60 protein-coding genes (2 of these 60 cut by a window edge) are annotated in these 57,671 nt (G+C 32.6%); 16 read left to right on the top strand and 44 right to left on the bottom strand.

Going from position 1 to position 57,671, the window contains the following annotated elements; translation table 11 throughout:
* Window positions 1-485, bottom strand: partial view of a PorV/PorQ family protein gene (locus P8K68_RS04250; protein WP_300248424.1) — the 5' portion only. Its footprint begins 502 nt before the window's first position; only the first 485 of its 987 coding nucleotides appear in the window; its start codon is at window positions 483-485; its stop codon lies beyond the left edge, outside the window.
* Window positions 486-685: 200 nt separating this feature from the next.
* Between P8K68_RS04250 and P8K68_RS04245 the strand changes: the two genes are divergently transcribed.
* Both P8K68_RS04245 and P8K68_RS04240 read left to right on the top strand, forming a co-directional pair.
* Window positions 686-1,432 (top strand): CDP-alcohol phosphatidyltransferase family protein, encoded by a 747-nt coding sequence (locus tag P8K68_RS04245; protein WP_300248406.1) that lies wholly within the window; start codon window positions 686-688, stop codon window positions 1,430-1,432.
* A 19-nt stretch (window positions 1,433-1,451) separates the two neighbouring features.
* Window positions 1,452-2,336, top strand: a complete 885-nt coding sequence (locus tag P8K68_RS04240; RefSeq protein WP_300248405.1) for a DUF808 domain-containing protein — start codon at window positions 1,452-1,454, stop codon at window positions 2,334-2,336.
* Window positions 2,337-2,424: 88 nt separating this feature from the next.
* Here P8K68_RS04240 and lptB read toward each other — a convergent pair whose 3' ends face one another.
* The 3 genes from lptB to P8K68_RS04225 form a co-directional block, all read right to left on the bottom strand.
* Entirely contained in the window at window positions 2,425-3,165 is a 741-nt protein-coding gene (gene lptB / locus P8K68_RS04235) for an LPS export ABC transporter ATP-binding protein (protein ID WP_300248404.1), read from the bottom strand.
* A gap of 70 nt (window positions 3,166-3,235) precedes the next feature.
* Window positions 3,236-4,066 carry a twin-arginine translocase subunit TatC gene (tatC, locus tag P8K68_RS04230; RefSeq protein ID WP_300248403.1) on the bottom strand — a complete coding sequence of 277 codons (831 nt, stop codon included), beginning with the start codon at window positions 4,064-4,066 and terminating at the stop codon, window positions 3,236-3,238.
* A complete protein-coding gene (locus P8K68_RS04225; protein WP_300248402.1) occupies window positions 4,066-5,031 on the bottom strand; it encodes a KpsF/GutQ family sugar-phosphate isomerase in 966 nt (321 codons plus the stop codon). The genes tatC and P8K68_RS04225 overlap by 1 nt, the downstream gene beginning before the upstream one ends.
* A 196-nt stretch (window positions 5,032-5,227) precedes the next feature.
* Here P8K68_RS04225 and P8K68_RS04220 point away from each other — a divergent pair, with 196 nt between their 5' ends.
* Window positions 5,228-7,432, top strand: a complete 2,205-nt coding sequence (locus tag P8K68_RS04220; RefSeq protein WP_300248401.1) for an ATP-dependent DNA helicase RecQ — start codon at window positions 5,228-5,230, stop codon at window positions 7,430-7,432.
* Window positions 7,433-7,832: 400 nt separating this feature from the next.
* On the opposite strand, the gene P8K68_RS04215 is transcribed toward P8K68_RS04220, so the two are convergent.
* The 3 genes from P8K68_RS04215 to P8K68_RS04205 all read right to left on the bottom strand — a co-directional run bounded on the left by P8K68_RS04215 (window position 7,833) and on the right by P8K68_RS04205 (window position 9,923).
* Window positions 7,833-8,564: a TM2 domain-containing protein gene (locus tag P8K68_RS04215; RefSeq protein WP_300248400.1), complete on the bottom strand. Its 732-nt coding sequence runs from the start codon at window positions 8,562-8,564 to the stop codon at window positions 7,833-7,835.
* Between the two features lie 6 nt (window positions 8,565-8,570).
* Window positions 8,571-9,296, bottom strand: coding sequence for an ion transporter (locus tag P8K68_RS04210; protein ID WP_300248399.1), 726 nt, complete (start codon window positions 9,294-9,296; stop codon window positions 8,571-8,573).
* A 189-nt stretch (window positions 9,297-9,485) separates the two neighbouring features.
* Entirely contained in the window at window positions 9,486-9,923 is a 438-nt protein-coding gene (locus tag P8K68_RS04205; protein WP_300248398.1) for a hypothetical protein, read from the bottom strand.
* Window positions 9,924-10,200: 277 nt separating this feature from the next.
* On the opposite strand from P8K68_RS04205, the gene P8K68_RS04200 reads away from it, so the two are divergent.
* The 4 genes from P8K68_RS04200 (at window position 10,201) to P8K68_RS04185 (ending at window position 12,849) form a co-directional block, all read left to right on the top strand.
* Window positions 10,201-11,133 (top strand): peptidylprolyl isomerase, encoded by a 933-nt coding sequence (locus P8K68_RS04200; RefSeq protein ID WP_300248397.1) that lies wholly within the window; start codon window positions 10,201-10,203, stop codon window positions 11,131-11,133.
* 211 nt (window positions 11,134-11,344) lie between these two features.
* Window positions 11,345-11,770 carry a hypothetical protein gene (locus P8K68_RS04195; protein ID WP_300248396.1) on the top strand — a complete coding sequence of 142 codons (426 nt, stop codon included), beginning with the start codon at window positions 11,345-11,347 and terminating at the stop codon, window positions 11,768-11,770.
* A gap of 46 nt (window positions 11,771-11,816) precedes the next feature.
* A complete protein-coding gene (locus P8K68_RS04190; protein ID WP_300248395.1) occupies window positions 11,817-12,362 on the top strand; it encodes a YfiT family bacillithiol transferase in 546 nt (181 codons plus the stop codon).
* A gap of 1 nt (window position 12,363) precedes the next feature.
* Window positions 12,364-12,849, top strand: coding sequence for a GNAT family N-acetyltransferase (locus P8K68_RS04185; protein ID WP_300248394.1), 486 nt, complete (start codon window positions 12,364-12,366; stop codon window positions 12,847-12,849).
* On the opposite strand, the gene P8K68_RS04180 is transcribed toward P8K68_RS04185, so the two are convergent.
* A complete protein-coding gene (locus P8K68_RS04180; RefSeq protein WP_300248392.1) occupies window positions 12,846-13,403 on the bottom strand; it encodes a thioredoxin family protein in 558 nt (185 codons plus the stop codon). The genes P8K68_RS04185 and P8K68_RS04180 overlap by 4 nt on opposite strands.
* A 47-nt stretch (window positions 13,404-13,450) precedes the next feature.
* Between P8K68_RS04180 and P8K68_RS04175 the strand changes: the two genes are divergently transcribed.
* Window positions 13,451-13,786, top strand: coding sequence for a tRNA-binding protein (locus tag P8K68_RS04175; protein WP_300248391.1), 336 nt, complete (start codon window positions 13,451-13,453; stop codon window positions 13,784-13,786).
* 61 nt (window positions 13,787-13,847) lie between these two features.
* Here the strand turns inward: P8K68_RS04175 and P8K68_RS04170 are convergent, their stop codons facing one another.
* Both P8K68_RS04170 and P8K68_RS04165 read right to left on the bottom strand, forming a co-directional pair.
* Window positions 13,848-14,225 carry a PUR family DNA/RNA-binding protein gene (locus P8K68_RS04170; RefSeq protein ID WP_300248390.1) on the bottom strand — a complete coding sequence of 126 codons (378 nt, stop codon included), beginning with the start codon at window positions 14,223-14,225 and terminating at the stop codon, window positions 13,848-13,850.
* A gap of 135 nt (window positions 14,226-14,360) precedes the next feature.
* Entirely contained in the window at window positions 14,361-16,124 is a 1,764-nt protein-coding gene (locus P8K68_RS04165) for an ABC transporter ATP-binding protein (RefSeq protein ID WP_300248389.1), read from the bottom strand.
* Window positions 16,125-16,330: 206 nt separating this feature from the next.
* Here P8K68_RS04165 and nusB point away from each other — a divergent pair, with 206 nt between their 5' ends.
* The 3 genes from nusB to yajC all read left to right on the top strand — a co-directional run bounded on the left by nusB (window position 16,331) and on the right by yajC (window position 18,165).
* Complete coding sequence (gene nusB, locus P8K68_RS04160; protein WP_300248388.1) at window positions 16,331-17,278, top strand: transcription antitermination factor NusB; 948 nt, start codon at window positions 16,331-16,333, stop codon at window positions 17,276-17,278.
* Window positions 17,279-17,380: 102 nt separating this feature from the next.
* Window positions 17,381-17,860 carry a DUF1573 domain-containing protein gene (locus P8K68_RS04155; protein ID WP_300248387.1) on the top strand — a complete coding sequence of 160 codons (480 nt, stop codon included), beginning with the start codon at window positions 17,381-17,383 and terminating at the stop codon, window positions 17,858-17,860.
* 11 nt (window positions 17,861-17,871) lie between these two features.
* Window positions 17,872-18,165: a preprotein translocase subunit YajC gene (gene yajC / locus P8K68_RS04150; RefSeq protein WP_300248386.1), complete on the top strand. Its 294-nt coding sequence runs from the start codon at window positions 17,872-17,874 to the stop codon at window positions 18,163-18,165.
* Window positions 18,166-18,317: 152 nt separating this feature from the next.
* Here the strand turns inward: yajC and P8K68_RS04145 are convergent, their stop codons facing one another.
* From P8K68_RS04145 to P8K68_RS04050, 20 genes are all read right to left on the bottom strand, one after another.
* Window positions 18,318-19,622: a deoxyribodipyrimidine photo-lyase gene (locus P8K68_RS04145; RefSeq protein ID WP_300248385.1), complete on the bottom strand. Its 1,305-nt coding sequence runs from the start codon at window positions 19,620-19,622 to the stop codon at window positions 18,318-18,320.
* A 46-nt stretch (window positions 19,623-19,668) separates the two neighbouring features.
* Entirely contained in the window at window positions 19,669-20,133 is a 465-nt protein-coding gene (locus tag P8K68_RS04140) for an SRPBCC family protein (RefSeq protein ID WP_300248384.1), read from the bottom strand.
* A 46-nt stretch (window positions 20,134-20,179) separates the two neighbouring features.
* Window positions 20,180-20,641 carry a TspO/MBR family protein gene (locus P8K68_RS04135; protein ID WP_300248383.1) on the bottom strand — a complete coding sequence of 154 codons (462 nt, stop codon included), beginning with the start codon at window positions 20,639-20,641 and terminating at the stop codon, window positions 20,180-20,182.
* Between the two features lie 217 nt (window positions 20,642-20,858).
* Window positions 20,859-21,035: a Lacal_2735 family protein gene (locus P8K68_RS04130; RefSeq protein ID WP_300248382.1), complete on the bottom strand. Its 177-nt coding sequence runs from the start codon at window positions 21,033-21,035 to the stop codon at window positions 20,859-20,861.
* A 6-nt stretch (window positions 21,036-21,041) separates the two neighbouring features.
* Window positions 21,042-21,521, bottom strand: coding sequence for a glutathione peroxidase (locus P8K68_RS04125; protein ID WP_300248423.1), 480 nt, complete (start codon window positions 21,519-21,521; stop codon window positions 21,042-21,044).
* A 63-nt stretch (window positions 21,522-21,584) separates the two neighbouring features.
* Window positions 21,585-22,268 (bottom strand): SDR family oxidoreductase, encoded by a 684-nt coding sequence (locus tag P8K68_RS04120; protein ID WP_300248381.1) that lies wholly within the window; start codon window positions 22,266-22,268, stop codon window positions 21,585-21,587.
* A gap of 22 nt (window positions 22,269-22,290) precedes the next feature.
* Window positions 22,291-22,506, bottom strand: coding sequence for a hypothetical protein (locus P8K68_RS04115; protein ID WP_300248380.1), 216 nt, complete (start codon window positions 22,504-22,506; stop codon window positions 22,291-22,293).
* Window positions 22,507-22,658: 152 nt separating this feature from the next.
* Window positions 22,659-22,877: a hypothetical protein gene (locus P8K68_RS04110; protein ID WP_300248379.1), complete on the bottom strand. Its 219-nt coding sequence runs from the start codon at window positions 22,875-22,877 to the stop codon at window positions 22,659-22,661.
* A gap of 4 nt (window positions 22,878-22,881) precedes the next feature.
* A complete protein-coding gene (gene folE, locus P8K68_RS04105; protein WP_300248378.1) occupies window positions 22,882-23,577 on the bottom strand; it encodes a GTP cyclohydrolase I FolE in 696 nt (231 codons plus the stop codon).
* A 51-nt stretch (window positions 23,578-23,628) separates the two neighbouring features.
* Window positions 23,629-23,901, bottom strand: a complete 273-nt coding sequence (locus tag P8K68_RS04100) for a TIGR03643 family protein (RefSeq protein ID WP_300248377.1) — start codon at window positions 23,899-23,901, stop codon at window positions 23,629-23,631.
* Entirely contained in the window at window positions 23,898-24,326 is a 429-nt protein-coding gene (locus P8K68_RS04095; protein WP_300248376.1) for a hypothetical protein, read from the bottom strand. Before P8K68_RS04095 ends, P8K68_RS04100 begins: the two co-directional genes overlap by 4 nt.
* A 124-nt stretch (window positions 24,327-24,450) precedes the next feature.
* A complete protein-coding gene (locus P8K68_RS04090; RefSeq protein ID WP_300248375.1) occupies window positions 24,451-25,932 on the bottom strand; it encodes a deoxyribodipyrimidine photo-lyase in 1,482 nt (493 codons plus the stop codon).
* The gene (locus P8K68_RS04085; protein WP_300248374.1) at window positions 25,922-27,454 is read right to left on the bottom strand and encodes a cryptochrome/photolyase family protein; all 1,533 of its coding nucleotides are present in this window, start codon (window positions 27,452-27,454) and stop codon (window positions 25,922-25,924) included. Before P8K68_RS04085 ends, P8K68_RS04090 begins: the two co-directional genes overlap by 11 nt.
* Window positions 27,455-27,481: 27 nt before the next feature.
* Complete coding sequence (locus tag P8K68_RS04080; protein WP_300248373.1) at window positions 27,482-28,792, bottom strand: DASH family cryptochrome; 1,311 nt, start codon at window positions 28,790-28,792, stop codon at window positions 27,482-27,484.
* Window positions 28,762-28,911: a DUF2256 domain-containing protein gene (locus P8K68_RS04075; protein ID WP_300248372.1), complete on the bottom strand. Its 150-nt coding sequence runs from the start codon at window positions 28,909-28,911 to the stop codon at window positions 28,762-28,764. Before P8K68_RS04075 ends, P8K68_RS04080 begins: the two co-directional genes overlap by 31 nt.
* Window positions 28,898-30,328: an SDR family oxidoreductase gene (locus P8K68_RS04070; protein ID WP_300248371.1), complete on the bottom strand. Its 1,431-nt coding sequence runs from the start codon at window positions 30,326-30,328 to the stop codon at window positions 28,898-28,900. The genes P8K68_RS04075 and P8K68_RS04070 overlap by 14 nt, the downstream gene beginning before the upstream one ends.
* A gap of 50 nt (window positions 30,329-30,378) precedes the next feature.
* Entirely contained in the window at window positions 30,379-31,011 is a 633-nt protein-coding gene (locus P8K68_RS04065) for a flavin reductase (protein ID WP_300248370.1), read from the bottom strand.
* A complete protein-coding gene (locus P8K68_RS04060; RefSeq protein WP_300248369.1) occupies window positions 31,011-32,321 on the bottom strand; it encodes an AarF/UbiB family protein in 1,311 nt (436 codons plus the stop codon). The genes P8K68_RS04065 and P8K68_RS04060 overlap by 1 nt, the downstream gene beginning before the upstream one ends.
* Before the next feature lie 6 nt (window positions 32,322-32,327).
* Window positions 32,328-32,984, bottom strand: a complete 657-nt coding sequence (locus P8K68_RS04055) for a TetR family transcriptional regulator C-terminal domain-containing protein (protein WP_300248368.1) — start codon at window positions 32,982-32,984, stop codon at window positions 32,328-32,330.
* Window positions 32,985-33,080: 96 nt separating this feature from the next.
* Window positions 33,081-33,737, bottom strand: a complete 657-nt coding sequence (locus P8K68_RS04050; RefSeq protein ID WP_300248367.1) for an aquaporin — start codon at window positions 33,735-33,737, stop codon at window positions 33,081-33,083.
* Window positions 33,738-34,022: 285 nt separating this feature from the next.
* Here P8K68_RS04050 and P8K68_RS04045 point away from each other — a divergent pair, with 285 nt between their 5' ends.
* The gene (locus tag P8K68_RS04045; protein WP_300248366.1) at window positions 34,023-34,871 is read left to right on the top strand and encodes a DUF2911 domain-containing protein; all 849 of its coding nucleotides are present in this window, start codon (window positions 34,023-34,025) and stop codon (window positions 34,869-34,871) included.
* A gap of 185 nt (window positions 34,872-35,056) precedes the next feature.
* Here P8K68_RS04045 and P8K68_RS04040 read toward each other — a convergent pair whose 3' ends face one another.
* The 12 genes from P8K68_RS04040 to P8K68_RS03985 all read right to left on the bottom strand — a co-directional run bounded on the left by P8K68_RS04040 (window position 35,057) and on the right by P8K68_RS03985 (window position 50,852).
* Window positions 35,057-36,028 carry a Gfo/Idh/MocA family oxidoreductase gene (locus P8K68_RS04040; RefSeq protein WP_300248365.1) on the bottom strand — a complete coding sequence of 324 codons (972 nt, stop codon included), beginning with the start codon at window positions 36,026-36,028 and terminating at the stop codon, window positions 35,057-35,059.
* Window positions 36,021-37,733 carry a sodium:solute symporter gene (locus P8K68_RS04035; RefSeq protein ID WP_300248364.1) on the bottom strand — a complete coding sequence of 571 codons (1,713 nt, stop codon included), beginning with the start codon at window positions 37,731-37,733 and terminating at the stop codon, window positions 36,021-36,023. The genes P8K68_RS04040 and P8K68_RS04035 overlap by 8 nt, the downstream gene beginning before the upstream one ends.
* 117 nt (window positions 37,734-37,850) lie before the next feature.
* Window positions 37,851-40,376 carry a PIG-L family deacetylase gene (locus P8K68_RS04030; protein WP_300248363.1) on the bottom strand — a complete coding sequence of 842 codons (2,526 nt, stop codon included), beginning with the start codon at window positions 40,374-40,376 and terminating at the stop codon, window positions 37,851-37,853.
* Between the two features lie 171 nt (window positions 40,377-40,547).
* The gene (locus tag P8K68_RS04025) at window positions 40,548-41,030 is read right to left on the bottom strand and encodes a hypothetical protein (protein WP_300248362.1); all 483 of its coding nucleotides are present in this window, start codon (window positions 41,028-41,030) and stop codon (window positions 40,548-40,550) included.
* Window positions 41,031-41,182: 152 nt separating this feature from the next.
* Window positions 41,183-44,611: a TaqI-like C-terminal specificity domain-containing protein gene (locus tag P8K68_RS04020; RefSeq protein ID WP_300248361.1), complete on the bottom strand. Its 3,429-nt coding sequence runs from the start codon at window positions 44,609-44,611 to the stop codon at window positions 41,183-41,185.
* 407 nt (window positions 44,612-45,018) lie between these two features.
* The gene (corA, locus tag P8K68_RS04015; RefSeq protein WP_300248360.1) at window positions 45,019-46,086 is read right to left on the bottom strand and encodes a magnesium/cobalt transporter CorA; all 1,068 of its coding nucleotides are present in this window, start codon (window positions 46,084-46,086) and stop codon (window positions 45,019-45,021) included.
* A gap of 200 nt (window positions 46,087-46,286) precedes the next feature.
* The gene (locus P8K68_RS04010) at window positions 46,287-46,838 is read right to left on the bottom strand and encodes a mechanosensitive ion channel domain-containing protein (protein ID WP_300248359.1); all 552 of its coding nucleotides are present in this window, start codon (window positions 46,836-46,838) and stop codon (window positions 46,287-46,289) included.
* 51 nt (window positions 46,839-46,889) lie between these two features.
* Window positions 46,890-47,852: a septum formation inhibitor Maf gene (locus tag P8K68_RS04005; RefSeq protein WP_300248358.1), complete on the bottom strand. Its 963-nt coding sequence runs from the start codon at window positions 47,850-47,852 to the stop codon at window positions 46,890-46,892.
* Window positions 47,853-47,872: 20 nt separating this feature from the next.
* A complete protein-coding gene (locus tag P8K68_RS04000; RefSeq protein WP_300248357.1) occupies window positions 47,873-48,466 on the bottom strand; it encodes a Maf-like protein in 594 nt (197 codons plus the stop codon).
* A 111-nt stretch (window positions 48,467-48,577) separates the two neighbouring features.
* Window positions 48,578-49,495: a geranylgeranylglycerol-phosphate geranylgeranyltransferase gene (locus P8K68_RS03995; protein ID WP_366143728.1), complete on the bottom strand. Its 918-nt coding sequence runs from the start codon at window positions 49,493-49,495 to the stop codon at window positions 48,578-48,580.
* A 78-nt stretch (window positions 49,496-49,573) separates the two neighbouring features.
* A complete protein-coding gene (locus P8K68_RS03990; protein WP_300248356.1) occupies window positions 49,574-50,104 on the bottom strand; it encodes an HAD family hydrolase in 531 nt (176 codons plus the stop codon).
* Window positions 50,085-50,852, bottom strand: a complete 768-nt coding sequence (locus P8K68_RS03985; protein ID WP_300248355.1) for a Rossmann-like and DUF2520 domain-containing protein — start codon at window positions 50,850-50,852, stop codon at window positions 50,085-50,087. The genes P8K68_RS03990 and P8K68_RS03985 overlap by 20 nt, the downstream gene beginning before the upstream one ends.
* A 384-nt stretch (window positions 50,853-51,236) precedes the next feature.
* Between P8K68_RS03985 and P8K68_RS03980 the strand changes: the two genes are divergently transcribed.
* The 3 genes from P8K68_RS03980 to P8K68_RS03970 all read left to right on the top strand — a co-directional run bounded on the left by P8K68_RS03980 (window position 51,237) and on the right by P8K68_RS03970 (window position 55,483).
* Entirely contained in the window at window positions 51,237-51,635 is a 399-nt protein-coding gene (locus tag P8K68_RS03980; RefSeq protein WP_300248354.1) for a group III truncated hemoglobin, read from the top strand.
* A 245-nt stretch (window positions 51,636-51,880) separates the two neighbouring features.
* Complete coding sequence (ccsA, locus tag P8K68_RS03975; RefSeq protein WP_300248353.1) at window positions 51,881-55,066, top strand: cytochrome c biogenesis protein CcsA; 3,186 nt, start codon at window positions 51,881-51,883, stop codon at window positions 55,064-55,066.
* A gap of 3 nt (window positions 55,067-55,069) precedes the next feature.
* Window positions 55,070-55,483 (top strand): hypothetical protein, encoded by a 414-nt coding sequence (locus tag P8K68_RS03970; protein ID WP_300248352.1) that lies wholly within the window; start codon window positions 55,070-55,072, stop codon window positions 55,481-55,483.
* Window positions 55,484-55,948: 465 nt separating this feature from the next.
* On the opposite strand, the gene P8K68_RS03965 is transcribed toward P8K68_RS03970, so the two are convergent.
* Both P8K68_RS03965 and P8K68_RS03960 read right to left on the bottom strand, forming a co-directional pair.
* On the bottom strand, window positions 55,949-56,671 hold the full coding sequence (locus P8K68_RS03965) for a DUF3307 domain-containing protein (protein WP_300248351.1): 723 nt from the start codon (window positions 56,669-56,671) through the stop codon (window positions 55,949-55,951).
* A complete protein-coding gene (locus P8K68_RS03960) occupies window positions 56,665-57,267 on the bottom strand; it encodes a transcriptional regulator (protein ID WP_300248350.1) in 603 nt (200 codons plus the stop codon). Before P8K68_RS03960 ends, P8K68_RS03965 begins: the two co-directional genes overlap by 7 nt.
* A 230-nt stretch (window positions 57,268-57,497) precedes the next feature.
* Here P8K68_RS03960 and mscL point away from each other — a divergent pair, with 230 nt between their 5' ends.
* A protein-coding gene (gene mscL, locus P8K68_RS03955; protein ID WP_300248349.1) for a large conductance mechanosensitive channel protein MscL crosses the window boundary here: on the top strand, window positions 57,498-57,671 show its 5' portion. Its footprint extends 270 nt past the window's final position; 174 of the gene's 444 nt are visible here — the first part of the coding sequence; it begins with the start codon at window positions 57,498-57,500; the stop codon falls past the right edge of the window.

Raw genomic sequence — 57,671 nt, 5'->3', positions numbered from 1 at the left:
CCAAACCTCCAATCGTTATCGGTTTCAAACTGAAGACCGACATCTAAACCAAAACCCCAAGAGGACGCGAAATCGCCAATAACTCTTCTAATCACTTTGGCGTTTACACCGTAATTCAATCCTTGGACAGGTAATTGTCTGGCATAAGAAAACGTTAAGCCATAATCAGCAGTAGAAAACAAACTAATTCTATCATAGTTTATATTGCCTTCTGCATCAATAAGTTGTGTGGTGTTTAAAATATCATCAACGGCAAAACGAATTAGTGAAATACCAATTGCACTTCTATCATCTAAAGGCATCCCATAAGCTGCATAATCATAATTTGCTATGTTTGCAAAGTAACTGGAATGCATTAAAGATAATTGACTGTCTTCAAGTTTTAATAATCCAGCAGGATTCCAATACCCCGAATTCACATCAGATGTGTGAGATGTAACGGCACTACTCATGCCCAATGCAGCAGCATCCACACCAATATTCATAAACTCATTAGAATATTTTCTAACGGTTTGACTAAATAAAGAAGCAGATAAGACACAAAATAATGTGGTGATGTAAAGTCTCAATCGCAATTTTTTTACAAAGATGCACATAATTTATATTCTTTAAAACTTCAAATAGTAATAGATATTGCTTTAGACTCAAATTGTTTGTTATTTTTACAAAATCAAAATATATTAATATGAAAAAACAAATACCTAACGCACTGACACTTTTAAACTTATTGTGTGGTAGTATTGCTGTGATTCTTGCTGTTAATAGTAATTTTGTTGCAGCTGCATTATTTGTGTTTTTAGGTGTATTTTTTGACTTCTTTGATGGTTTTGCTGCCAGAAAACTTAAGGTGCAAAGTGAATTAGGATTACAATTAGATTCTCTAGCAGATATGGTTACTAGCGGATTAGTGCCTGGAATAATTATGTATAAGCTATTAGCATTAACCGTTGATTCAGAAATTATATCAGAAAATAATTGGGCGTCTAATTCATTAGGACTAGAATTTAATCTTCCTATACTTCCGCTTTTAGGTTTGTTAATTACCTTGGCTTCTGCATACAGACTGGCAAAATTTAATTTAGATGAAGACCAACAATCTTTTTTTAAAGGCCTACCAACCCCAGCTAATACATTACTAATTATATCATTGCCTTTAATTATTGAATTTCAGAATAGTGATGCTATAAACACCATCATCCTTAATAAATGGTTTTTAATAGGGCTGACAGTTTTAAGTTGTTATTTACTAAATTCAGGTATTAAATTATTCGCCTTAAAGTTTAAAAATTATGAATTTAAAGATAATGTTACACGTTACATCTTCATTATTTTGTGTATTGTGCTATTAATTGTTTTACAATTTGCAGCAATTCCAATTATTATATTACTTTATATACTCATGTCTGTTTTAGACAATTTAACTTCAAAATAAGTTTTAAAAAAAGATACAAATGGCTTCAGGTTTTTTTGCGTTATTCGATGATATTGCTGCACTTATGGATGATGTAGTGGTGATGAGTAAGATTTCTACCAAAAAAACAGCTGGTATTTTAGGTGATGATTTAGCTGTAAATGCAGAAAAGGCGACAGGATTTTTAGCTTCAAGAGAATTACCCGTATTGTGGGCAATAACAAAAGGCTCTGCACTTAATAAATTAATTATACTACCCATTGCATTCTTATTAAGTGCTTTTGCACCTTGGGGCGTTACATTGGCTTTAATTTTAGGAGGTGTTTATTTAGCCTTTGAAGGATTTGAAAAAGTATTTCATTTTTTCTTTCCATATAAACATGATGACGAAAGTGTTATTGAGGTTGAAGAAGTCGTATTATCTGAAGAAGAAAGTGCTTTAGCTGAAAAAATGAAAATTAAATCTGCCATTTTTACTGATTTTATTCTTTCTGTAGAAATAGTAATTATTGCGCTAGGAACCGTTATTGGAAAACCTCTATTATTTCAAATTATTGTGGTCTCAATAGTGGCAATAATAGCTACTGTGGGAGTTTATGGGATTGTTGCACTTATTGTTAGGATGGATGATTTTGGCTTAAAGCTGGTGAGGCTTAACGACAATAAAAAAAGTGTATCCTATATATTTGGTAATCTTTTAATAAACACTTTGCCTTGGGTTATAAGAAGTTTATCGGTAATAGGAACTATTGCTTTATTGATGGTAGCCGGTGGGATTTTTGTCCATAACATAGATTTTTTACATCATTTTCTAGAAATATTACCAGGTTTTATAAGAGATTTTATTGTTGGCTTAATTGTTGGATTTCTGGCATTTTTATTAGTGAAGCTCTTATTTTTTATAAAGAAGAGGGTGTTTAAATAAAGCTTAAGTTTTGTATTTTTTCTTTCTGCGCAGGAATCAAAAAAAAATGGAACAACAGAAAAACTAACTAATAAAAAGCACTTTGCGTCTATTCCCGAATCTTCTTCTTGCGTAATTCAAAATTCTGTCCTAAATAAACCTTTCGTACCATTTCATCATTAGCAAGATCTTCAGGAATACCATGTTTTAAAATACCCCCTTCAAACATTAAATAGGTTCTATCAGTAATAGCTAGAGTTTCTTGAACGTTATGGTCGGTAATCAGTATTCCAATGTTCTTTTTAGTAAGTTGTGCCACAATACGCTGAATATCTTCAACTGCAACAGGATCAACACCTGCAAAAGGCTCATCTAAAAGAATAAAACTAGGATCGGTAGCTAGTGCACGAGCAATTTCAGTACGACGACGCTCACCACCAGATAATAAATCGCCACGGCTTTTTCGAATATGACCTAAACCAAACTCTTCAATTAAAGATTCCATTTTATCGTGCTGCTCTTTTTTACTCAATTTAGTAAGTTGAAGCACACTTAAAATATTATCTTCAATACTCAGTTTTCTAAAAACCGAAGCTTCTTGAGCCAAATAACCAATGCCGTTTTGTGCACGTTTATACATCGGGTATTTTGTAATTTCGGTATTATCTAAATAAATATGCCCGCCATTAGGCTTTATTAAGCCAACAATCATATAGAAAGATGTTGTTTTTCCAGCACCATTTGGTCCTAAAAGGCCAACAATTTCACCTTGATTTACTTCCAACGATACATCCTTTACTACCTTTCGTCCGCTGTAGGACTTCATTAAATTTTCGGCTCTTAAAATCATATTTTTATATACTTAACGCTAAAAATAGTAAAATCATATATACTACTATAACGTCATGATTAATTCTTTACTAGCGTTTAGCTTGTTGTTTTTCTTTTTTTAATTGGTTTTTTATTACAACTTTAGAGATATAGATACTCACTTGGTATAAAATTAAAATTGGAATAGCTACTATAACTTGACTAGCAATATCTGGAGGTGTTATAATTGCAGAAAGAACGAGTACAACAACTAATGCATATTTCCTGTATTTTCTTAGTATTTCTGGTGTAACTAATCCTACTTTGGTTAAAAAATAAATAATAATGGGGAGCTCAAAAATTAAACCTGACGCTAAAGCAGAAGATCTTACCAAGGCTATATAAGAGCTTATATCTATTTGGTTATCAACAATTTCTGAGATACTATAATTTGCTAAGAAATTAAGTGATAATGGTGTCACTATATAATATCCAAAGAGCACACCTATAAAAAATAAAAGCGATGAAATAATAATAAATCCACGAGAATGTTTACGTTCATTACTATGCAAACCTGGACTAACAAATTTCCATAGTTGATAGATTGTATATGGAAAGGAAATAATAAAACCAGTTAAAATAGCTGTCCAAATATCTGCTGAAAACTGTCCGGCCATCGTTCTGTTTTGTATAATCATTGGCATTTCTTCAGCACAAAAAGTGGTATCTAATCCAATAAAAGTAGCTGTTCTACATAGAAAATCATAAGTTGGAAAACTCATTTCTAGCGGTGCGAAAATTATAGAATTGAAAATAAATCGACTAAAAATAAAAGCAAACGTGGCTACGATAACAACAGCAGTTATTATTCTAATTAGGTGCCAGCGTAAATCTTCAAGATGATCTAAAAAAGACATCTCATTAACTTCTTTTTTTGCCATTATATAATACCTTCTTTAATTAAATCATGTAAATGTACAATCCCAGCATACGTGCCGTTTTCTTCAACTAGTAATTGCGAAATATCATTTGCCTCCATAACTTCTAGAGCATCAACAGCCATAGCTTCAGCATCAATGCGTTTAGGATTAGCACCCATAATATCTTTTGCGGTTAATCCAGAAAAATCATCAACCTTACTTAACATTCTACGTAAATCTCCATCGGTAATTATACCTATAATCTTATCATTTTCAACAACTGCAGTAACGCCCAACATTTTTTCAGTGATCTCAACAATAACATTTTTAATGTTTGTAGTTGGACTAACCTTTGGTTTTTCATTTACTGAAGAAATATCTTGAACACGTAGGTATAATTTTTTTCCTAAAGCGCCACCAGGATGGTATTTTGCAAAATCGTTGCTTGAAAAACCACGTAAATCTAGCAAGCAAACAGCAAGTGCATCACCAATAACAAGTTGAGCGGTTGTGCTAGTCGTTGGCGCAAGATTATTAGGACAAGCTTCTTTTTCAACATAAGCGTTTAAGATAAAATCAGCATGTTGCCCTAAAAAAGATTCTGTATTACCAGTAATGGCAATCATTTTATTTTTTGCGCTTTTTATAAGCGGAATAAGAACTTTAATTTCGGGTGTATTCCCACTTTTAGAAATGCATATTACGACATCGTCTTTAAGAATTAACCCCAAATCACCATGAATAGCATCTGCAGCATGCATAAAAATAGAAGGTGTTCCAGTAGAATTTAGCGTTGCTACTATCTTGTTTGCAATAATGGCACTTTTACCAATACCTGTTATGATAACACGTCCTTTTGACTTGTAAATGAGTTGAGTAGCCTTAGCAAAATCATCTGTTATTAAACTAGACAAGTTTAAAATAGCTTTACTTTCCATTTCAATTGTTTGCCTCGCTATGTTAATAATAGAATTTTTGTCTTTCAAAATTTATTTTTTTTGAGTTGATATTTAAAGAATTTGTTATCTTTAGTGTAAATCAAATTGAATTTTATTGTAATTTTAAAATTCGTTACAAAACTAACGAAAAAAATATGAGGGTTCTCTAAATGCTTTATGAAATTAATCAACCAAAATTTCTGTATATATAGAGATATAACAAAACAAAAATTTTAAACAATTCATGTCAATATCAAAAAGTGACTTGCATGCTGCTCTAAAAAAACATTTTGGATTTAGTAAATTTAAAGGACTTCAAGAACGTGTTATAGAAAGTTTATTAGCTAGGAAACATACATTCGTTATTATGCCAACTGGTGGTGGTAAATCATTATGTTACCAATTACCAGCTTTAATGGAAGAAGGAACAGCTATTGTAGTATCGCCATTAATAGCTTTAATGAAAAACCAAGTAGATGCTATTAGAGGTATTTCTAAAGAGCATGGAGTGGCTCACGTATTAAACTCTTCATTAAATAAAACAGAAGTCAAACAGGTAAAAGAAGATATAGTAAATGGCATTACAAAATTACTATATGTAGCACCAGAGTCTCTTACTAAAGAAGAAAACGTTGAGTTTTTAAGATCTGTTAAAATATCGTTCATGGCCATTGATGAGGCGCATTGCATTAGTGAATGGGGACATGATTTTAGACCAGAGTACAGAAACCTGCGCCATATTATAAAGCGTATAGGAGATAATATTCCAATTATAGGCTTAACCGCTACAGCAACACCTAAAGTTCAAGAAGATATTATTAAGAACCTTGGTATAGGAGATGCAAAAACTTTTAAAGCCTCTTTTAACCGTCCTAACTTATATTACGAAGTACGACCAAAAACTAAAAATGTAGATGTCGATATTATTCGTTTCATAAAACAAAATGATAAAAAATCAGGCATCGTATATTGTCTAAGCAGAAAACGTGTTGAAGAGTTGGCACAAGTACTCCAAGTAAACGGGATAAACGCAGTGCCATATCATGCAGGATTAGATGCCAAAACACGCTCTAGCCATCAAGATAAATTCTTAATGGAAGATGTAGATGTGGTGGTAGCTACCATTGCATTTGGTATGGGAATCGATAAACCCGATGTGCGATTTGTTATCCATCATGATATACCTAAAAGCATCGAGAGTTATTATCAAGAAACTGGGAGAGCAGGTCGTGATGGTGGTGAGGGCCATTGTTTAGCTTACTACGCTTATAAAGATATAGAAAAACTGGAAAAATTCATGTCTGGTAAGCCTGTTGCCGAACAAGAAATTGGGCAAGCCTTATTGCAAGAAGTGGTCGCTTTCGCGGAAACATCTATTTCCAGAAGGAAATTTATCCTTCATTATTTTGGTGAAGAGTTTGATACTAAAACTGGTGAAGGTGGCGATATGGATGATAATGTAAGACATCCAAAAAAGAAAGTTGAAGCCAAAGATGAAGTTAAAATACTTTTAGAAATTATAGATAGCACTAACGAAAAGTACAAGTCTAAAGATTTAGTAAATGTTTTAATAGGTAAAGAAAACGCATTAATTAACTCACACAGAACCAACGAACAACCTTTTTTTGGTAAAGGAAAACATAAAGATAACAAATATTGGATGGCCCTGTTAAGGCAAGTATTAGTTGTAGGTTTTCTTAGAAAAGATATAGAAACTTACGGCGTTATTAAATTACAAGATACTGGTAGAGACTTTATAAAAAAGCCAGTATCCTTTATGATGACCGAAGATCATATCTTTGAAGGCGCACAAGAAGATGGTAGTATTATCACCGCAACAAAAGGCAGTGGGGCAGTGGCAGACCCTGTTTTAATGAGCATGTTAAAAGACCTGCGTAAAAGGAGTGCAAAAAAACTTGGCGTGCCACCATTTGTTATTTTCCAAGATCCATCTTTAGAAGATATGGCGCTAAAATATCCAATAAATCTAACCGAGTTAAGTAATGTTCATGGTGTAGGCGAGGGTAAAGCCAAAAAATATGGAAAAGATTTTGTAACCTTTATCGAAAAATATGTTGAGGAAAACGATATTACCCGTCCGGACGATTTGGTTGTAAAATCCACCGGTAGTAACTCCGCAAATAAGCTTTATATCATTCAAAATGTCGATAGAAAATTACCACTAGATGATATTTCTTCATCAAAAGGCATGTCTATGGTAGATTTTATAAAAGAAATGGAAGTTATCGTATATTCAGGCACCAAGTTAAATATCGATTATTGGCTTAACGATATTCTAGACGAAGACCAGCAAGAAGAAATCCACGAATATTTTATGGAATCAGAAACTGATGATATCGATGCCGCTATCGATGAGTTTGATGGCGATTACGATGATGAAGAGCTTCGTTTATACCGAATTAAGTTTATTAGTGAAGTAGCAAATTAATTGTGAAATAATTTGGGCGTTACCATAAGGGTCGGGCTTTTATTCATGCTTTTCTATTTAATATTTTTTGATTCATGATCATAAATGTTTCGCTATATCTTTTTTATATGTCATAGCGAGGACGAAGGCCGTTGCTATCTGTTAAATTAAAGTTCTAAATAAAGTCTATGTTTACTATTTTAAAAAAGGATGCCGCTGCAATCCCTTACGCATTTGCTTGCTAGCTTATGTTTTAATTCTAAGATTGCTGTTTTTTGGAGAGATTCGTTTAAAGTGTTTGTGTAAGAAAAGTTGTATGTTTTAAGTACTAAAGTTAGCAAATAAATCACAAATAGAAAGTCCGCGTTGACTTTCGTAAATTGGCTTTTACCAGCAATTTTTTTTTTACACGGTGTTTTGCTTAGTTTGTTATTCTAAATTGATTGTAATAACTATATTCTGGATTAAATTTAGTGTCAAATTTTTCTGTTGACATTGATAAATATGAAATAAATTCAAATAGTGAAATTATTGCAGGAATAAGTAAAAATGAAAACATAAAATACAAAATACCTTGTCCAATTTGTCCTAAATAAAACTTATGAATTCCTAAACTTCCTAAAATCGGAAATGCCAATATTGTTGTTGTCTTTTTTGATTTTCTTTTTTGTTTAGCTAACTCAAGATTTCCATTGATAAATACTTTTGTTTCGTTATTAAATTTATCCATCAAAGCAACAAATTCATTACGCTTATCTTCTAAATAGTCAATACTCTTGTCTTTAAAGTCATCATCAATTAAAGAACTTCCGTGGTCAAATTTATTGTTGTATTGATTCACTAATTCGTTAAGGTCAGTTAATTGATTTAAAGTTTCATTACCAGTAAAAGATATGTTTGATAACATTAAATCAGTTATGTCTATTAATCTTGACGCATTTGCTTTATTGGTTGAAACAAATTTGACTTTTTGAATTTCTTTAATAGCCTTTATGATTTGACTGTCAGAAGGTTTTATTCTCCCCGAATAATTACTTATTTCTCGAACTGTGTAAGAATTAGCTCCTTTTAAAATTGTATTTGCTCCTGCACGACCAAATTCTCTTCCAAATTGTCTTGATGCTCCACTAACGATGTCGTTTAGTATATTCATATTTTTTTAGTTAGGTTTTTTTATGTTTTCTTCTTCTATTTCTCTAGCTTTTGATAAAGCACTTGCAACTAAACCTGCTGGAATTGTAACAATTCCAACACCAATTAGCAATATGAAAAAAGTAAATATTTTCCCTCCAACTGTTATCGGATAAACATCTCCATAACCAACTGTAGTTAAAGTTACAACTGCCCACCAACCACTATGTAAAACAGAAGTGAATATTTCAGGTTGAGCTTCGTTTTCAAAAAAGTAAATTCCTGCAGATGCTAGAAAAATGAAAATAGATGTTACAATTAAAAATAGAACTATCTCCTCCTTTACAATTTTAGCCGCTATATGAAATCGGTTTAAGGCTTTGTTATATCTAATTAGTTTTAAAGCTCTAAATATTCTGAAAATCCTAAAAACTCTTAATGCTCGTAAGTCATACGCTCCTTTGAGATAGAAAGGGAAAATGGCAAGGAAGTCAATTATTCCATAAAAGCTAAAAATATACCTAAATGGTTTTTTTGAAACGTAAATTCTCAATAGATATTCAACAGAAAATATTAAGACACATAATAACTCAAAAGTTTTTAGAGTTTCAATTGTGTTTTTAGAGTTGTCGGGAAAGGTTTCAATTGTAAATGCAATAAGCGATAATAGAATTAAAATTTGAATAAAATAGTCAAATATTTTTCCTTTTTTGGATTTATTATCTTCTATAATATTTCTTAATTTTTCTTTCATTTATCGTTTTTCTAAATTAAGCACAATGCAAAGATAAGTTTCCGTTTCAATAAAATTTATCGATTGTTAAACGAAGTTATCGTTTTTTTCTGACAAAGTCAAGTAATTTCAAAACCGCTATCATCAAATTTTTAGTAGATTAAAAAAATAAATAACTTAGTATAAGTCATAGTAGAGCAACTTATTAACTTAAAGTGTGTTAAATAAAATCTCCTGTTTTTTGGCTGATAATTTTAAAATTTTGATACTTTTTTTATCAAATTTTGGAACATCTTCTTTTTCAATCTGGAAATCTATTCTGGTCATATATCGATTGGATACATTAGAATGGTCGGATTCAAATTCATCCATATCCGAATTTAACACTAAATCAAAATCATTTCCTTCTAAAGAAAGTGTTGCACCTTTATTAGTTTTAATTTTAAAACTGCCTACTATTATAGTGATGACATAAAAGTAGCCACCTAATTCAGAAGTTTTAGCAAATAGGATATTTTGTTCTGAAACAGCAAAGGCTTCCTCATCAATTGCGTTAATAAGATCCTTAATTTGATTATCATCAAGAGTTGCCTCTTTGTTTCGAGTATTTCCTAAAGCACCAAAGATTTTATTTAAACTAAATTTCATCGAAAATCATTTTTGTAAAACTAAAATTATAATTGTTAAGTGCAAAACTATAATTGTAAATCATTTTATGTGTCCATTATTTTTGTTTTCTATTGGTCACATGCAGCTTCCATTTAGTATTATCTGTTATATCAAAATCAGTTATGGAGGTTTCATGTCATTCTATATTATTTTTGTAAAAGGATGCCTGCGACATACATTTTATGATTTTACTTAAGTATTAAGTTTTAGTTATGTATGTTTTATATATTTGCAGCTTCTAATAAAAAATACTATCATGCAAGACGGATTATACGCAAAATTCAATACAACAAAAGGAGAAATTCTTGTTACTTTAGAATACAAAAAAACACCAGGAACAGTGGGGCATTTTGTGGCTTTAGCTGAAGGGAACCTAGAAAACAAAGTAAAACCTCAAGGTACACCATATTACGATGGTTTAAAATTCCATAGAGTTATTCCAGATTTTATGATTCAAGGCGGATGCCCACAAGGTTCAGGTTCTGGAAATCCAGGATACCAGTTTGATGATGAGTTTCATCCAGATTTAAAACACGACGGACCAGGAATTTTATCTATGGCCAATGCAGGACCAGGAACAAATGGAAGTCAGTTTTTTATAACCCATACAGAAACAGCTTGGTTAGATGGGAAACATACCGTTTTTGGTAAAGTACAAAGCGGACAAGATATTGTTGATGCTATAGCACAAGGTGATAAAATTGAAACTTTAGAAATAGTTAGAGTTGGAGCAGATGCTGAAGCTTTTAATCCTATTGAAGCCTTTAGAACGTTTGAAGGTTCAAGAGCAAAAAGAGAGGCAGAAGTTAAAGCAGCAGCAGCAGCAGAGTTAGATAAATTGGCTTCAGGTTTTGATAAAACTGAAAGCGGATTGCGTTACCAAATTATCCAAAAAGGTGATGGTGTAAAAGCAGAAAAAGGGCAAACAGTTTCTGTGCATTATAAAGGTCAGTTATCAGACGGAACTGTTTTTGATTCGTCATACAAACGTAATGCACCTATCGATTTTCCTTTAGGAGTTGGTCAAGTTATTCCGGGATGGGATGAAGGGATTAGTTTACTAAAAGTAGGCGACAAGGCACGTTTGGTAATTCCAAGTCATTTAGGCTACGGAAGTGCAGGTGCTGGAGGTGTTATTCCACCAGATGCTACTCTAGTTTTTGATGTAGAGTTAATGGCTGTAAAGTAAGCAGAGAACAACTTTTTTTTTTAAAGTTAGTGAATCGCTTATACTGAATGTAGTGAAGTATCTCTATCAAAAGAGACTCAAAATAAAATAATTATTAAAAAGCACTCTAGTTTCTAGAGTGTTTTTTTGTTCCTAAAAGTAGCATAGCGTTTAATTTAAGGGTTTGTCGAATATATTTTATCAATTAAAGGTCTAAATATACTTTTGCATTATGATAAGTGTAAAGGAAACCAATTTAAATTCAGAAGTATTAAAAGAACTTAATTATGCTTTTGGCGATGTGTTTATTTTTAATGGCTTTGTAATTTCTGAGTTTAAAAGTGGTATTAATTTTAATTGGAAAGATCATGCTAGCCAAATTGTTGAAGATGTTACTTGTTTTCTGGGTACAGATGGGCAAGATCTTATTTATATTTCCAATCGGATTAACTCTTATGCTGTTGTAGCACTTGACTGGTTGAGTTTTTATAAAAGTAATTATTTTTTAAAAGGATATTATGTGGTTTCTGAAAGACCAAGTAATAAACTCAATCTTATGGTAGAAAGTTTATTCTTTAAGCATAAAATAAAAAATTTCAATTCGCTTTTTACAGCCGTTAATTGGGCAAAAAAAAACGACACCTTAGAAGTTGCCTAATCATAATTTATACTTATTTTAGATTCTATTTTCAAAATTGAAATTTGTGAATACTTCAGAATTAGAACAATTAAAATACCCTATCGGACAGTTTGATTGCCCTAATAATATTTCCAATCAACATATTGAAAGTTGGATTTCTATTCTAGAGCATTTTCCAAATCGTTTAGAAAATCTGGTTAAAGATTTATCAAATCAGCAGTTAGATACCCAATACAGACCAGAAGGGTGGACTATTCGTCAAGTTATTCACCATATTTCAGATAGTCATCATCATAGTTACACCCGTTTTAAATGGGCATTAACAGAAGATAAACCTGTTATAAAAGCATATCATGAAGATCGTTGGGCAGAACTTATAGATTCTAAAGCGGCACCAATAGATATGTCTTTAAATCATATAAGAGCCATTCATTTTAAGTTGGTGTATTTGTTAAAAAAATTGTCTGATGATGATTTGGGAAAATATTTTATTCATCCTGAAACCAATAGAGAAGTGAAATTACATTTTAATATTGGTAATTATGCGTGGCATAGTAACCATCATTTCGCACATATCGAAAATTTAATTAAACGTAAAGGTTGGCTTTAATATGATTAGATCAGTACATATAAGCGATATTGATAAGTTATTAGATATATATAATTATTATGTATTGCATACCACCGTTACTTTTGATATTGAAGCGCTTTCCCTTGAAGCGTTTTCAGAAAAAGTAAATCACATAAATGCTGAATATCCTTTTATTGTTTACGAAGAAAATAATAATATTCTAGGATTTGCTTACGGTAGTAGATTTAGACCGAAACCAGCGTATAACTATGTGGTAGAATCTACCGTATATGTGCAGCACAACGCACATGGAAAACAGATTGGCACCAAACTATATGCTGAATTATTGAAGCAATTAAAAGCCACTAATTTGCATACTGTTCTAGGTGTTTTAACAATCCCTAATGCCGCAAGTATAAAACTACATGAGAAATTTGGATTCGAGCAAGTGGCAAATTTAAAAGAAGTAGGTTTGAAATTTGGCAAATGGCAAGATGTTGGTATTTGGCAATTAAAATTAGATTAATTTCTCCATTTAATATTACAACCAATACTTGGCTTTTGGATGGCGTTATTTTCTTTGCCTTCAATCAAACAATGTAATGCATGTCGTAAATCTTTCCCAGTAATAGGAATTCCATTTCCAGGTCTAGAATCATCTAATTGACCTCTGTAAGATAATTTTAAATCGCCATCAAAAACATAAAAATCTGGAGTACAAGCAGCATCATAAGCTTTTGCTATATCTTGAGATTCATCATATAAATACGGAAAGGGGTAGTTGTTATTTTTTGCATGCGCCTTCATTTTTTCTGGTGAATCTTGAGGGTAATTAACAACGTCGTTACTAGAAATAGCAATACAAGCAATACCTTTTTCTGCGAAAGCGTTAGCTATAGAAACGATTTCAGGATTAACATGAATAACGAAAGGGCAGTGGTTACAGATAAACATAATAACAGTGCCTTTTTCTCCTTTTAGTTCTTTAAGGTTTAATGGATTTTCTGAAACCGTATCGAAAAGTGAAAATTCAGGTGCTTTAGTTCCTAATGGAAGCATGTTTGAAGGAGTTCTTGACATAGCTTTATAATTTATTCAAAGTTCGGGATAATTTGTATTTTTAAAAAATGGATAGCACAATTACTTTTAACGACTTTACTAGAGTAGATTTACGGGTAGGAACTATAATTGAAGTTAATGATTTCCCAGAAGCACGACACCCAGCTTATCAACTTACTATAGATTTTGGAGATTTAGGGGTTAAAAAATCTTCAGCTCAAATAACGACACGTTATGAAAAAGCAGATTTACTAAATAGACAAATCGTTGCGGTGGTTAACTTTCCTAAAAAGAAAATAGCTAAATTTAGTAGCGATTGCTTGGTATTAGGAGCTGTAAATGGTAAAGATGTTATACTTTTAAAGCCAGAGGTGAAAGTGAAAAATGGTAGTAGTGTGAGCTAAGATAATAGCATAAAAAAACCGCTGCTTTTGGCAACGGTATTTATAGTTTTATTTTAAGATTTTAAATGTCATCAAAATCTATGTCTGTAAAACTTTCAGGTTTTTCAGTTTTTATAGAGGCTTCAGTAACTTTAGAGGCATCATCTTCATATTCTTTTTTAAAGTCTTTTTGATGGCGTTCACTGATCACTTCATCACCTTTTTCTCTAATGATATAATCTGTCATTTCAGCTAGAATCTCTTTAAATTCAGTAAAGTCTTCTTTGTAAATATATATTTTGTGCTTTTTGTAATGAAACGAACCGTCATCATTAGTAAACTTTTTACTTTCAGTAATTGTCAAATAATAATCTTCAGCTTTAGTTGCTCTTACATCAAAAAAATAGGTTCTTCTACCTGCTCTTAATACTTTTGAAAAAATCTCTTCATTTTCCATCATGCCTTGTACGTATTTATTTATCTAGTTATAATATCAAAAATCTTAAAAAAAACGTTAATAACCAATAGATTTTAATTTTTCTTTTTAAAATATTGGATTTCATTGCATTTAATTGAATAAAAATACGCTTTCTTATTATAATTTGTTGGAAGTTGTTTCGCTTAATTGTTTTAAGTATAAATGCTTATAATAGCCATCTACATTAATTAGTGTTTCATGAGTGCCTTGTTGAACAATTTTCCCTTCGTCTAAAACAATTATTTTATTTGCATTTTTAGCTGAAGATACTCTATGGCTAACTATAATAGATGTTTTACCCTTGGAGATTTTGCTGAGGTTTTTTAAAATTTTCTCTTCAGTTTCAGTATCAACAGCAGATAGGCAATCATCAAATAATAAAATTTTTGGCGACTTTATAATCGCTCTTGCTATTGATACCCGTTGTTTTTGTCCACCTGATAATGTAATACCTCGTTCTCCTAATACCGTATCGTAACCTTTATTAAATTTAATTATGTTTTTGTGTACCTGAGCATTTTTTGCCGCTTCAATAACATCAGCATCTGTAGCATCTTGTTTACCGAATTTAATATTGGTTTTTATAGAATCAGAAAACAAAAAGGCATCTTGAGGTACATAACCAATACTATCTCGTAAATCATTTAAATTTAGTTCGTCAATGTCAGTACTGCTTATTTTAATGGATCCTTTATCAATATCATAAAGCCTTCCAATTAAATCTAAAATTGTAGATTTTCCAGAGCCCGTTTTTCCTAAAATAGCTAAAGTTTCACCTTCATTAATTTTAAAACTTACATTTTTTAGCGCTTGAATATTTGTATCGTCGTAGGTGAATGATACATCTTTAAAAACAATATGTCCATTAATTTCAGTAGGATTATCAACTTTATTTTTAATTTCAGGTTCAATTTTTAAGAATTCATTAATTCTTTTTTGTGATGCTTCAGCTTGTTGAATTATGGATGTTACCCAACCGACAGTTGCAACTGGCCATGTAAGCATATTTACATATATAATAAACTCAGCAATAGTACCAATACTCTCAATTTCTCCATTAATATATTGCATACCTCCAACATAAATAACTAGTAAATTACTTGTCCCAATGAGTAATATCATCATAGGAAAAAACCATGCTTGTACTTTAGCTAAGCTGATTTGTTTGTCTTTGCTTTCCGCGGAAAGCGATTTAAAATTAATGGAAGTTTGTGGCTCAATGCCATAAGCTTTTATTACAGAAATACCACTGAAAGATTCTTGTGTAAATGTGGAAAGCTTAGATAAATATTCTTGAACAATAGTACTTCGCTTATGGATTTCTTTACTTAATTTATAAATAATAACTGATAGGATAGGAAGCGGTACAACAGTATATAGCGTTAGTTTTGGTGATGCATTAACCATGTAAATAATAACTATAACAAAAAGTGCAAGTGTATTTATACTATACATTAATGCTGGACCTCCATACATACGAACTCGAGATACATCTTCTGTAATACGGTTCATTAAATCGCCAGTTCTATTCTTTTTATAGAAGTTTAACGAAAGCCTTTGGTATTGCGCATAAATTTCATTTTTTAAATCATATTCAATATAACGCGACACATTTATAATAGTCTGCCTCATAAAAAAAGTAAGAATAGCAGCAATAAGAGCAGCTCCAATAATATACAGAATAGCTTCTAATAAATCTGCTCTAAAAACGTCTTCACTGATAGATTTATCAAAATATTTTTCGATAGCTACAAATATTTTTTTTACATAACGTGGTGTATATAAAAGAAATAACCTTGCAATAATGGTGATGATGGAACCTACAATGAGATGCCATCTATATTTAAAAAAGTATTTATTTAAATGCCTTAATTCTTTCATTAACTTTCTAAGGAATATGATAGCAAATATAGGGCATTAATGCTAATTAAGGCGATTTATAAGGTCTGCTAATTGTTAAATATAGCTTAAAATAAATCACCGTAATAATTAAAAAATATGTGATGTTTATTTTAAATATAATGTTATTTTTGCGGCACTAAAAAACAATGAAAGTATTTCATAATTTTTAATTAAAGTTCTTTGTAATGATGCTAAATAGAAGACATATCCGTGTAAAAGTCATGCAAACCATGTATGCCTTTAAAGGTAGTGAGAGTGACGATTTTAGTAAGGATCAAAAATTTTTACTGTTTAGTATTGATAACATGTACAACTTGTATTTGTTGTTAATGGCTTTGCTTATTGAAGTTCAAAAAAGAGCTGAAAGTGATTTACAAAAAAAGCAAAAAAAGCATCTTGCAACTAAAGAAGATAAAGACCCAAATAGAAAGTTTGTTAACAACCAGTTATTGAAACTTTTGAAAGAAAATCTTGCGTTAAAAAATCAACTTGAAGCCAATAAAATAAACAATTGGGAGTTAGATGGTGAGTATATCGATATTATTTTTAAAGATATCATCTCTAGTGATTTATACAAAGAATATATGAAAACCAGAGTCTCTGATTTTAAAGAAGACAAAGTTTTTATTATTGATGTTTTTAAAGATATTATTGCTCCAAACGATAAGCTTTATGATTATATGGAAGATAAAAACCTAACCTGGTTAGATGACCTTCCAACAGTTAACACCACCATTTTAAAATTGCTTAGAAAGGTAAAGGAAACCTCTGCTGAAAATTACTTTACACCTAAACTATATAGAGATATTGAAGACAAGCAGTTTGCAATCGATTTATTCAAGAAAACACTTTTAAATAGTACCGCTATAAATACAGAGATTGATCTGAAAACAAAAAATTGGGATTCAGATCGTATTGCTAATGTAGATTTTGTGTTGTTACAAATGGCTATTTGTGAATTAAATAACTTTCCGTCAATACCAGTAAAAGTAACTATTAATGAGTATTTAGAAATTTCAAAAGAATATTCTACTCCTAAAAGCAGTATTTTTATTAATGGTATTTTAGATAAGCTTGTTAAGGAATATGAAGCTTCTGGAGAATTGAAAAAAGTTGGTCGCGGACTCATGTAAAACAAGTTTTAGTAACAAAGATGTGTTAAGAAGAATACAAAAATTTTTAATCGTTTAAATAATTACTATTTTTGCGGAACTTTAAATCTTAAAATATTTATCATGAAGAAAATAATATTAGGACTTAGCGCCATGTGTTTAATCGCTTTTACCTCTTGTAAAGAGAACGCTACTCAAAAAATTGAAGAGAGTAATGTTGCTGCTGCTGCTGCTCGAGACGCAGTTTCGTCTAAATTTCCAGTACTAGAGTTCGATAAAAAAGAGCACGATTTTGGAGAAATTGAAGCTAAAACTGCTGTTGAAACGACTTTTAAGTACACGAATAAGGGTGAAGCCCCTTTAGTTATTACAGATATTAAAAGTTCTTGTGGTTGTACCGTACCTCAAGATTGGAGTAGAGAGCCTTTGTTACCTGGTAGTTCTGGTGAGTTTTCGGTTAAATTTAACGGAAGCGGTTCAAATAAAATTACTAAAACTATAACAGTTACTGCTAACACTGAAAAAGGTTCTGAGATTGTAAAAATTACAGCATTTGTAAAACCAGACCCTGCTAAATCACAACCAATACAAGCTAAAAGCTAAATAAATTTATAATGGGAGAAGGAATAGGTAGTTTATTACCATTTGTATTAATGTTTGTTGTTGTGTATTTCTTTATGATTGCACCACAAATGAAACGTGCAAAAAAGGAAAAGAAATTTGCAGCCGAATTAAAGCGTGGCGATAAAGTAATCACTAAAAGTGGTTTACACGGTAAAATTTCAGAGTTAAATGATAAGGATAACAGTTGTGTTATTGAAACTATGGCTGGAAAATTAAAGTTTGATAGATCATCCATTTCTATGGAAATGAGTTCAAAACTTAATGCTCCAGTAAAAGTGAAGTAGTACATCATTTTACTTTTTATAAAATCAAATTATAAAAAAAGCTTCCGTTTGGAAGCTTTTTTTGTGGTAATAAAAAATAACAACCACTCTATATATTATTTGAAGTTAATTTATATAATATAAAAAACTGTTCGTTAACAATATACTATAGCTTAATTCAAAGCTGCTTTGTAAGTTTCTAAACACCTTTCTCTAGCAAACTTATGGTCTACCATAGGCTGTGGGTAAGTGAATTCTTGAAAATCAGGAACCCATTGCTTAATATAATTCAAATCTTTATCAAATTTTTGGATTTGAGTAGTAGGATTAAAAATTCTAAAATACGGCGCAGCATCAACACCACTTCCAGCAACCCATTGCCAGTTGCCAATGTTGCTTGCCATTTCATAATCGTGTAATTTTTCAGCAAAATAAGCTTCGCCCCAGCGCCAATCAATTAGTAAATGTTTGCATAAAAAACTACCTACTAACATTCTAATACGATTATGCATAAAGCCTGTTTCGTTAAGTTGTCTCATGCCAGCATCAACTAAAGGGTACCCTGTTTTTCCTTCGCACCAAGTTTTGAACTCAACTTCGTTATTACGCCATTCTATTCTGTCGTATTTCGATTTAAAACTTGACTCTTTTGTATGTGGAAAATGCCAAAGAATTTGCATAAAAAATTCGCGCCAAATTAGCTCTTGCCAAAATATTTCATTGTTTTCAGCAATGGCTTTTTTAATCATTTTACGAACACTTACGGTTCCAAACCGTAAATGCGGACCAAGTCTGGAAGTGCTGTCTTTAGCGGGAAAATTTCGAGTTGCTTCATACTCTTGAATAAGTATTGGCGTTACTGTATAAGGTTTTATATTCTGACTGGATTTTTTAAAACCAACCTCAGATAAACTCAGGTTTGGTAATCTTGAATGTTCTACCAAATTATTCATATGGGTGTTTGTGTGGAAAATTTTTAAATCGTGAGATTTAAATGTTTCTTTCCAGAGTTTCATATAGGGCGTGTAAACCACATAAGGTGTTCCGTCTTTTTTTACGACATCGTCTCTTTCAAAAATAACTTGATCTTTAAAAGTTTTGAATTCAATATTATTTTCAGCTAAAAAAGATTGTATTATTTCATCACGCTTTGTAGCATAAGGTTCATAATCATGGTTAGTATAAACCGCCTCTATGTCGTATTCCTCAACTAAATCCTTATATATGTCAATTGGTTTGCCATGGAATATCGCAATACTGCTATGATGTTCTTTTTGTAAAGTTGAACACATGTCTTGCAGTGTTTCATGAATAAACGTAACACGTGCATCATCTTCTGGAAGCTTTTCTAAAATTTCAGAATCAAAAATAAAAATAGGTAACACTGGATTTTCAGAATTTAAGGCTTCAAAAAATCCAACATTATCGTCCAATCTTAAATCACGTCTAAACCAAAATATATTTACAGTTTGCTTCATTAAATGTTTCAGTTTTTTTTATTTCCGCGAAAGCGAAAACCTAATTTTACTTATAAACGCCAAAAAGTTCTTCTAATTTTTCAGTTCTATAATTAAAAATTTCTTCCAATTTAGGTTTCACTAATATAGGATGAACCAGTTGTCCTAGCAAACCAAAAGGCACTTTATAGTCTATAATATCTTCCATTTCTACACCACCATCAATTTCCTTAATAAAATGTTTATGATGCCATAACGCATAAGGTCCATATCGTTGTTCGTCAACAAAATAATGCTTATCAACAATGTGTGTAATTTCAGTAACCCATTTTGTTTTTATACTTAAAATTGGGGTAACAATGTATTGTATAATTTGACCAGCAAACATAGGTCTGTCTGCTCCTGATAATATATTAAAACTCATATAATCAGGAGTAATTGTTTTGAGGTTTCTTGGATCTGATAAAAAATCCCAGGCTTGCTCTATAGTAATTGGTAAGTTCTGTTTTTTGTGAAGTGTGTATATTTTCATAGATAGATATTTTTTCTATTCCCTTGAATAAGTGAATCTCTAAAAATTAATTGTACAATAGAATATAGCCATTAAGTGAAGTTGCAATACACAACCAAATTAAATAGGGAAGAATGAGCATGGTTTTTAAACCCATTTCTTTTTTATAGGAAAACATAAATGCTGAAACAACAACGGTGAGTAGCAGAATGACTGTAAATCCAAAACCTACTAAATGTTGATTGAAAAAAATATAATTCCAAATAACGTTTAAAACAAATTGAATACTGAATAGTATAATAACATTAGTTGATGAAAGCATTTTGTATAAGTATGCCATGTATATTGAAAAACAAATCATAATACTAGTCCAAGCTACACCAAAAACCCAACCAGGTGGTGTCCAAGGTGCTTGATTTAAATTTGTATACCATGCTGTTTGTGGTCCATTCTCCATCAGCCAACTTCCAATAGCAAGCGCTCCAAAATTGATTACCAAAAAAAATAAGATGTATTTGAGGAGCTTCATTTTTAATATTTAATTGTTGATGAATTTAATTGGTTTTTTAGTCTCACTTATTGAATATAAGAATATTAAGTTATTAGTTTTAACTATTATAAAATGAATTATAAAGTATAACTTACTTCTTTAATTCCTGTAACTTTTAATATGTGGTTGATTATGGATGATGCAACTCCTATAAGCTAATACTCCAAAATTTATTGCTAAATATGTTTAAATGTATTTAAGCGGCTTTACTTTTTAGCATATTTATTTGTTGAGCAATAATTTGAGCTTCTGCATATTTTTCATCACTAGCAGACCGATTAACTGAAGAAAGTGTATGCCATTCCTGCATCAGTTTTTTAAATCTTTTTTCTAGTTTTTCTATTTTAGATTTCTTTTTTAATAATCCGAACATGGCTTTTTATTTTAAATGATTTGTAATTTTTGAACTCAGAGGATTTGTTGTAGACATGTAATAATCTATAAATTTACCATTTGAATCAATTAAATATTTTTGAAAATTCCACTTTACAGAGGAGTTTTTAACACCGTTATTAATGTCTTGTGTGAGCCAAGTATAAAGTGGATGTTGTTGCTTGCCTTTTACATTAATTTTTTCTGTAATCAGAAATGTAACACCATAATTTATTTCACAAAATGATGCTATAGCTTCAGAATCTCCTGGTTCTTGACCTCCAAATTGGTTGCATGGTAAACCTATAATTTGAAGTTTATCTTGATATGTATTATATAACTTTTGTAAATCTTTGTATTGAGATGTAAATCCACACTTAGAGGCTACATTAACAAAAAGGATATGTTTGCCTTTAAATTGAGATAAATCGATAGGTTTTCCATTTATATCATTAATTTTTATGTCATAAATGGAATCGATATTCATTTTTGTAGATGAATTACTTTTTGAATTTAAGGTGGCCAAAAATACTTTTAGAGGATTCATAGCTTATATTTTAAAACTAACTATACCACAGTCCATTTCAAATATTTGGCCCGAAATAGAAGCACAGCTATCTGATAATAGAAATTCTGCCATGTCTGCAACTTCCTTGGGTGACAAAAACTTTTTCAGCGGATGACGTTCAGTGATATTATCTATCATCTTTTCGTTTCGCAACAATTTGGAGGCTAATTCCGTATCTGTAACTGTTGGTGCAATAGTATTAATACGTAGAGTAGGCGCTAATTCTGCACCTAAAGATTTTACTAAACCTTCAACACCAGATTTAGATACAGCAACACTAGCGTGGTAAGGCATACCTAATTTTGCGGCTACGGTACTAAAAAGAACAATAGATGGTTTGGTTCCATTTTTTAAAATTGGAAGGTATTTTTGAATCACTTTTACAGCACCAAGCACATTGATTTCAAAATCGTCTTTAAAATCATCAATACTTAGTCTAGAAATTGGTTTTAGATTGATACTTCCTGGGCAGTAAACTAACCCATCTGCAGCTTCAATTTCTGGTAATTCATCTTTGGTAACATCGCAATGATGGTGAGTAAGGTTGTCATGCGATATATCAGGAGCATTTCTACTAATGTTTATAACATTACAATGCGCTAATAAATTTGTAACAATGGCTTTTCCAATGCCCTTACTTCCACCAACTATAATTATTGTTTTCATGGTTTTCAGGGCATATTATTTGTTATGGCCTGCCCTTTAGCCTTTTTTCAATTTTTTGTTTTATAACAGTCAATCGTTTCATCAGATCCATTATCTCTGGATCTTTTTTCTCTTTATAAATATCGTTTAAGCCTAATATTAAACTTTTAACTTCTCTAGACGATTCTATACGCTCACTTGTTGTTTTAAAAGTGTGTCTGCGTTGCTCAAATGCTAAAGCCTTATCAATAATCTCCATAATTTTTTTTTAATCTTTAATCTACTTTACTGGTGCAATTTGCATACCAATATCGCCAATATAGTAAATTATGCTAGATTAACTATTTTAATATAGAATTATTAGGGAAAATTTAATATTTACAGATGTAAGAAGCTCTTTTTTGGTAGTCTCTATAAAAGTCTTCCCTTTAGTCGCTTCTCCACTTTTCTTTTTATAACGGTTAAGCGCTTCATGATATCCATGATTTTTTCATCTTTTTTTACCTTGTAAACTTGATTTAAATCTAAGATTAAAGCTTTTGCTTCTCTAGATAGCTTTACACGATCACTGGTTGATAATGATCTCATTTTTCTTTGTTCAAACTCTAATGCTTTGTCAATTAATTCCATGATACTAACTATTTATATAATTCTGTAATTCTGTAATTTTCTCTGAAGTGTTAAAATTTCCCCCATAATAAGCAGTAACTGTCGAAGATGTTTCATCTTTTATGCCTCTAGAAGATACACATAAATGTTTGGCATCAATAATAACCGCTACATCTTCAGTATCTAAAATTGTTTTTAACTCGTTGGCTATTTGATTTGTTAAACGTTCTTGTACTTGAGGACGTTTAGCATAATACTGAACAATCCTATTTAATTTAGATAGTCCAATAACTTTTCCTGAGGAAATATAAGCAACATGGGCTTTACCAATAATTGGAACAAAATGATGCTCACAATTAGAATAGAATGTAATATTCTTCTCCACCAACATCTGGTTATATTTGTATTTGTTATCAAACAGAGCAACCTTTGGTTTATTAGCTGGGTTTAAACCTGAAAATATTTCATCTATATACATTTTTGCTACTCTTTTTGGTGTGCCTTGTAAAGAATCATCAGTTAAATCCAATCCCATAACATCCATAATTTCTTCGAAAAGAATTGCTATACGCTCTTTTTTTTCGGTGTCATTCAATTTAAAGGCATCAGGCTTCATGGGCGTCTCTAAACCAGTATATAGATGGTCATCGCCAATGTCTGTAGCTGAAAAGCCATTTAGTTTGTTTGTACTCGCTTCTTTTTCTAATGTGTTTATTTTCATGTTACTCTTTTTTATGTGCTGTCTTAATGATTATACATTAATCAAAGCACGTTAGCGTTTTGAAATTTTATTGTGTGTAATTTGCTTTTGTCTACTGCATTTAAAACGACCTTTGTCAAATACCCTCAGTTTTTCATGCTTTGTTTGACGGCCCTGTACCCGTTTCCTCCATAGTCTGAAACTACTTGGTTTCATTTCTTTCCTCATCAGTTCAATAACCTCCTGTTCTTTTAAACCAAATTGAAATTTTATGGCATCAAAAGTGGTTCTATCTTCCCAAGCCATTTCTATAACTCTGTCTATTTCTTCTATAGATAAATTCATATGTGGTGGAAGTTATATTGTTCGTCGTATTTTATTTTCTCATCTAACATTTTACTAAAAAATGCTTTGTTTTCTTTAAACATTTTATTGTTTCTAAAATGAATAAATTTTCCTTGAGCATGGATACTTGCTCCATTGGTTTTATAAATAACCAACTGATAATAAGGAATACCCCAAATGAAATTTTTTAAACCTTTATTGATGAATATTAGAATGCCATTTTTTCGTAATTCTATATTCGCATAGTTCGCATCTGAAACGGTGTTTATATAAGATTGTAAATTCGGACTTACATCCTCAATAATCATTCGTTTAGAGCCAACACCTTTCATTTTTAAAGATTCTAGAAGTGTAAAAGGTCTTCCAACTAAGTCATTTAAAGTATGCTTTTCTTCTTTATTGTGGTATGTTGAATCTAATATCATTTTTGCTTATTGATACATCAAATATACAAAATGTTTACCTTTTTTAGGTAAACATTAAACAAAAATTTATATTTCACTATTGATGAAACTTATTGTTTATTTTAAAACTCTGCTTATTAATAGTTTAGCTGTTAAATGATCTTTGGTTAAGAGTGTGTTTTTTAAGGATTCTTTTACTTTCTTCAATAACTTTTTTGTTTTTCTTGAGATTCCATAAAGTCTCACCTGCTTTTTTTCTTGTAGCGTCTAAATCGACAATAGGATAAGGATAGTCTTTCCCAAGTTTAAAATTATAGAATTGTTGTTCAAGTTCAGTCATTAAATAGGGTTGATGCGCAAAAGCAGTGTCAAGCGGTAATAATTCGGGTACCCATTTTTTTATAAAAAAAGCATCAGGGTCATGTTCTAAACTATTTTTTATTGGGTTGTATATTCTCAACATATTTATACCCGTTTCACCTGCCTGCATTTGTAATTGTGGAAAGTGAATACCAGGTTCAAAATCTAAGAACATTTGCGATAAATGTGTTGTTGCTTCTTGCCATGGTTGCCAGAGATTGTGTGTAAAAAATGAAACGACCAAGGCTCGCATTCTAAAGTTTAAATAACCAGTTTCATTCAAGCAACGCATGCAAGCATCAACAAGCGGATAGCCTGTTAAACCGTTTTTCCAAGCCTCTTGATATATTTTAGATACGTTTTTTTTTAGTTTATGAAAGCCCTTATTTATACTGGCTTCTTCCATAGTGTGCTCCATTTCAAATTTTTGAACAAAATGTGCCTGCCAACGTAGTCTAGACATAAATGCTTCAAGTGCTTTTTTATGTTTTGATGTGCTTTTTAAATGATACGCTTCATGATAGACTTCTCGAATTGATAAGTTTCCCCAAGCGATATAGGGGGAAATTCTACTGCAACTACTTCTGGCTAGTTCTGGTTTTGAAATATGAAACATGTAGTTGGAATACCGATCTTTAAAAAACGATTTTAAGTATTTAAGACCCATAGAACGACCCCCTTTTTGAAAAGGAGAATTGCTATCCGTTAGCAAATCTGGTAGTTTAAAATGGGTTTCTAAGGTTTCAATCTCTTCTATGGTTAAGAGTTGTTTTTTTTCTGGGTTAAAGGGAAGTGGCTCAATTTCATAAAAGGCATTTGATAATTCAGTCCAATTTTTACGATTTGTTAAACCTCTACGAACACCATTGTTAATGTTTTCGTTCCATGAGATGAGGTTATTTTTGCAAAACCGCTGAAAGGTTTTGTCTCTTTCAAAGGTGACTAGTATACCCGTTTCTTGATGTGAGTAAATAGTATTTATTTTATAGTAGTTTAATAATTGATTTACAGCAGCTATTATATCTGATTGTACTATTAATACCTTAGAGTTATATGCTTTTAATTCCGTATTCAAATCGATTAGGGATTCCTTAATAAAATCCCAATGACGCTTGCTGTAATGTGTGTCGTTCAATAGAATAGGTTCAAAACTATAAAGGAATAAAATGCGCTTACCAGTTTTTAAAGCATTAAAAATGGCCTCATTATCATGTAAACGTAAATCACGTTTTAACCAGACTAAATGTATTTGGGGCTTAGTATTCATCTTGATGCGCTATGATATGTTGTGCTTTATCTTTTATCTTTTGTAATTCAGAAGGATCCATTTTATCTAATAAACTATACATCATTTTCATTCTGAAATTTTTCCCGAGATACTTCCTTTTTTCATCTAAAAAATTCCAGTATAAACTATTAAACGGACATGCATCTTCTTCTATTTTTTTACTTTTATTGTAATGGCATCCGCTACAATAATTACTCATTTTATTGATGTAAGAGCCTGATGATACATAAGGTTTTGTTGCTATTTTTCCACCATCAGCAAATTGGCTCATGCCTCTTGTATTGGTAAGTTGCACCCATTCTATAGCATCAACATAAATCCCTAAATACCAATCGTCAACTTCATCCGGGTTCGTTTGTGTTAAAAGTGCATAATTACCAGTAATCATTAAACGTTGAATATGGTGTGCATACCCGTTGTCTAAAGAGTTTGTTATGGCATGTTTTAAACAATTCATTTTTGTTTTTCCAGTCCAGAAAAAGTCTGGTAATTTGTTATGATTATCTAGTTCGTTTTTCTGTTTGTAATCTGGCATAAATGCCCAATACATACCTCGCATGTATTCCCGCCAGCCTATAACTTGCCTAATAAAACCCTCGACTTGTGAAATATGAATTGCGTCACCGTGTTTTCGATAATAATTCATAACGCTTGTTATAATGTCTTTTGGGGAGATGAGTTTTAAATTCATGGCAAAAGATAATCGGGAATGGAATAGATAGTCCTCATCTGTATGCATCGCATCTTGGAAATCTCCAAAGTGAACCAATAATGCTTCACAAAAATATTTTAATTGCTCTAAAGCCTGAACTCTAGAAATAGGATAGGAGAAGGTCTTAGTTTCAAATTTACCTATGGTTACTATATCTGCTTTTTCTATATCTTTTTTTACCTCTGAAATATCATTTTTGAATACTTTATAATTTGGAATTTCAACATCGCCTTTCCATTTATTTCTATTGCTTTTATCGTAATTCCATTTACCACCTTCAGGTTGATTAGAGACCATTAAAATATCATGTTTCCTTCGCATGTCTCGATAAAAATGCTCCATGAGATATTGCTTTTTCCCTTTAAAGAAATTTGCTAGGTCTTCGCGCTGAGTATAAAAGTGTTCTGCTAAAACTGCTTTTGAAGGTATGCTTAAACCCTCACAAAATGAACTCAATTGTTTGTCTAATCTGTATTCGTCTGGAAATATGTATTCAAATTGTTCAATATTATATTCCTTTATTAAGAGTGAAAGATTTTCAGTGAGATTTTGAGTATTGTTTTCATCATTGATTTTTAAATAGTGAACATCATGTTTTTTTGATTTTAAATCTTCTGAAAACTGACGCATTGCGGCAAAAAAACCGATTACTTTTTGAATGTGATGTTTTACGTAATCTGTTTCTTGACGCATTTCAAAAAGACCATACGTAACATCATCATTAGTTTCTTTAAACCATGAGTGTTTTATATTGAGTTGGTCTCCTAATATGAGTCTAAGTGTTTTCATTTTCTTTTGTTTCACTGAGAATAACTTTTAAAATAATGTTTCTTGCAACCACAACTTTTGAAACTTTCTATTGCCATCGTAACGCTCTGCTTGTAATTTTACATTAAATTTTCGATCTCTAGGGTCGTTACCAACACCAGAGACATACATCCAGTTACCATAGTTGCTATGTACATCGTAATCTATAAGTAGCGATTCAAAATAAGCAGCTCCAATTCGCCAATCTAGTTTTAGGTCTTTTGAAAAAAAGGATGCTACATTTTGTCTCCCTCTATTACTCATCCATCCTGTTTTTTTAAGTTCAATCATATTGGCATTTACAAAAGATGATTTTGTTTCACCTTTTATCCATTTTTGAACTAAATCTTTATCGTTATTCCATTTATATTCTTTTTTCAGAATACCACCAATTTTGAAAATACTATTTCCATGTTTTAAGGATATGTATTTAAAATAGTCGCGCCAAATAAGTTCAAAAATCAACCAATAGGTAGATTGATTTTTATAATGTTCTTTTTCAAATGTCTTGATTTGCCAATAAATAGTTCTTGCAGAAATACTTCCGTTTGCTAACCACGGGGAGAATTTTGAGCTAAAATCTGTTCCTATTAACCCATTCCTTGTTTTCTTATAAAATCCTAGTTTTTTGGTTTCAAAAAAATAATTATTCAATCGTTTTGTAGCTTCAGACTCCCCGCCTTTAAATGGAAATGCAGAGTTTATATGTGTTTCAAAATCGTTAAACCCTAAATCTTCTAATTTTGGAATTTGAGTTTTATTTTTAATAGTATCAATAGGTTCTGATGGATTATTAATAACAGATAACCTGATATCACTTTGTTTTTCAGCATGTTTTCTGAAGTTTGTAAATACTTGAGGGATATCAGAAAAAGGCATATCTACATCGTATGGATGGTGTAAAAACTGATCGTAATAGGTGTTGAAAATAACATCGGTTGAGACTACTTTTTTTAAATCACTAAAAACAGTTACTTCTTCGCTTGTCCACTCTTTTTGCAAGTAAATATGCGTTACTTGATATTCTGAAATTAATTTTGGTAAACAACGTTCTGGTAATTCGAAAAAAATAAATAATTCAATATTTAATACCTTTAAATTTGACTTTAAATCTTGAACAGTTTCAATAAGAAATTTTGCTCTGAATTTATCCGTTTTTTTAAATCCAAATTTGTCGGTTTCAAAATCCCTAGGATCAAAACAATAAACAGCAATGGTACGTTTATGATTTTTTATGGCTTCATTTAGCACATAATTATCTTGAACTCTTAGGTTATTTCTAAACCAAACTAAGCCTGTGCTGTTTTGTTTCTTCTGCATCGTTCACTACAATATTTAACAGTATCCCAATTCTTTTCCCATTTTTTTCGCCAGTTAAAGGACAGTTTACAAACAGGACATTTTTTTTGGGGTAAGTTTTGTTTTTTATGATTCGACATCAACTAATTTGTTAATCATCCCTGAAAATATAAAGCCATGAAAAGGCAAAACACTATACCAATAGAGTCTTCCCCATAATCCACGGGGTCTAAATGTTGCGGTTTGCTTTAATAAATTATCTTCAATTTTAAACTCCAACCAGGCTTCTCCCGGTAAACGCATTTCAGCATATAGTAAAAGTTTTTGTTGTTCTTTATTAGCAAAAATTACGCGCCAAAAATCTAAGGCGTCACCAGCATCTAATTCTGTTGGACTTGTTCGTCCTCGTCGTAAACCTATACCTCCAAAAAGCTTGTCGATATAACCACGCAACCTCCACAAAATGGTCCCATAATACCAACCTGTATTACCGCCAATGGCCCAAATTTTATTAATAGTCTTATCAATGTTTGTTACTGGGCGCTCTTTATAATCTTTAAAACAACCAAATTTTGGAACATTTACATATTTATGCAACTGGTTTCTTAACCTTCCGCTACTTACCATAGAATCTTTCCAGCTGGAAACAATACTATTTTGTTCTATTTTCTCAAAAGCTAATGACACTGCTTCTTTATAAGTAAGCGGATGTACCTCCAGTATTTCATTGATATCACTTTTCTTGCCTATAATTTGAATCCCCATGCTATCTACTAACGATGATGCCAATTTATAGGATGTAGACGTTACAAAATATAACCAATAGGACGATAGTTTTGGAGTCATTACTGGTACGGTTAAAATGTAGCGTTTTAATCCTCTTACTTCGGCAAATTGAAGTAGCATGTCTTTATAGGTTAAAACTTCTGGACCAAAAACATCAAAGCTTTTATTAAACAATGTTTTGTTACCAGCAGCTCGTGTTAAAAATGATAAAACATCTCTAACAGCCAAAGGTTGTGTTTTTGTATTCAACCATTTGGGTGCTATCATAAATGGGAGTTTCTCAACTAAATCTCTTATAATTTCGAATGAAGAACTACCAGAACCAACAATAATACCTGCTTTAAATATGGTAAGCGCATACTGATTTGAGGCTAATATCTTCTCAACATTTTTTCTGGATCTTAAGTGTTTTGAGAGGATCTCTTCGTTGGTAATACCACTTAAATAAATAACTTGTTTAGCATTAGTAGTTTCAATATAATCTTTGAAATTTAAAGCACAACGTTCTTCTAGAGATTCAAAATCTTTTGAAGAGTTAGACATAGAGTGTATTAAATAGTAGGCTACATCAATTTTTTTTGGGATGTTATGTAGTGTTTCAGGTTTTAAAAAATCGCCTTCAATAACATAAATATTTTCCTCTTCAGCGTAACTTTTATCAGCTCTAAGTCTATCTCGTACAACACAAATAACCGTATGTCCTTCATTTAATAAAAAAGGAATAATACGTTTACCTATGTAGCCTGTGGCTCCTGTTACGAGAATATTCATAGTGTGTTATGAGTAGGATTATCACTAACTTATATATTTAATACTTTAAATCAGTCTTTTACTTCTAATGTTTTCGGTCTTTGATAACCGTAACGTGCATTGGTATTAGGTACAGCATAACCGTCTAATCCATTTATAGCAGCAACTTCGGCCTTTGATAAGTTGATAAAGCCATCGTTTTCAATAAGATTATCGTTTACATATAAACCAATAATTTTACCAATTACTAGAATGGTATTATTGGCTTTTATATCGTATTCTTCAACAAATTGCATGGCGAGTTGAATGGGTGAATCTTTTACAAAAGGTGCTATAAAATCATTTTTGTATTCTGAATTTAAACTAGTAACATCAAACTCAGAAATTGTCGTATCATATTTAGCTGAGGTATGATGTGCATCTTCAGTAATAGTTTTATGAATATGGTTAATGGTATAGAATCCTGTAGATTTTATATTTTCATAAGTATTTCTAATCACAGTTGTTGGTCTTAAAAAGAAACCTAACATAGCTGGACTAGAACCAATATGCGTTACAGAACTAAAAACAGCAACATTTTCTAAACCATCTTTAGAATTTGAGCCTATAAGATTTGCAGATTTATATCCAGAACAACTATTTAATAAGTTGATTTTGTATAAATGATGCAATTGATCGATATCATTTTCATTAAAATATGCCATTACAATTTCAAGTAATTATTAATTTTTATATTTTGTGCTTTAAAATCGAACATCAAATTATAGAGTCCAAAAAAGGTTCTGTTTATATAGATAAAATGCTTTGAACCCCGATTTCCATTCATCTTTTTCAAGTCGGTACTTTTAGAATAACGTTCTCCCAATTCAGCAATTTTCCCAAAGAATCCAGCATCAGAGAAATCAAAAGTATCTTGATGAAAAGGCTGTGTAAATAAACTTAGCATCTCGTGAAACATTTCAGTAAAAAAGGCTATTTCTTCTTTGCTATCATCATCTCTAAGTATTTCAAGTTCATATAACTTTTCAACGAAATAGTCCTTATTATTAATGTTTTCTGGTATGGCTAATTCAAAATAAGGTGTATAAAATTCCATAGGGATGGTTTTCATACACCCAAAATCTAACGCTATTAATTCTCCTTTTTCATTTACTAAAAAGTTTCCTGGATGAGGGTCTGCATGAACTTTTTTCAAGTTATGAATTTGAAACATGTAGAAATCCCAGAGGGCCTGACCTAATTTATTTGATTTTTCTTGATTTTCGTTATGTGCTGTAAACTCTGAAAGGTGTTCACCTTCCATATAATCCATAGTGATGATGCGCTCAGAAGATAAATCTTCATAATAATTTGGAAATAAAAGATTAGAAATATGACTGCAGGATTCTGCAATGTCTTTGCTTTGTTTCATTTCCAAAATATAATTGGTTTCTTCAACCAATTTGTTTTCTACTTCTTTAAAGTATTTATCAGAGTCTTTACCTTTAATATTAAACATACTAATGGCTATAGGTTTAACCATGGCTAAATCTGAAGCAATACTTTCCGCAACTCCTGGGTATTGGATTTTCACAGCAAGTTTTTTCCCATTCTTTTCTGCTATATGCACCTGACCGATGCTGGCAGCGTTTACAGAAGTTGCGTTGAAAGTATCAAATAGATCATTTGGATGATTTCCAAAATATTTTTTAAATGTTTTTATAACTAAAGGTGGTGATAACGGAGGTACTGAAAACTGTGCTAAAGAGAATTTTTCAACATAAGCCTGTGGCAATATGCTTTTTTCCATACTTAGCATTTGTGCTACTTTAAGCGCACTACCTTTAAGTTGTTTTAAGCCGTCATAAATGTCTGTTGCATTGTTAACATTTAAGCGCGCTTTCGCTTGTTCCTCAGTTTTTGTGATTTTATCACCGTAATACTTAATATAGTTTACACCAACTTTTGCGCCAGTAGAAACTAATTTAGTAGCTCTTTGTATTTTAGATGTTGGTATGCTGTCTATCGTTTTCATAAGCGACTAGTTCATTTGAAATTTTTCCTTGAATAGAAATTTACCCAAATCTAAAACGCTTTTAAGTGATGAAATGTCTAATACATCAAACGTTGTGTTTACTGATTTTTCAATAAAAATATCTGTCTTTTCAAAAGAAGAAGAGGTGTCATCTATCCAAAACTTCATAGTCAATAATAACTGTAACCATGCAGATTCTTTTAAGGCATTATCTTGAATTTTTTCTATCTGTTCTTGTTTAATATCTAGCATTTGGATACCCAATTGGCTAACATAACTGGTAAAATGAGATTTTAAACCAGAAAGCATTTTTAAACCCTTCAGATCTTTGTTGTATTTATCTAAAACATGCTTTACATAACTTCTATTTGCCGTAAGGTTTTCAAAAAAGGTGTAGTAAAAACTTAAGAGTTTGTTTCTAGCATCAAAAATATTATAGTCTTCACTCTTATTTAAAGCGTCTAATGAATTTGAAAAGAAAGCTTCAAATATGCCTTTTTCAATAGCTTCGAAAGAAGCAAAGTGCTCGTAGAATTTCGCTTCTTCAAAATTATTCATTTTAGCAAAAGCAAATACTGATTTTGGGTTTTGATCATGCTCTAAGACATAATCCATGTAAGACGTAATGATATCGTTTTTGGAAACTGTTTTCTTCTTTGCCATAATAACTTAATTTACGGTAAAGATACAAAATGTTTAACAATTATATAAAAAAGTTAAACAAAATTTAATATAAAGTTATAAGATAAATTTATTGCTTCAGCAGCAATTGTCGTCCTTAACAAGTTTACAGCTCGATACAGCTACGATCGCGCCTAAGATAGGTGCAGAAATATACAGCCATAAATACTGAAAATTTCCTGTAAAAATAGCGGGAGCAATAGAGCGAATAGGGTTCATAGATGCTTTTGTTATAGGTCCTGCAAACATAGCTTCTAATAAAATAACTCCACCAACAGCAATACCTGCCATGGTACCAATTTCTTTGCTACCTGTAGACACATTAATAATAACAATCATTAAAAAGAAGGTGAGTAAAAATTCTAAAATAGCTGCTTTATATGGCGGGAACCCTTCTGCGGGTGTTGTTTCGCCTAAAAATTGACTTTCGGGAAACAAAAACCATAATAAAAATGCGGCGAAAATTGCTCCAATAGCTTGTGCTAAAATGTATTTAGGTACTTTATTCCATGGGAATTTTTTGGAAAAAGCAAAACCTATGGTTACTGCCGGATTAAAATGTGCACCAGAGATTTCACCAAAGGCATAAATCATGGCCATAACGATAAGTCCCCAAGTAACGGCAACACCCACGTGAGAGATGCTGCCTCCTGTAATTTCATTAATGGTCATGGCGCCACAACCACAAAATACCATGCCAAAAGTGCCTATAGTTTCAGAGATGTACTGTTTCATTTATTACGGTTTTTGCGTTAGGGTTTGCAGCGACATCCTTTTGCTTTTTGCAAAAGATATAGCGAAACATTTATGTTCATGAATACAAAAATATTAAATTGAAAAGCATGAATAAAAGTCCGGCCTACTGTCCCGATAGCGATCGTAAGCTATCGGGATTGGTAACGCCCAAATTAATAAGCTGCAAATATACAACGTCTTATTTTAAGCTTTTGTTAACAATAAAGGAGTTTTTAATAGTTAATTTTATGATGTTAAAAACCTAAATTATAAATAACTATAAATATGAAAAAAGTACTATTACTATTCATGACCTGCGCAACAGTTTTCTCGGTAAACGCACAAATTACAACACCACAACCTAGCCCGTTGGCAAAATTGGAACAAAAAGTTGGACTAACAGATGTAACTTTGGAGTATTCAAGACCAGGGGTTAAGGGTAGAGAAGTTTTTGGAAATTTAGTACCCTTCGGACAACTATGGAGAACAGGTGCCAACAAAAACACAATGATAACTTTTAGCACAGATGCTACTATTGATGGGCAGACCTTAAAAGCAGGATCTTATGCTATTTTTACAAAACCAGGAAAGGAATCTTGGGACGTTTTCTTCTATACAGATACTGAAAACTGGGGCACACCTGCAACATGGGATGATGCCAAAGTTGCTGCAAAAACAACAGTTCCAGTGTATCCTGTGGCGTTTAATGTAGAATCGTTTTCTATGGATATAAATCATTTAACCAACGATGGCGGTCATCTTGAATTTATCTGGGAAAAAACTTATGTAGCGGTACCTTTTACAGTGCCAACTGATGCTGCTGTTTCGGCAAGTATTAAAAAGGTTATGAATGGTCCTGGCGCTGGCGATTATTATGCAGCTGCGGCTTACTATTTAGAGGCAGATAAAGATATTAATAAAGCTGTTGAGTGGATTGATAAGGCTGTTGATATGACTAAGGATAAACCACGTTTTTGGTTTTTAAGACGTCAAGCTTTAATTCATGCTAAGGCAGGAAACAAAAAAGGAGCCATAGCTGCTGCAAAGGCCTCTTTAATGCATGCCGAAAAAGCTGGAAATGCAGATTATGTTAAAATGAATAAAGATTCTTTAAAAGAATGGGGAGCCATGTAATAGACTTATTAGAACGTTAAATTCTTAGACTTTTAGATATTGAAAAGCGCAATTTTTTTTAAGTTGCGCTTTTTTTATGTTATTTTTTTGGGCGTTTTAACACGCTTTCACTACTCGCTCCTCCTAAGTCGGGAGCTCAAACAGGCCGTTCAATCGTTAACGCAGGTATCTGCTAAATTTTATATTTAATAGTCAAGGTCAATCAGTCCTCTTACTCGGTCTAAAGTCTCAATAAGCTGTTTGCTAAACTTAAAAGTCATGATGTCGCTTTCCGTTTTACCTTGACGAATTAATGCGTTAAAATGAAGAATTTCATATTTGTAACCATGTACATTCTCAGTGAAATCTAAAGTATCTTCTTTTCCGTTTGATGCCATAGTTACCGTAGTTGGCATATGAAACATGCTATGCAATGTAATCGTGCCCTTCTCGCAGTACATAGTTGCTTTGGTAGGAGTTGCTTCTAAAAGTGTGCTTTTTATTTTGGCAGTGGCTCCGCTTTTGTAGTTAAAAGTCATAGTACACGATGAATCGGCACCATTATCAAAAAAAGTAGCTTCAGCCTTTATATCATCAGGTTTACCTAAAGTAGAGAGCGCCGCAAAAATAGGGTAGATGCCAATATCTAATAAGCTACCGCCACCAAGCGATTTTTTAAAAAGTCTGGAGCTGTTATCAAACTCACGAAAAAAGCCAAAATCGGCTTCAAGTGTCTTAATTTCTCCATACGTTTTATTGTTTAATGCTTTTAAAACAAATTGGTAATGTGGCAGAAAATAGGTCCAAAGAGCTTCCATAAGGAGTACGTTTTTTTCTTTGGCTTTAGCAATCATGTCGCGTACTTCATCGCTATGCATAGCAAAAGGTTTTTCACATAACACAGCAATGCCATGTTCTAAGCACAACAAGGTATTAGCTTTATGCAAAGCGTGTGGTGTGGCAATATAAACGGCATCAACATTAGGGTCTTTTGCTAAGGCTTCATAACTATCATAAGCTTTTGTAGCATCGTAGGTTTTAGCAAAATCATCTGCTTTGTCTTGATGTCGCGAGGCTACAGCATATAGCTTAGCGCCTTCAACAGTTAGTAAATCTGTAGCAAATTTATGAGCAATATTACCCAAGCCAATAATGCCCCAATTAATAATTTTAGACATGTGCTGTTTTGTTATTAGGAGTTAGTAATTGTAATACATACGCCACCGCAATGACAATAATACAACCTACAAAATTTAGCCATAAAAATGGCAAATTAATATATTCAAATTCATTTAATAAGTAAAGTGCAATCACTGTTACTTGCGTAATTAACGCCGCAATAAAAACCGCATTACCTTTTACAAATTTAAAAAAGAATGCCAATAAAAATATGCCCAATACATTCCCATAAAATATAGAGCCAATTATATTTACGAGTTGAATTAAATTTTCTGCAAGATTCGCAACGCAAGCTACGCCAATAGCAATAATACCCCATAAAAAGGTAAACCATCTTGAGGCTTTTACCATTTCGGTTTCGGTTTTTTCACTGGTATTTCGTTTGTATAAATCCATGGCAGTTGTAGAGCCTAAAGCATTAAGTTCACTAGCCGTACTAGACATGGCAGCGCTTAAAATGACGGCCAACAACAAACCAATTAATCCACGTGGGAGGTTATTCAAAATAAAATGAATAAACACATAATCTTTATCGTTGCTTTCTACTTTTATATCTTGACTATCTGAAACTTTGTCAATTAAAGCTCTTGCTTCTTGTCTTATGTCATCATTAGCGGCATTCGCTGCCGAAATATATTTTGCGGCTTCAGGATTTTCAGAATTGGTAAAGGCTTCAATAATTTTCTGCTTATCTCTAAAGATTTGTTGTTGTTCTTTTTGAAGGGCTTTGTAGTCTTCAGCATATTCAGAATTTAAAACCAACTCAGTTGCTGTTGGATTAAAATTTACTGGGGCTTCATTAAATTGATAAAACACAAACACCATAACCCCAACCAATAATATAAAGAATTGCATGGGTACTTTTAAAAGTCCATTAAAAATCAATCCCAATTGCATTTCTTTAACCGATTTCCCTGAAAGATAGCGTTGCACCTGACTTTGGTCTGTGCCAAAATACGATAACATTAAAAATGTACCCCCTATAATGCCACTCCAGAAGGTATAGCGATTATTTAAGTTGAATGAAAAATCTAAGACTTCCATTTTACCACTGGCACCCGCTATTTCTAGGGCTTTTGAAAATGTAATATCTTGAGGAAGCTTGTCAACTATTAAAAAGAACGCAATAAACATCCCAATAAATATCACAACCATTTGATGTTTTTGGGTAACGTTTACAGCGCGTGTACCACCCGAAACGGTATATATAATTACTAAAAGGCCTATGGCAATATTAAGGGTTAATAAATCCCAACCCAAAACGACCGATAATATTATGGCAGGTGCAAAAATGGTTATTCCAGCTGCTAAACCACGCTGAATTAAAAACAAAATAGCGGCCAGGGTTCTGGTTTTTAAATCGAAGCGGTTTTCTAAAAATTCGTAGGCGGTATAGACTTTAAGGCGATGGTATAAGGGAATAAATACCATGCAAATAACAATCATGGCTATAGGCAATCCAAAGTAAAATTGGACAAATCCCATCCCATCGTTAAAGGCTTGCCCTGGTGTTGATAAAAAGGTTATCGCACTGGCTTGTGTGGCCATAACCGATAAACCAATAGTCCACCATTTTGAGGTGTTGCCGCCTCTTAAATAATCCTTTACATTTTTACTACCTCGGGTTTGCCATGTGCCGTAAGCTACAATAGCAATCAGGGTTGCGCAAAGTACCGACCAATCAATCCAACTTAATATTTGCATGAATTAAAAGGCTTTTGTGATGATGTAAAAAAAGATAAAATAAATGGCATTGGCAATGAGCACAATAGAATATAGCTTATGCCATTTTTGTTTTGGTTCTGGTGCGTCTTCCATAAATTAATCGTTTAGTTTTAAATCTTGTTTCATGTCGTTTTTTCCTAACGAGAGCATGTTTGCGAATAGGCGATAAGCACCAGAAACGCCAGCAGGAAATTCTCTAAAAAAGCTTAAGCCCGTATAGATGTAGTGGCCTTTTCCATGTTTTGCAATAAGCAAGCTACCATCTTTGGCAGTTTCGCCTTTATCGTTCATGGATAGGATAGGGGTAAACTCTGCTCCCCACGAATTAGGAAAGTATAACCCGCGTTCTTGTGTCCAACCTTCAAAATCGTTTTGAGTGATTTTATTCGGAACATTTAAAACCTCATGATTAGGGGCTAAAAACCGAACTTCGGCAAATTCATCAGTAACCCGATCTCTAGATAATTTTAAATCATAAGGCGCAACATTATCTACTTTTAGTCTTCTATTTGTATTGTATTGTACTATCATATTGCCACCTTCGGCAACAAAATCAAATAATTGTTGTTGCTTAAAGTTTAAATCTTCAATAGTGTTATAGGCTCTAATACCAACTACAATAGCATCAAAACGGCTTAGTATTTCAGGGTTTATGTCATCTGGTGTTATAATGCGAACATTATACCCAATTTGTTCTAAACTCTCCGGCACAACATCACCAGCACCTTGAATATACCCAATGTTTTCACCTCGTTTTTTAATATCTAAACGTACAATTTTGCTTTCGCTGGGTAATAAAACGGTTTGAAACGGAATGTGCTCGTAGTTTATTTCAATAAGTTCTTTGGTATAAGTGTGCTCCCCAATATGTACAACTGGACCAATAAAACCTTCACTTTGATTTTTAGGAGGAATTACCGTAAATACCAAGGTCTGTTCTTCGCCTTTATGTGCTATGGCTACTTTCTGTTTCTTAGGAAAAATGCTCCAATCGTTGGGGTGCGAAATTTCAATATCGCCTTCAAGATTATCTCGACCTGCTTTTACAATTACCGTGATATCGCGTTGTTCATCATTATCTATGATAATAACCTTTTCGTTGATTTTAGCTGAAACTTCTGGGGTAATTTCAAACGGACGATACAATTCACCTTGGTCTGGTTTTGAAAAACGCTGAATAACAGGTTTTGTAAATGTTATTGGTGTATTATTAATCAACAGATTAAAATCAATATAGGAGGTTCTTGGTGTTTCAGGTTTTCCAATACGTTTGGTATCATCCACGGTATACATGCCTAAAGTTCCTTTTTTATTTAGCCAATAAGGCGCTGTAGGTTGTGCATCACCTGGGATTTTTAAAACCTCTTTAAAATTATATTTTATATTGTTTTTAAGTGCGATGTTCTTTGAGATATTTAGGTTGCTCGACTTATTTAAGCTCTCTAAAACTATGGGTAAGTCGCTTCTTTTAAGGACTTCTATATTAAGGTTAATCATTTCGTTTTGTGTCGCCCAATTGGTTTCTGCTGAGGCTTCTAAATACAATCCTGCACACATTTCAATAACCGCTATTAATTCTTTTGATTTTTGAGTTTTCCAATGCTCGTCTTCTACTTTTTGAAGAATTTTATAGGCTTCTACCAATTGCGAAACATGCGTTGATGGATTTTGAAAGTTGAAGTTTTTTTCAATGGCATTCAAAATAGTACCAACAGCTTTACCGCCTTTTACGCGATTCCAAGAGGTGTCTATTCCAGAAAAAATAGTTTCGTTATCAGTAAGTGGTTCGCCTTTTAAAAACTCTATATATTCTTGTTGCGTACCGCGTTGTGATAAGGTACCAAAACCTTGACTTAAATGTTGGCTTCGTGCTATAGATGCTAACTCGTTATTAGACATGCCTTTTAACGGATAATAGGTGCCAATATCAAAACTAAGCATATTACTTTTGTCTAATTTATCAAAGGCTTCTTGACTGCCATAGCGCCACCAACTGGTGTTATAAAATAAACGTTTGGGTGCCCAAAGACTAGTCTGTTTTAGTTGATTTGGATACGCAGATTTATCGTTGGCGAGTTCAAAAGCTTCTAGACTTAACATGGCAGAACTGGTGTGATGGCCATGTGTAGTTCCTGGGGTTCTGTGGTCAAACCGATTTATAATCACGTCTGGTTTAAACTGTCTGATGGCTAAAACCACATCGCTTAAAACGTGGTCTTTATTCCAAATTTTTAAAGTTTCGTCTGGGTGTTTGGAGTAGCCAAAATCGTTGGCTCTGGTAAATAGTTGTTCGCCACCATCAATACGTCTTGCAGCCAATAGTTCTTGAGTTCTTATAACGCCTAAAAGTTCTCTTATTTCTGGTCCTATTAAGTTTTGTCCGCCATCGCCACGTGTTAACGATAAATAGGCAGTTCTTGCTTTTACCTGATTAGCCATGTATGCTATTAATCGGGTGTTTTCGTCGTCGGGATGCGCTGCGATGTATAACACCGAACCTAAAAAATTAAGTTTTTGTATGGATTCGTAAATTTCTGAAGATGAAGGTGTTTTGGGTTTTTGAGCTTGTAAAATGGCTATTGATAAAAGCCCTAATACTACGACAAGTAAACGTTTTTGCATGGTTTTGTTTTAGCTAAAAACCAAATATAAAAAACAAACCAGCTTAATCGCTGGTTTTAATTTTTATTTAACGGTTTGCCCCCTTGAGGGGGCTTTAAGGGTGTTATTTAATAGGAGTAAAAAACACCTCTCTTAATTCTTCCTTAAGAAGGGAACCGTAGCCCTAGATATTTAAATCTGTTTGAAATTTATTTTTTCAGTACTGGGTTTTTGTTTTTCAGGTTCTGCAGGAATGATGGGTCTGGCATGTTGATTAAAAAATAATTGCTGGATGGAATCCATACGCTGCATCATGCTTTTAATTTGATCGTTTTGATTCATGAATCCATCATGGAAAAAGTCTTTAGAGTTAAAACCACCTGTTATGGAATCTCTCCCAAAAAAATCGTTGTAAAAGGAATCGTTAAAAAAGGAGTGGTTATTAAAATGCTTCTGAAATTGCATTTTTATCCTATTGTTTAAGGTGTCGTTTGAAGAATAGCTATACGAGTAAATAGAATCGTATTTTATAAGATTGCCAAATGCATCATATGCTTTATTTACTTGAATATTCTCGTTGGGTTTAATGGTTTTTTCTGCTTTTTTTTGTTTGTCTTGTCCTGAACAATGTAAAAACAACAAACAAAACAAAGGCATTAATTTTAGTGCTTTCATGATGATATATTTTTGAATTATACAATGTTTTATAAGTTATAATTTTCAAAAAATATACCAAAGGCTTATACGAAAACATTCAGGTTTTAGAAAATGTCAAGTTGACAGTTTTGGGCTAGTGCTGTCTGTTGCGTATTATTAAGGTGTGAAGTTTATGCGGTGGCTTCCTCTACAATGGCTATTTCTTCTTCTGTTAAGCCATATAACTCATATACCATGGCATCAATTTCTTGGTCGGTTTTGTTAATTTCTGCTTTTAGTGTTTGTGCTTTTTCTTTTTGCTCGTTAAAATATAACATCCATTCGGCTTCTTCGCTTAAACTTAACTTTTTGTACTCCGTTTCGTTTTCTTTGGATGCTGTTTTTCGTGCTTTTTCTAACTCTTTTGAAAATTCTCCAAAATCTAAATCGTGCCAGTTTTGGAGTTTTCGATTGGAGGTGATATAAAATTTAGTTGATAATAATGAATTAAGAGTAAAATTTAATTTTTCAAACTCAACCTTAATCGAGCAAATTTGTTTAACATAGTCAATTAAGATATTTTGTAGATTATTTTCACTTAATTTAATTGGAAGTTTCTTTACTTGTGCTATTCTAATTTTAGGAAATACCTCTGTATTAGCAGCAAAATTTGATTTATAATAAAACTGCATCAGTTTAGAGTTTATAAGAGCTAAAAAGTATTCATATTTATATTCTTTTTTATTTAATAGTATTGAGTATAAACTTCTGTTTTGTTGAACATTCTCATTAACGAGTAAAGAAGTAATTCTATTACCAGTTTCTCTAATAACGATTCTTTTACTTTCAAAAAACTTATTGTCTTTTTTGTATTCATTATATATTTGACTCTCTATCGATTGGTAACTTTTAATACCATATCGTTCAACATCTTCTCCTGTAATTATCTTTACTTTATTTATATTGTTAGGATGTACTTTGTTTTTCCCTATTTCTAGTCCTCTTTTAATTAGGCTATATTCTTCTAAATGTGAAGAATTTTTTAACATTCTTGAAGTTATTTTTTCCCCAGGAATATATTTTGACCAATCTTGATTAGATAATTTATTCTTTAGTGCAACAAAAATTGCGGTTGGCATTTGAACATCTGTAAAAACACCATCTCCTTTATCATCAATTTGTAATATTTCTGTGTTTTCTAAAAGAAAAAATCTTAATGCTTCATACCTAATTCCTTTAATAAATAAAGATGGTGTTATGTACGAAAAAGCACCTTCAGTTTTTAATATGTCAACTCCCTTTTCATAAAATATTGCATATAAATCCCCACATTTTGCTGTGGAATAATTCTCTGAATAATAATCTTGAAATTCAGAAATTTGCACATAAGGCGGATTCCCAATCACCACATCAAAGCCACCGGTATATTCTGGAGCAAAGGCGTCTTCCTTGGTTTTGGTAAAGTCGGCAATGGTGTTTTTTAGCGTGTCGCTTTGTGGCAAATGGTGCTTACTACGGTTACTTTCTATATAATTTATGGCGGTGTCTAAATAGCTGTCGGTAAACACATATCCTGGGGCTTTGGCAAGGTCTGCAAATACAAACTCATCGAGCTGTGCAAAAAAGAATTTTTGGGACCAAAGAGGTTCTCCCAGGGGTTTAAACCCCTGGGATTGGTATATGTACGAGCTTTTGCCTTTTAGTGTTTTTGCAATGGTATGTAGGGCTTCGGGCTCGCAAACCAGAATAAGATGGACGTGGTCTTTACAGATATTATTGGCCATAATATTGTAGTTGTTTTCTAATACAATATCTCTAAATATTTTGGTAAGCGCTACTTCTTCTTTTAAATTAAGTTCTAAGGCTGGTCCTTTTTTTATGCCATAATCTATCATACGTTTTGAGGTACGACTGTTATGGGTTGTAAATACCAAATGATAGGCGTTTTTTATGGTTTCTTTAAAAACATCGGGGAATTCTGTTTGCCAATTAAAGGCTTTATCGCCTGCAACTGCTGGGTCGTCAATTAAACTATTACCACATTTAATATTGTTGTTTAAACTGGTTAGTTTTCTGCCTTTTTGTGCGGTGCGTAACCAAAGCGAGAGTTTTGCAATCTCCACACTTTCTTCGTTTATATCGACACCAAACAAATTGTTTTCTAAAATGGCGTTTTCAACTTCACTCAATATCATGGCATCACCAAATAATTTGGCTTGCAATTCGTCAATATATTGGTGCTCTGCAATTAGAAACTCTAGTGCTTGATTTAAAAAAGCACCACTCCCACAAGCAGGATCGCAAATGGTAATTTGTAATAGCCATGTTCTATATTCTTCTAATTTTTGAGAGAGCTTTTTTATTGTAGCTTTTTGTCTGCCTTTACGTTCTTTTTCGTATTCGGCTTCTTGGATGTCGAGTTCTATTTTCTTTTCTTCACACAATTTACCTACTGTATTATCTACAATGTATTTGGTAATGTATTTTGGGGTATAAAAAACACCGTCTTTCTTGCGTTTGGTTTTACTTTGTTCGGTTGTAATGCCTTGTATTTCGGCTTGAATTTCGTCAATATCGTTTAACGAGTGCTCAAAAATATGACCCAGAATATTGACGCTTACTTCGCTTTCAAAATCGTAGTTACTTAAATTAACGGTGTGTTTATACAGTAAGTCGTCATTGATTTTAATAGTGTCTAAAATATCGTCTGGCGCAAACAAACCACCATTGTAAGCAAAAATATCGTGTTGCTGCCCTTTGTGGCCTGTATTCATATAACCGAAATATTTTTTAAATCGGTCGTACAACGGGAAATATTCATCATATTTATCTCGTAAATCGGTCCATTGGTTTATTATAGAGCGAATGGAGTTGGGTGGTAATAGCAATCTGTCTTCTGCAAAAAAGATGAATAGAAAACGGTCTAGTAATTTTTGCGTTTTTTTGAATAAGGTGAGTTTATCGTATTGGCGATTTTCGTTTTGTATGGCATCAAAAATCTCGTTTCTGAATGCTGCATAATCTTTGTATAGTTTTTTGGTTACGTTTTCCTCTTGCGTTACCGATTCGTCTTTAATTTTTTTTGGAATGTCTTTTAAAAGATATTCTGAGGATAAGCATAGCCAAAGTAGTTCAAAGCGTTCCTTGGTGAGTTGAAACAGATTAAATTCCTCAAAGTCGACGGCATTATCAATATAAAAACGGAGTTTTTCAAAGTTGGACGTAATTACATAGTTACAACCGGGTTGGTTGTTTTTATAGCCAAATGCTTGGGTTTCTACTTTACTTAAATCGGTGGTGTTGGTGCCTTTAAGTTCAATTACAGCAAGTGCTTTTTCGCCTTTTAGAATGGCACCATCAGTTTTTTTAGAGCCTTTTATGTTTTTTAATTCGGTTGTGAGATTAAAATCAGGCGTTGGGTTTTTAATATATCCGAATACGTTTACAAAGAGGTCAATTAGAAATTCGCCTTGGTATTGCTCCTCTTTGGAGTTTCGAATGTTTTCTTGAATGGTTGGATTATGGAAATGGCTTGTAAATCTATCGTAAGCTTGATTAACTTTTTCGGACTCTAATCCTTTTAAATATTTGTTTAGAACAGAGTTCTGAAATAAGCTCATAAATGTTTAATGTTTTTCATTTTAGTTTTCTGATATAAAAATACTAAAAACCCCCTAAACGCCTATACTTTTCTTACTTAATATAAAAAATAAATAGGCGTACTAGGGTTTTGTTGAGGTCTTGATAGTTGTTTGGAGGTCGGTCTTGGCGCTTGTCTTGAGCGGCGTTGAAGGGTTATAATCTTTTTAAAACGTCTTAAAACATCAAAAACAAACGTTAAAACCAAACATCAAAACCAAATGTAAAAACCAAACGTCATTGCGAACAACGTGAAGCAATCTGCTGCAATTAAACAGATTACTTCGTTGTACCTCCTCGTAATGACGGTATATGTATAAAAGTTTTAAAAAGCATTTTTACTGCTCCCGATAACTATCGGGACGGGAAACGCCAAAAATTAATGGTATTACAACCACTTTTTCTTCCGGAAGTAATAGAGCATACCCACAAACAGCACGATCATAACACCCCAAAGGATGAAATAGGCGTATTTGTATTTAAGTTCTGGGATGTATTCGAAATTCATGCCGTAGATGCCTGCAATAAAGGTTAGCGGGATAAAAATGGATGCCATTATGGTGAGGACTTTCATGACTTCGTTCATTTTATTGCTAATGGAGGTCATGTACATATCCATTAAACTCCAAATCATTTCGCGGTAGATATCGATGTTTTCTGAGACTTGGATTAAATGGTCGTAAATATCTCTATAATACGTTATGGTTTTTTTATGTATGAGTTTGTTTTCGTTTTTTTCGATACGACTTATAACTTCGCGCAGTGGAAATATGTTGCGACGTACACGTAAAATTTCGCGTTTTAGATTCTGGATTTTTTGACTAATATCGTCATCGGCTTCTCCCGAAAAAATAGTGGTTTCAAAATATTCAATTTTATCACTTAAAGTTTCTATTACATTAAAATAATGGTCTACAATGGCATCAATTAAGACGTATAGTAAATAGTCTGATTGCATTGTGCGAACACGCCCTTTCGCATTCCGAATACGGTCTCTTACTTGGTCGAAAACATCCCCTTCAGATTCTTGGAAGGAGAGTACATAGTTTTTACCCAAAACAAAACTAACTTGTTCTGAAATTATATTTTGTTCATTATCGTAATACAACATTTTTAATGAGACAAAGAGGTAGTCGTCATACTCATCAATTTTAGGACGTTGAGAGATGTTTACAATATCTTCTAGAACTAGTGGATGTAAATTGTAATGTGCGCCAAGTTTCTCAATTTCATCAACGTGATTTAAACCATTTAGATTAATCCATGTAATAGAATCTGTGAGTTTATACTCGAAGCTTTCTTGAACAGAATCTAGTTCTTTTACGGTACAATGTTCTTTATTATAATCAAAGGATTCTATAAATAGTTTTTGATGCTCTTTTTTACCAGTATATATTATACTACCTGGTATTTGTCCTAATACTTTTTTTGAGGTATGCGTTGTGTTTTTTGTCATTATAAATAGAATACATTGAACTCATTTGAACTATTTCTAGCTCCTAAAAAAATGGCTGAAACTCGTCTATATTTCGTTGTTTTTCTTATCCACAGCGATGCTTTGTATTTCAAAAAAAAAAACATCTCATCGGAACAGATTTCATGTTGTTTTCGGTAAAAACAAATAGCTAAAATGAGTTCAATAAATATATGGAATATTTAAACAGCATTTGCGCCATCATCACCATGATCATCTATAGCATCCTTTTCAACAAGGGTAACAGCTTTTTGTAACATGAGGTTGTTGGGGTAGGTTACTAAATCGCCATTTTCAATACGTAAGTGTAATTGAAACGCCCGAATATCCTCTATAATGGCTGTAATTGGAAAATCTTTATCATGAATGGCAATTTTATCTCCAACTTTATAAGGAAAGTTAAAGAACATAATAATTCCTGAGGTTATATTACTCAGAATAGACCAAATGGCAAATAAACCGATGCCTATTACAGCGAAGATAGATGAAAAAATAACCGCTATTTCTTTAAATTCTGTTCCGAAAATAAAAGATTCAATAAGTATAGCTATTAGAAATATAGTTACTGTTATATACCTTCTGATGAGTCTGATTCGAGCATCATTAATACCATTTTTTTGGGCTACTTTGGTTATTGTAAAATGGATAATAAACCTAATAATAAGTAACGAGAGAAGAAGAATCCCCGATATAATTAGTTCACTTTGATACGCTTTAAAGAAAGTAAAAAACATAATATTATAGATGAAATTTTATATAAATATACATGCAAACACATTACAAATTTAATCTAATTTAAGCGTTTGTCTAAGAATTTCATCTTTATTACGATTCTTTTGCCAATAAGGCGATTTGATTGTTTTTAACCTGGATGCCTTTGTAGTTAATGTTTTAGCATTTAGCCCAAAACCACTTTTAAAGGTTTCTTCCCACCCTAAAATCTCATATGGAAATTCTGGGTTGAATGTTATTGACAATGTTCGGTTTAATTCGGGGTAATTAATAGTGTAAATATTTTCTTTTAAAGTTGCGGAAGCTTCGTAAGCTTTTATGGTTTTGTGTTTTAGTCTTGTATATTCAAAAGACGGAATCATTTTTAAATGTCCTGTTGGTAATGATTTTGGGTTGATGCGTAATTTTGTCCATAGTTCATTCTCTAAAATGGCCTTATCGAGTTTGAAATTTTCATCAGCTTCACCTTCAAAATAGGAATGCGACATGATTTCAAACTGTGCTCTGTTGTTTAGTTGTGTATACACATGTCCGCACCATTCTTGCATAGAACTCGATACTTTTAAGGCATGTTTATTATTAGAAACCGGATAGAACGTACTTTGCATAATCGAATAAGGATAAACGCCTGTATTGAAATTTTTAGTAGCATTTAATTTTAAAACAGGACTATTTTTTGGGTTTCTGGTATCTGCTTTTACTTGTGCGTCTGGAAGGAAATCTTCGGTAACATAGACTAAAACGGCTGTTCCTTCTCGGATTTCGCCATAGCGTGCTTGTTCTAATTTATAGGATGAAATTTCTGCTTCTCCGGCATACCAATAGGTGTTAAATGCTGATGAAGGTTTATATTTTTGGACAGCTGTTTTTTCGACCGTTTTTAAATCAGAATGAATAGCCAATGCCTTTGAAGTGGATTTTTTTTCGCAAGAAGTAAGTAATAGTGCTAAACCTATAATTTGCCAAAATAAAATTTCAGCTTTAATAATTTTCTTTAGTTTTCTGAACGTTTCCATAGTGTTGCAAATTTACAACGCTAAGCTATTTCTGCAATGGTATTTAACGTTTTGTAAACAAGATGAATAGGTAAACCCATAACATTAAAATAAGAGCCTTCAATTTTTGTAACACCTATTTGCCCGATCCATTCTTGAATGCCATAAGCACCAGCTTTATCAAAAGGGTTGTAGTTTTCTATGTAGAAGTTAATTTCTTCATCCGAAAGGTCCTTAAAGGTTACTTTAGTAATATTATGCAATGTTTTTTCGAACGTTGTTGTGGTAAAACAAACCGATGTAATCACTTCATGTGTTTGATTACTTAGTGATTTTAACATGTTGAAGGCCTCCTCATTATCGCGAGGTTTTCCCAAAGCGGTGTTATTGTGCCAAACAATAGTGTCGCTTGTCATTAAAATAGCGTTTGGAAGTAATTCATCTTTAAAAGGTAGCGCTTTTAATTGTGCGAGATAGTTACTGATTTCAAAATGGGTTAATCGTGGGGGATATTCTTCTTTAACAGGTTTTAACTGGATTTCAAAATCAAGTCCCAAATTTTTGAAAAATTCTTGCCTTCTGGGGGAGCCTGAAGCTAGGATAATACGATGGTTTTTTAGTTTTTCGTTTAGCATTTTTTTTAGTTTATAGTCTCAGTCTCAGTCTCAGTCTCAGTCTCAGTCTCAGTCTCAGTTTTCAGTGAGTTGTATTTGACTTTGCGACTTAGCACCTTTGCGCGACAAATTCTAACCTAGAATAACATACTTGTATAAAAGTAAGGAAAGCATCCCAAAAAGCATAACCCATTTGTACATAGTGCTAATATGATGCATCTCTTTTTTTGTTGAAGCATCAAATGTTTTAATACTTGTATAGATTAGCGGACCAATAATAAAGAGTAAAAAATAGCCAACAGCGATAGGTTGTTTGTAAAGATCTGAAACTACGTAAAAAATGATAGCAATTAATGGAAAAAAACCCAAACCAGTCAATACGTATTTGGCACGCTCTCTTCCAATGGCAATGGGTAAGGTGTTCATGCCTGCTTTATAATCGCCATCAATATCTTCAATATCTTTCGCTATTTCTCGTAATACATTTATGGAAAAGGCAAATAAGGCATAATCTAAAATGATTTTTAAAAAAATAACTTGAGTATGTTGATTTGAAGGGGTCATCGCAGGAATTAATTCAAAAATACCAACAATAACTAAGCTTAACCCAACAAGTATAGAAATAATAATATTACCAACTAAAAGTGTGCGTTTTAAATAGGTAGCATACACATAAAGTAGCATGGAAATGATAACAAATATAGAAAAGAAAGGTGCTCGTCCTATACGATGCGATAAGTAAAACCCAACGCCAACACCAATCAAATTAAGTATAATAAATAGGTTGTATGCTGTTTTTTCTGAAATGGATTTGTCGATAATTACCCGATTAGGTTTGTTTATTAAATCGGTTTCAACATCATAAATATCATTAATAATATTTCCGCCGGCAGCAATACAGATAGTCGCAAAAATTAAAAGTGAAATGCCCACACCATCTAAAGCTGTTTGTACTCCAAAAGGTTCAAGAAGTGCATATTTGATAAGTAACTGCACAAGGGCAATCATTATTAGGTTTTTCCAACGGATGAGGTTTAAAATGCTAAGCAATATGTAATAAGTTAGAAGTTAAGAGTTAAGAGTTTCTTGAGAAATCACAAATATTTAGTTTCTAAGAGCCAACAGCTATTAGTCATACTTAGCGCCATAATTTCCGTTCCATTTTCCTTGAACTTTCAGCACTTGCTCAATCACATCACGAACCGCACCTTTACCACCTTTTTTATGTGAAATGTATTTTGAAATCCCTTTAATTTCTGGAACAGCATCTTGCGGACAACAAGGTAAGCCTATACCTTTCATAACTGGGAAATCAGGAATATCATCGCCCATATACAGTACATTTTCAGATTTTATATTTTTCTTATTAAAGTAATCATCAAGCTGTTCTATTTTATTATGAGCGCCTAAATAAATATCGGTAACCCCTAAAGCTTTCAACCTTAAACGCACCCCTTCGTTTGATCCGCCCGATATAATACAAATATTAAATCCTTTGTCAATAGCCGTTTTTAATGCATAACCATCTTTTATATTCATGGTTCTAAGCATTTCGCCAGTGGTTGTAATCGTTACAGAGCCGTCGGTTAAAACGCCATCAACGTCAAAAATAAATGTGGTAATATGCTCTAAATATTCTTTATAACTTTTTTCTTCCATGTGTGTGTTTAATAGCGTCGGTAAGCAACTCATAAATAGCTTTATGATGCGGACTCTCTAATTGTTTTAAATGTGTTTTAATGGTTTTTTTGTCGTTGCGTTTTGCGGGTCCTGTTTGTGCCCTGAAAGGCGAGATATCTTGCACTTTCTTAGCCGTTTCTAAAATAAGCGGTTTTAATAAATCAAATTCTGCACCTTCACTTTCGGTAATTTCATGTCCAATTCTGTATAACTGATTGGTGAAATTATTAACAAAAACAGCTGCTAAATGTAATACTCGCCTTTGGTCGCTATTAATGCGTTTTGTAGGACTACCCAAGCTTGCAGAAAGTTTTTTCAAAATCGGATAACAGTCTTTATTAATGGTTTCATAACAAATGGGCACATTAGCAAAATCCATTTCGGCATCCTTACTAAAACTTTGTAATGGGTACAAAACCCCACGTTTATGCTTCATATCCAAATCGTAAACACTAGCACTGCCAGAAGTATGCACCACCAGTCTATTTTTAAAAGGAAGTTTGCTTGATAACCCAGAAATGATATCGTCGCTAACAGCAATAATGTATACGTCTGCGTCTTTTAGCGCCTTTAAATCATCGGTAATATCAACTAAATTTTGATACGATTGTATAGTTGATAAACTTCTGTTGTACCATTGAATAACAGAAACTTCACTCGCTTTATTAAATCCTTTAAATAAATGTGTGCCAACATTTCCGGCACCTAAAATTACTACTGAAATCATATTGCTAAAATACTAATGAATAATGAAAGAAAGCTACAGAATTATTAATTTTTGGGCGCATTGCAAAAGGGTTGGGCTAGGAGTTTATCCTGAGCGGAGTCGATGGGCTACAAGTCTTCGCTCGTACCTCGCTTTGGGCTATTATTCATGCATTTCTGTTGTATGTTAATGAATTCATGAACGTAAATGTTTCATTTCTACCTATTGCGCAACAGCTTTTAGTCGCAGTTACAGTCTCAGTCATAGTCGCAGTCGCATTATTTAGTATGTTGGTTCTTAGCGTTTTTAGGAGAAAAAATAGCGTATAGCTATCCGTCTTTAATCTTTGGTTTTCTAGGTGCAGCAATACATCCAAACCAGAAAAATAACCTAATTTTGTAAATCATGAAAAACGATATTGAAACCAGAGAAGATGTATTTCTATTAGTATCATCATTTTACAAAAAAGTAAGAGCAGATGCTGTTTTAGGGCCTTTTTTTAATGATACCATTAAAGATTGGGATGCCCATCTAGATAGGCTAACTACCTTTTGGGAAACCAGTTTGTTTATGACGCGCAAATTAGAACATAAATATCATGGCGACCCTCTTGAAGCTCATATAAAAGTGGATAAAGACCATAACAATAGCATTACAGAGTTACACTTTGGATTGTGGCTAAACCTTTGGTTTGAAACGATACAAGAACTTTTTGAAGGCGATAATGCAGAAAACGCGAAACGTCGCGCCAGAAAAATGGGAACGTTTTTATATTTAAAAATTTTTGAAGCAAGAAGTAAATAGTCTCAGTATTCAGTAAGTTCGGTCTTTAGGTTTTCGTGGCTTTTCCCGACAAAATCAGAATACATAAGCAATCAATTTTAACTCCGTGTATCTTTGTGAAACTCAGCGAATCTCAGCGTAATAATTTCGGTCTTCTGTCATCAGTCCCTTGTCTTCTAGCTTCTATCAATTTTTTACAACACTTTAACACTTCATAATAAACATTAATCATTAAATTTGCAGAACCTTTAAAAAGGCTTCAGATTATGCAAAAAAAGCTCGCCAATATTTTCTTTTCAACCAGACTTACTGCTGTTTTATTTATCCTTTTTGCTGTTGCTATGGCAACTGGTACTATTTTAGACTCAGGACAAGAAACATCGCCAACGCCATACACTAGAAATCTTATTTATAATGCGTGGTGGTTTGAAGCCATTATGGTATTTTTCATAATTAATTTCACGGGAAATATTGTCAGATTCAGATTGTACAAAAAGGAAAAGTGGGCCACATTTATTCTGCATTTAGCATTCATTTTTATTTTATTAGGTGCCTTTATTACACGTTATGCTAGTTTTGAAGGCATGATGGCTATTCGCGAAGGCGCTACCGAAAATACATTCCTTTCACAAAAAACATACATTACCGCTTATATTGATGGCGATTATGAGATTAACGGACAAGTACAACAGCGTTTTCTTGAATCTCATGTAGATTTTTCAGGACGATTGGATAATGATTTTAAAATTGAAACAGAATACGGTCAGCAACCCGTTACCATCGAACTAGAAAAATTTATAGTAGGGGCTGAAGAAGATATTATTCCTGATGCTATTGGTGAATCCTATTTGAAAGTAGTTGAAGCTGGTGATAATGGACCTCATAATCACTTTTTAAAAGTAGGGCAGGTTTCAAGTATTCACAACGTCCTTTTTGCCTTAAATAAACCAACAGACGGAGCTATAAATATAACCTATCAAGGCGACTCGTTAAGTATTAATTCTCCTTTTGAAGGCGAATATATGACTATGGCTACCAGAGCGCAAGGTAAGTTGGTTAAAGATAGTTTGCAGCCTCTTTATTTGCGTTCAAGATATGTTATTGGTAATATGCAAATGGTGTTTCCTAAGCCCGTTGTAAAAGGTGTTTTTGATGTCGTTCAAAAATCGCAGTTATTAAAAAATGATAAAGATGGGGTGGTATTAAATATCATAACCAATGGTGAAACCAAACGTGTGGGTTTATTAGGAGGAAAAGGAACCAACAGTAATTTTAAACAAATACAAGTTGGCGGTTTAGACTTTGCACTAAAGTATGGCTCTAAAGTGTTGGAGTTACCCTTCTCATTAAAACTAAACGATTTTGAAGCAGAGCGTTATCCAGGAACAGAGCGTGGTTATTCGGCATATTCAAGTGAAGTAACTGTTTTAGATGATAGCGCAGAAGATTATGATTATAAAATATTCATGAATAATATATTAGACCATGGTGGTTACCGGTTTTTTCAGTCGAGTTTTGATCCTGATGAAAAAGGAACAATCCTTTCTGTAAATCATGATTTCTGGGGAACATTGTTAACTTACATTGGCTATTTTATGTTATACTTTGGGATGATGGCTATTCTGTTTTCTAAACATTCTCGTTTTGGAGATTTAAAACGTTACCTAGAGAAGGTGAAAGCCAAAAAATCAAAGTTGCTAACTATTTTAGTATTGTGTTTTGGGTTGCATGCATTTTCTCAAGAACACCACGAAGGCGATGGACATGACCATTCACAACCTACAAAAACACAAATAGATTCTATTTTAGAAGCTAATATGGCTCCAAAATCACATGCTGATAAATTTGGACGTTTAGTGATTCAAGATTTAAGTGGACGAATGATGCCTGTAAATACGTATGCTTCAGAAATGCTAAGGAAGCTAAGTAAAAGTGATACTTATGAAGGTTTTGATGCCAACCAGGTATTTCTTTCCATTCAGGAAAGTCCGATGCTCTGGTATAATGTACCTATCATTTATTTAAAAGCTAAGAAAGGCGATTCTATTAGAAAACTTATTGGTGTTGCTATGGATGCTAAATATGTGCCACTTGCCGATTTCTTTTCAGATAGAGGCGACTATAAATTAGCGCCATATTTGGATGAAGCCTATAAAGCGCAAATACCAAACGGCTTTCAAAAGGAGTTTAAAGAAACCGATCAGCGGGTAAATTTATTATACAATACTATTGAAGGGATGTCTTTAAAGATATTCCCAATTCCTAATGATGAGAATAACAAGTGGATTTCTAATTTTGATTATAGAAAAGATACCTCTACAATAAAAGATTCTCTTTATTCAAATTTTGTAAAAAATGGATTTAGAGCCTATTTGTTTACTTTAAATCAAGCTAAAAAAACAGGTGATTTTGAAGAAGCTGAAAAGCTATTAACGGCATTCAAGAAAACACAACATCGTTATGGTGGAGCTGTTATGCTGAGTGACGATAAAGTAAAAACAGAAGTGCTTTACAACAAGTATGATATTTTTAAAAAATTATTTAGTTGGTATTTGTATGCCGGCAGTTTGTTGTTTGTATTATTGATTGTTCAGATATTTAATGGCAAAAGGACGTTTGTTAATGTTTCTGTAACTGTTTTTAAGTTTATTATTTTAGGCTTGTTTATATTGCATACTGCGGGTTTAATTGCACGTTGGTATATTTCTGGGCATGCACCATGGAGTGATGCTTACGAGTCTATGATTTATGTGGCTTGGGCAACTATGTTTTTTGGTTTAGCCTTTGGAAGAAAGAGTGATTTAACAATCGCATCTACGGCGTTTGTAACGTCTATGATTTTAATGATTGCGCATTGGAATTGGATGGATCCTGCAATAGCCAATTTACAACCTGTTTTAAATAGTTATTGGCTCATGATTCATGTGGCGGTAATTGTGGCCAGTTATGGGCCGTTTGCTTTAGGAATGATACTAGGTGTCGTATCGTTATTACTTATGATATTTACTACCAAAGCTAATAAAGCTAAAATGGATTTGAATATAAAAGAGCTAACCGTAATTAACGAAATGGCTTTAACGGTTGGTTTGGTTATGTTAACTATTGGAAACTTTTTAGGAGGCATGTGGGCTAACGAAAGTTGGGGGCGCTATTGGGGTTGGGATCCTAAAGAAACTTGGGCACTTATTAGTATTATGATTTATGCGTTTGTGATTCATATGCGATTGGTACCAGGGCTGCGTGGGCGTTGGTTTTTTAACCTCATGTCTATTGTAGCTTTTGCTAGTATTTTAATGACTTATTTTGGTGTGAATTTCTATTTAGCGGGCTTGCATAGTTATGCTAGTGGCGACCAGATTGTGAGTGTAAAGTTTATTGCAATTGCTTGTGGTATAGTAGCTGTTTTAGGGTTTTTTGCGTATCGTGGGTATGCTAAGTTCTATAGGAAGTAAAAAATGACATTTAAAGACCAATTTCCAAAGATTAAATATTCTGATTTAAAATCAAGACAGAAGGAAAATTTTAATTTTCATAAAGTGGCATCGGTTTTAGCAAATTATGGTTTCAATTCAATGCGGTTGAACGATGATTGGCAAGGTGCCGATTTTATTTCTGTTCATATTTCTAATGGAGAAATAATTAAGGTTCAACTAAAAGGTCGCTTTACTATAGATAAGAAATACATTCAAAAAGACTTGTATATTGCTTTCATTGAAAATGAAAAAATAAAAATATATATGCATGATGATGCTATAGATATTTTACCTGAAAATATTAAAAAATCGAATTCATGGAAAAACACAGGACTTTATTCTTGGGGCAAAACTCCTGTTTTTTATGATTCTATTATAACAGTTCTTAATAATTAGACTTTCTATTTAATTAAATTTTCTTTGTTCATTTTGCCTTGATGCAAAACGAACCAAAAAATCACGGTCAAGCCGAGGAATTTTTTAGTTTTTGAGAAAACTAAAAACCGATTTGAAAATTCCGCGTCGAACTACGTTTTCCTGTTCTCGGAACTTTTCAAACCTATTCTGCGCCTTGACGTTCAATTCTGCGAATTGATTTGGGTGTTGATGTTTTGTTGTTTTTATTCTTTCCCCAAATTTTATAAACCCTAAACTTTTAAAGCAAGAGTGGTTTCCACTCTTGGGAGGGGTTAGGGGTGGGTTTTTGCGTTAGGGATTGCAGAGGAAATCCTTTTTAAATGAAAAGAACTATAACTTAGTTTTGAGATTAAAATTAGCAGATAGCCACGTCCTTCGTTCTCGCTATGACGTTTAAAAAGATTGCAACGGAAAGCCCGACCCCTTTTCGGGGTAACGCCCAAATTATTTTTCAATTAAACTTAAAACATATTCGTAACCTATTCCGATGGTTATGGCTAAACCGAAGCTGAGTAGTGTGCCGATTAGAATGTATTCTGTGAGTTTTCGGTCTTTGGCTTTTGATAAATCTCCGAAACGAAATACGGATTTTGCTGCTATTAAAAAACCGACGCCTTCCCAATGGTTTGTTATGATAAACATGAACACGAAAAGGCGTTCTAGGATGCCAATATATGCGCCTGCATCTGCCAACGAAGCTTCTTTGTTATATTCTGATAAATCCCACTTGGATATGATGGTTTTCATGATGATTGAAGATACTTTAGTGATGCACAATATACTGGTTACAAATAGTAGTGTTTTTGGTGTAAAAAGTAAGTCTATATTAATGTTGAAGGGCTCGTATATTTTGACTACCAAAGCGATAACGATTAGGTGGGCTAATTGATCTAAACTAAATAGCAAACGGTTGTTGAGTTTTGCCCTGAGGTGAAGTTTTATAACATCGATTATATAATGCGAAATAGGGATTATAAGGAGTGCTAACCAGTACTTAAAGTTGAATTGTAATAGGACTATTAGCGTACATAAATGCACTAAAATATGCCAATACAAAAACTTAGATTTGTGTTTGTGGGTGTCTTTATGAAGTACCCATGTGTTGGGTTGAAACAAGAAATCGCCAATAACATGCGCAAGTATAAGTGTGATGGCTAATGTTAACATAGGGTTTGTATCTGGGTTTTGTAATAGTGTAGTAGTTTGAAAATCTCATCGAAGCCTGCTCTTTTAAGACCTTGACTAATATTGCCTTGGGTTTTTTCTAGAATTTTGGCTAATTGGTTTTGATTTGAATCTGGGTTTTCTAAAGTTGTTTTAACAAGAATTGCTGAGGTGCTAGACCAATTATTTGTAGTTAGTTGCGCAAGTTCTAGCATGATGTTTATGGTGGTGTCAAATAACTCGAAAGGCGATTTTATGGCTAGTGTTGTTTTTTTTAGGTTTTCAAAACATACGCCCGAATTTACAAAAGCACTTCCGTTTGATTCTGTTATGTTTTCAGATTGATATGTTTTTTCGCCTATACCAATGGCGAGTCTTACATCAATATTTTCAAATTGTTTTATGGTTGCTTTTATAAGTATACAGGCTTGTAAGGCTTGTTCTGGTTGGACTTCTAATTGGAAACTATCGCCTCTATAGATTTCCCAAGTTTTTGGTGTGGTACCAAAACTATTTAAAACAGATTTAAGTGCGCCTAACCAGTTTTTTGGAGAGCTTTTTTTAGAATTTATAATATCGCCGGTTATTATACTTGTCATAATGTGGTGAAGGATATTATCAAATGTATAAATATTTATTCAAAATAACAAAATTATTAGCTTTAAAACTAATAATATAAAATATTAGCTATTTAACTAATAATATGATTTATAATCAAATTAAGTAATAGTTGATTTAATGCATTGTGTATATTTTATGTTGATTAGGTTAATAATTGAATTAACATTCTAATATATTTGTTAAGTTAAATATGATTAAAAATAATAATATGAAACTATTCCAAGAATTTAAGGAGTTTGCTGTAAAAGGAAATATGATGGATATGGCTATTGGTATCATCATTGGTGCGTCTTTCAATAAGGTGATTGATGTATTGGTTAAAAAAATATTTCTACCTCCATTATCTTTATTAACTGATGGGGTTAATTTTCAGAATAGAAAA

Source organism: Algibacter sp., from assembly GCF_029245835.1.
Taxonomy (GTDB): Bacteria; Bacteroidota; Bacteroidia; order Flavobacteriales; family Flavobacteriaceae; genus Algibacter_B.
The sequence above is the reverse complement of the archived record's forward strand: the minus strand, read 5'-3'. Positions and strand labels throughout refer to the sequence as shown.

Excerpts from the sequence above, each read along its gene's own strand:
- P8K68_RS04245 (WP_300248406.1), top strand. The coding sequence starts at position 686 with ATGAAAAAACAAATACCTAACGCACTGACACTTTTAAACTTATTGTGT.
- P8K68_RS04240 (WP_300248405.1), top strand. The coding sequence starts at position 1,452 with ATGGCTTCAGGTTTTTTTGCGTTATTCGATGATATTGCTGCACTTATG.
- lptB (WP_300248404.1), bottom strand. The coding sequence starts at position 3,165 with ATGATTTTAAGAGCCGAAAATTTAATGAAGTCCTACAGCGGACGAAAG.
- tatC (WP_300248403.1), bottom strand. The coding sequence starts at position 4,066 with ATGGCAAAAAAAGAAGTTAATGAGATGTCTTTTTTAGATCATCTTGAA.
- P8K68_RS04220 (WP_300248401.1), top strand. The coding sequence starts at position 5,228 with ATGTCAATATCAAAAAGTGACTTGCATGCTGCTCTAAAAAAACATTTT.
- P8K68_RS04215 (WP_300248400.1), bottom strand. The coding sequence starts at position 8,564 with ATGAATATACTAAACGACATCGTTAGTGGAGCATCAAGACAATTTGGA.
- P8K68_RS04210 (WP_300248399.1), bottom strand. The coding sequence starts at position 9,296 with ATGAAAGAAAAATTAAGAAATATTATAGAAGATAATAAATCCAAAAAA.
- P8K68_RS04205 (WP_300248398.1), bottom strand. The coding sequence starts at position 9,923 with ATGAAATTTAGTTTAAATAAAATCTTTGGTGCTTTAGGAAATACTCGA.
- P8K68_RS04200 (WP_300248397.1), top strand. The coding sequence starts at position 10,201 with ATGCAAGACGGATTATACGCAAAATTCAATACAACAAAAGGAGAAATT.
- P8K68_RS04195 (WP_300248396.1), top strand. The coding sequence starts at position 11,345 with ATGATAAGTGTAAAGGAAACCAATTTAAATTCAGAAGTATTAAAAGAA.
- P8K68_RS04185 (WP_300248394.1), top strand. The coding sequence starts at position 12,364 with ATGATTAGATCAGTACATATAAGCGATATTGATAAGTTATTAGATATA.
- P8K68_RS04180 (WP_300248392.1), bottom strand. The coding sequence starts at position 13,403 with ATGTCAAGAACTCCTTCAAACATGCTTCCATTAGGAACTAAAGCACCT.
- P8K68_RS04175 (WP_300248391.1), top strand. The coding sequence starts at position 13,451 with ATGGATAGCACAATTACTTTTAACGACTTTACTAGAGTAGATTTACGG.
- P8K68_RS04170 (WP_300248390.1), bottom strand. The coding sequence starts at position 14,225 with ATGATGGAAAATGAAGAGATTTTTTCAAAAGTATTAAGAGCAGGTAGA.
- P8K68_RS04165 (WP_300248389.1), bottom strand. The coding sequence starts at position 16,124 with ATGAAAGAATTAAGGCATTTAAATAAATACTTTTTTAAATATAGATGG.
- nusB (WP_300248388.1), top strand. The coding sequence starts at position 16,331 with ATGATGCTAAATAGAAGACATATCCGTGTAAAAGTCATGCAAACCATG.
- P8K68_RS04155 (WP_300248387.1), top strand. The coding sequence starts at position 17,381 with ATGAAGAAAATAATATTAGGACTTAGCGCCATGTGTTTAATCGCTTTT.
- yajC (WP_300248386.1), top strand. The coding sequence starts at position 17,872 with ATGGGAGAAGGAATAGGTAGTTTATTACCATTTGTATTAATGTTTGTT.
- P8K68_RS04145 (WP_300248385.1), bottom strand. The coding sequence starts at position 19,622 with ATGAAGCAAACTGTAAATATATTTTGGTTTAGACGTGATTTAAGATTG.
- P8K68_RS04140 (WP_300248384.1), bottom strand. The coding sequence starts at position 20,133 with ATGAAAATATACACACTTCACAAAAAACAGAACTTACCAATTACTATA.
- P8K68_RS04135 (WP_300248383.1), bottom strand. The coding sequence starts at position 20,641 with ATGAAGCTCCTCAAATACATCTTATTTTTTTTGGTAATCAATTTTGGA.
- P8K68_RS04130 (WP_300248382.1), bottom strand. The coding sequence starts at position 21,035 with ATGTTCGGATTATTAAAAAAGAAATCTAAAATAGAAAAACTAGAAAAA.
- P8K68_RS04125 (WP_300248423.1), bottom strand. The coding sequence starts at position 21,521 with ATGAATATCGATTCCATTTATGACATAAAAATTAATGATATAAATGGA.
- P8K68_RS04120 (WP_300248381.1), bottom strand. The coding sequence starts at position 22,268 with ATGAAAACAATAATTATAGTTGGTGGAAGTAAGGGCATTGGAAAAGCC.
- P8K68_RS04115 (WP_300248380.1), bottom strand. The coding sequence starts at position 22,506 with ATGGAGATTATTGATAAGGCTTTAGCATTTGAGCAACGCAGACACACT.
- P8K68_RS04110 (WP_300248379.1), bottom strand. The coding sequence starts at position 22,877 with ATGGAATTAATTGACAAAGCATTAGAGTTTGAACAAAGAAAAATGAGA.
- folE (WP_300248378.1), bottom strand. The coding sequence starts at position 23,577 with ATGAAAATAAACACATTAGAAAAAGAAGCGAGTACAAACAAACTAAAT.
- P8K68_RS04100 (WP_300248377.1), bottom strand. The coding sequence starts at position 23,901 with ATGAATTTATCTATAGAAGAAATAGACAGAGTTATAGAAATGGCTTGG.
- P8K68_RS04095 (WP_300248376.1), bottom strand. The coding sequence starts at position 24,326 with ATGATATTAGATTCAACATACCACAATAAAGAAGAAAAGCATACTTTA.
- P8K68_RS04090 (WP_300248375.1), bottom strand. The coding sequence starts at position 25,932 with ATGAATACTAAGCCCCAAATACATTTAGTCTGGTTAAAACGTGATTTA.
- P8K68_RS04085 (WP_300248374.1), bottom strand. The coding sequence starts at position 27,454 with ATGAAAACACTTAGACTCATATTAGGAGACCAACTCAATATAAAACAC.
- P8K68_RS04080 (WP_300248373.1), bottom strand. The coding sequence starts at position 28,792 with ATGCAGAAGAAACAAAACAGCACAGGCTTAGTTTGGTTTAGAAATAAC.
- P8K68_RS04075 (WP_300248372.1), bottom strand. The coding sequence starts at position 28,911 with ATGTCGAATCATAAAAAACAAAACTTACCCCAAAAAAAATGTCCTGTT.
- P8K68_RS04070 (WP_300248371.1), bottom strand. The coding sequence starts at position 30,328 with ATGAATATTCTCGTAACAGGAGCCACAGGCTACATAGGTAAACGTATT.
- P8K68_RS04065 (WP_300248370.1), bottom strand. The coding sequence starts at position 31,011 with ATGGCATATTTTAATGAAAATGATATCGATCAATTGCATCATTTATAC.
- P8K68_RS04060 (WP_300248369.1), bottom strand. The coding sequence starts at position 32,321 with ATGAAAACGATAGACAGCATACCAACATCTAAAATACAAAGAGCTACT.
- P8K68_RS04055 (WP_300248368.1), bottom strand. The coding sequence starts at position 32,984 with ATGGCAAAGAAGAAAACAGTTTCCAAAAACGATATCATTACGTCTTAC.
- P8K68_RS04050 (WP_300248367.1), bottom strand. The coding sequence starts at position 33,737 with ATGAAACAGTACATCTCTGAAACTATAGGCACTTTTGGCATGGTATTT.
- P8K68_RS04045 (WP_300248366.1), top strand. The coding sequence starts at position 34,023 with ATGAAAAAAGTACTATTACTATTCATGACCTGCGCAACAGTTTTCTCG.
- P8K68_RS04040 (WP_300248365.1), bottom strand. The coding sequence starts at position 36,028 with ATGTCTAAAATTATTAATTGGGGCATTATTGGCTTGGGTAATATTGCT.
- P8K68_RS04035 (WP_300248364.1), bottom strand. The coding sequence starts at position 37,733 with ATGCAAATATTAAGTTGGATTGATTGGTCGGTACTTTGCGCAACCCTG.
- P8K68_RS04030 (WP_300248363.1), bottom strand. The coding sequence starts at position 40,376 with ATGCAAAAACGTTTACTTGTCGTAGTATTAGGGCTTTTATCAATAGCC.
- P8K68_RS04025 (WP_300248362.1), bottom strand. The coding sequence starts at position 41,030 with ATGAAAGCACTAAAATTAATGCCTTTGTTTTGTTTGTTGTTTTTACAT.
- P8K68_RS04020 (WP_300248361.1), bottom strand. The coding sequence starts at position 44,611 with ATGAGCTTATTTCAGAACTCTGTTCTAAACAAATATTTAAAAGGATTA.
- corA (WP_300248360.1), bottom strand. The coding sequence starts at position 46,086 with ATGACAAAAAACACAACGCATACCTCAAAAAAAGTATTAGGACAAATA.
- P8K68_RS04010 (WP_300248359.1), bottom strand. The coding sequence starts at position 46,838 with ATGTTTTTTACTTTCTTTAAAGCGTATCAAAGTGAACTAATTATATCG.
- P8K68_RS04005 (WP_300248358.1), bottom strand. The coding sequence starts at position 47,852 with ATGGAAACGTTCAGAAAACTAAAGAAAATTATTAAAGCTGAAATTTTA.
- P8K68_RS04000 (WP_300248357.1), bottom strand. The coding sequence starts at position 48,466 with ATGCTAAACGAAAAACTAAAAAACCATCGTATTATCCTAGCTTCAGGC.
- P8K68_RS03990 (WP_300248356.1), bottom strand. The coding sequence starts at position 50,104 with ATGGAAGAAAAAAGTTATAAAGAATATTTAGAGCATATTACCACATTT.
- P8K68_RS03985 (WP_300248355.1), bottom strand. The coding sequence starts at position 50,852 with ATGATTTCAGTAGTAATTTTAGGTGCCGGAAATGTTGGCACACATTTA.
- P8K68_RS03980 (WP_300248354.1), top strand. The coding sequence starts at position 51,237 with ATGAAAAACGATATTGAAACCAGAGAAGATGTATTTCTATTAGTATCA.
- ccsA (WP_300248353.1), top strand. The coding sequence starts at position 51,881 with ATGCAAAAAAAGCTCGCCAATATTTTCTTTTCAACCAGACTTACTGCT.
- P8K68_RS03970 (WP_300248352.1), top strand. The coding sequence starts at position 55,070 with ATGACATTTAAAGACCAATTTCCAAAGATTAAATATTCTGATTTAAAA.
- P8K68_RS03965 (WP_300248351.1), bottom strand. The coding sequence starts at position 56,671 with ATGTTAACATTAGCCATCACACTTATACTTGCGCATGTTATTGGCGAT.
- P8K68_RS03960 (WP_300248350.1), bottom strand. The coding sequence starts at position 57,267 with ATGACAAGTATAATAACCGGCGATATTATAAATTCTAAAAAAAGCTCT.